At 44.6% G+C, this 52,528-nt stretch carries 37 protein-coding genes and 1 riboswitch (1 of these 38 only partly in view); of the genes, 8 read left to right on the forward strand and 29 right to left on the reverse strand.

Going from position 1 to position 52,528, the window contains the following annotated elements; all coding sequences use genetic code 11:
- Nucleotides 1–339: the 3' end of an NRAMP family divalent metal transporter gene (locus AB4329_RS06055; protein ID WP_372110149.1), read on the forward strand. 939 nt of this gene lie to the left of the window's left edge; 339 of the gene's 1,278 nt are visible here — the last part of the coding sequence; its start codon lies off the left edge, out of view; the stop codon is at nt 337–339.
- A 92-nt stretch (nt 340–431) separates the two neighbouring features.
- Here the strand turns inward: AB4329_RS06055 and rapA are convergent, their stop codons facing one another.
- Nucleotides 432–3,341 carry an RNA polymerase-associated protein RapA gene (gene rapA, locus AB4329_RS06060; protein WP_372137826.1) on the reverse strand — a complete coding sequence of 970 codons (2,910 nt, stop codon included), beginning with the start codon at nt 3,339–3,341 and terminating at the stop codon, nt 432–434.
- Nucleotides 3,342–3,807: 466 nt separating this feature from the next.
- Here rapA and AB4329_RS06065 point away from each other — a divergent pair, with 466 nt between their 5' ends.
- Nucleotides 3,808–5,187, forward strand: coding sequence for a PhoH family protein (locus AB4329_RS06065; protein WP_017062953.1), 1,380 nt, complete (start codon nt 3,808–3,810; stop codon nt 5,185–5,187).
- Nucleotides 5,188–5,295: 108 nt separating this feature from the next.
- On the opposite strand, the gene tldD is transcribed toward AB4329_RS06065, so the two are convergent.
- The 26 genes from tldD to AB4329_RS06195 form a co-directional block, all read right to left on the reverse strand.
- Complete coding sequence (gene tldD, locus AB4329_RS06070; RefSeq protein WP_017061366.1) at nt 5,296–6,741, reverse strand: metalloprotease TldD; 1,446 nt, start codon at nt 6,739–6,741, stop codon at nt 5,296–5,298.
- Between the two features lie 19 nt (nt 6,742–6,760).
- The gene (locus tag AB4329_RS06075; protein ID WP_017061365.1) at nt 6,761–7,573 is read right to left on the reverse strand and encodes a carbon-nitrogen hydrolase family protein; all 813 of its coding nucleotides are present in this window, start codon (nt 7,571–7,573) and stop codon (nt 6,761–6,763) included.
- A 94-nt stretch (nt 7,574–7,667) separates the two neighbouring features.
- Entirely contained in the window at nt 7,668–11,543 is a 3,876-nt protein-coding gene (locus tag AB4329_RS06080; RefSeq protein WP_372137828.1) for a YhdP family protein, read from the reverse strand.
- A 10-nt stretch (nt 11,544–11,553) separates the two neighbouring features.
- The gene (gene rng / locus AB4329_RS06085) at nt 11,554–13,023 is read right to left on the reverse strand and encodes a ribonuclease G (protein ID WP_017061363.1); all 1,470 of its coding nucleotides are present in this window, start codon (nt 13,021–13,023) and stop codon (nt 11,554–11,556) included.
- Nucleotides 13,024–13,043: 20 nt separating this feature from the next.
- On the reverse strand, nt 13,044–13,667 hold the full coding sequence (locus tag AB4329_RS06090; protein ID WP_136973950.1) for a nucleoside triphosphate pyrophosphatase: 624 nt from the start codon (nt 13,665–13,667) through the stop codon (nt 13,044–13,046).
- A 7-nt stretch (nt 13,668–13,674) separates the two neighbouring features.
- Nucleotides 13,675–14,163, reverse strand: a complete 489-nt coding sequence (mreD, locus tag AB4329_RS06095) for a rod shape-determining protein MreD (RefSeq protein WP_004735926.1) — start codon at nt 14,161–14,163, stop codon at nt 13,675–13,677.
- Nucleotides 14,153–15,040 carry a rod shape-determining protein MreC gene (mreC, locus tag AB4329_RS06100; protein ID WP_048657962.1) on the reverse strand — a complete coding sequence of 296 codons (888 nt, stop codon included), beginning with the start codon at nt 15,038–15,040 and terminating at the stop codon, nt 14,153–14,155. The genes mreD and mreC overlap by 11 nt, the downstream gene beginning before the upstream one ends.
- Before the next feature lie 94 nt (nt 15,041–15,134).
- Nucleotides 15,135–16,178: a rod shape-determining protein gene (locus AB4329_RS06105; protein WP_017062957.1), complete on the reverse strand. Its 1,044-nt coding sequence runs from the start codon at nt 16,176–16,178 to the stop codon at nt 15,135–15,137.
- A 150-nt stretch (nt 16,179–16,328) separates the two neighbouring features.
- Nucleotides 16,329–20,729 (reverse strand): DUF6701 domain-containing protein, encoded by a 4,401-nt coding sequence (locus AB4329_RS06110; protein ID WP_372137829.1) that lies wholly within the window; start codon nt 20,727–20,729, stop codon nt 16,329–16,331.
- Nucleotides 20,726–21,163, reverse strand: a complete 438-nt coding sequence (locus AB4329_RS06115; protein WP_372137831.1) for an MSHA biogenesis protein MshP — start codon at nt 21,161–21,163, stop codon at nt 20,726–20,728. Before AB4329_RS06115 ends, AB4329_RS06110 begins: the two co-directional genes overlap by 4 nt.
- Entirely contained in the window at nt 21,153–21,899 is a 747-nt protein-coding gene (locus AB4329_RS06120) for a prepilin-type N-terminal cleavage/methylation domain-containing protein (RefSeq protein ID WP_102398236.1), read from the reverse strand. Before AB4329_RS06120 ends, AB4329_RS06115 begins: the two co-directional genes overlap by 11 nt.
- Nucleotides 21,899–22,468: a prepilin-type N-terminal cleavage/methylation domain-containing protein gene (locus AB4329_RS06125; RefSeq protein WP_372102341.1), complete on the reverse strand. Its 570-nt coding sequence runs from the start codon at nt 22,466–22,468 to the stop codon at nt 21,899–21,901. Before AB4329_RS06125 ends, AB4329_RS06120 begins: the two co-directional genes overlap by 1 nt.
- The gene (locus AB4329_RS06130) at nt 22,465–22,983 is read right to left on the reverse strand and encodes a prepilin-type N-terminal cleavage/methylation domain-containing protein (protein ID WP_372137833.1); all 519 of its coding nucleotides are present in this window, start codon (nt 22,981–22,983) and stop codon (nt 22,465–22,467) included. The genes AB4329_RS06125 and AB4329_RS06130 overlap by 4 nt, the downstream gene beginning before the upstream one ends.
- Before the next feature lie 153 nt (nt 22,984–23,136).
- Nucleotides 23,137–23,640, reverse strand: a complete 504-nt coding sequence (locus AB4329_RS06135; RefSeq protein ID WP_136973955.1) for a type II secretion system protein — start codon at nt 23,638–23,640, stop codon at nt 23,137–23,139.
- 35 nt (nt 23,641–23,675) lie between these two features.
- A complete protein-coding gene (locus AB4329_RS06140) occupies nt 23,676–24,251 on the reverse strand; it encodes a prepilin-type N-terminal cleavage/methylation domain-containing protein (protein WP_372137834.1) in 576 nt (191 codons plus the stop codon).
- A gap of 79 nt (nt 24,252–24,330) precedes the next feature.
- On the reverse strand, nt 24,331–24,786 hold the full coding sequence (locus AB4329_RS06145) for an MSHA biogenesis protein MshF (protein WP_372137836.1): 456 nt from the start codon (nt 24,784–24,786) through the stop codon (nt 24,331–24,333).
- A gap of 3 nt (nt 24,787–24,789) precedes the next feature.
- Nucleotides 24,790–26,013 (reverse strand): type II secretion system F family protein, encoded by a 1,224-nt coding sequence (locus AB4329_RS06150; RefSeq protein ID WP_017061351.1) that lies wholly within the window; start codon nt 26,011–26,013, stop codon nt 24,790–24,792.
- A gap of 12 nt (nt 26,014–26,025) precedes the next feature.
- Entirely contained in the window at nt 26,026–27,750 is a 1,725-nt protein-coding gene (locus tag AB4329_RS06155; protein ID WP_017061350.1) for a GspE/PulE family protein, read from the reverse strand.
- Nucleotides 27,740–28,915, reverse strand: coding sequence for a tetratricopeptide repeat protein (locus tag AB4329_RS06160; RefSeq protein WP_371724379.1), 1,176 nt, complete (start codon nt 28,913–28,915; stop codon nt 27,740–27,742). The genes AB4329_RS06155 and AB4329_RS06160 overlap by 11 nt, the downstream gene beginning before the upstream one ends.
- A 2-nt stretch (nt 28,916–28,917) precedes the next feature.
- Nucleotides 28,918–29,757: an ExeA family protein gene (locus AB4329_RS06165; protein WP_017061348.1), complete on the reverse strand. Its 840-nt coding sequence runs from the start codon at nt 29,755–29,757 to the stop codon at nt 28,918–28,920.
- Nucleotides 29,758–29,810: 53 nt separating this feature from the next.
- Nucleotides 29,811–31,448: a pilus (MSHA type) biogenesis protein MshL gene (gene mshL, locus AB4329_RS06170; RefSeq protein WP_372137837.1), complete on the reverse strand. Its 1,638-nt coding sequence runs from the start codon at nt 31,446–31,448 to the stop codon at nt 29,811–29,813.
- Nucleotides 31,449–31,463: 15 nt separating this feature from the next.
- Nucleotides 31,464–31,796 carry a hypothetical protein gene (locus tag AB4329_RS06175; protein WP_050651987.1) on the reverse strand — a complete coding sequence of 111 codons (333 nt, stop codon included), beginning with the start codon at nt 31,794–31,796 and terminating at the stop codon, nt 31,464–31,466.
- A complete protein-coding gene (gene pilO, locus AB4329_RS06180; protein ID WP_017061345.1) occupies nt 31,789–32,436 on the reverse strand; it encodes a type 4a pilus biogenesis protein PilO in 648 nt (215 codons plus the stop codon). Before pilO ends, AB4329_RS06175 begins: the two co-directional genes overlap by 8 nt.
- Nucleotides 32,436–33,878: an MSHA biogenesis protein MshI gene (locus AB4329_RS06185; protein ID WP_017065934.1), complete on the reverse strand. Its 1,443-nt coding sequence runs from the start codon at nt 33,876–33,878 to the stop codon at nt 32,436–32,438. Before AB4329_RS06185 ends, pilO begins: the two co-directional genes overlap by 1 nt.
- A gap of 2 nt (nt 33,879–33,880) precedes the next feature.
- Nucleotides 33,881–35,896 (reverse strand): RNase E specificity factor CsrD, encoded by a 2,016-nt coding sequence (csrD, locus tag AB4329_RS06190; RefSeq protein WP_372137838.1) that lies wholly within the window; start codon nt 35,894–35,896, stop codon nt 33,881–33,883.
- Nucleotides 35,897–36,057: 161 nt separating this feature from the next.
- Nucleotides 36,058–36,615: a single-stranded DNA-binding protein gene (locus AB4329_RS06195; protein ID WP_017061342.1), complete on the reverse strand. Its 558-nt coding sequence runs from the start codon at nt 36,613–36,615 to the stop codon at nt 36,058–36,060.
- A gap of 278 nt (nt 36,616–36,893) precedes the next feature.
- Here AB4329_RS06195 and AB4329_RS06200 point away from each other — a divergent pair, with 278 nt between their 5' ends.
- The 4 genes from AB4329_RS06200 (at nt 36,894) to AB4329_RS06215 (ending at nt 43,412) form a co-directional block, all read left to right on the forward strand.
- The gene (locus AB4329_RS06200; protein WP_029235772.1) at nt 36,894–37,541 is read left to right on the forward strand and encodes a LuxR C-terminal-related transcriptional regulator; all 648 of its coding nucleotides are present in this window, start codon (nt 36,894–36,896) and stop codon (nt 37,539–37,541) included.
- 157 nt (nt 37,542–37,698) lie between these two features.
- A complete protein-coding gene (gene galU, locus AB4329_RS06205; RefSeq protein ID WP_017061340.1) occupies nt 37,699–38,571 on the forward strand; it encodes a UTP--glucose-1-phosphate uridylyltransferase GalU in 873 nt (290 codons plus the stop codon).
- Nucleotides 38,572–38,720: 149 nt separating this feature from the next.
- Nucleotides 38,721–41,552, forward strand: a complete 2,832-nt coding sequence (gene uvrA, locus AB4329_RS06210) for an excinuclease ABC subunit UvrA (protein ID WP_372137839.1) — start codon at nt 38,721–38,723, stop codon at nt 41,550–41,552.
- 96 nt (nt 41,553–41,648) lie between these two features.
- Complete coding sequence (locus AB4329_RS06215; RefSeq protein WP_372072813.1) at nt 41,649–43,412, forward strand: PglL family O-oligosaccharyltransferase; 1,764 nt, start codon at nt 41,649–41,651, stop codon at nt 43,410–43,412.
- Nucleotides 43,413–43,524: 112 nt separating this feature from the next.
- Here AB4329_RS06215 and AB4329_RS06220 read toward each other — a convergent pair whose 3' ends face one another.
- Complete coding sequence (locus AB4329_RS06220) at nt 43,525–44,664, reverse strand: alanine--glyoxylate aminotransferase family protein (RefSeq protein ID WP_017061337.1); 1,140 nt, start codon at nt 44,662–44,664, stop codon at nt 43,525–43,527.
- Between the two features lie 176 nt (nt 44,665–44,840).
- Nucleotides 44,841–45,018: riboswitch (Lysine riboswitch) on the forward strand.
- Between the two features lie 108 nt (nt 45,019–45,126).
- On the opposite strand from AB4329_RS06220, the gene lysC reads away from it, so the two are divergent.
- Nucleotides 45,127–46,494, forward strand: coding sequence for a lysine-sensitive aspartokinase 3 (gene lysC / locus AB4329_RS06225; protein WP_372137841.1), 1,368 nt, complete (start codon nt 45,127–45,129; stop codon nt 46,492–46,494).
- A gap of 114 nt (nt 46,495–46,608) precedes the next feature.
- Here the strand turns inward: lysC and metH are convergent, their stop codons facing one another.
- Nucleotides 46,609–50,286, reverse strand: coding sequence for a methionine synthase (gene metH / locus AB4329_RS06230; RefSeq protein WP_017068719.1), 3,678 nt, complete (start codon nt 50,284–50,286; stop codon nt 46,609–46,611).
- Between the two features lie 169 nt (nt 50,287–50,455).
- Between metH and AB4329_RS06235 the strand changes: the two genes are divergently transcribed.
- Nucleotides 50,456–51,736: a sodium:proton antiporter gene (locus AB4329_RS06235; RefSeq protein WP_017061334.1), complete on the forward strand. Its 1,281-nt coding sequence runs from the start codon at nt 50,456–50,458 to the stop codon at nt 51,734–51,736.
- Nucleotides 51,737–52,528: the final 792 nt, after the last annotated feature.

Genomic DNA, 52,528 nt, shown 5'->3' on the forward strand with positions numbered 1-52,528 from the left:
GATGGCTACTCACGCGTGCTTGCTGAATCACAACGTCTATTATTCAAAAAAGATTCAAGCCCAAGAATGCTGCAAGGCTGGATAATCATTGTCTCTATCGCGGCACTCGCGATTGTGATGTTCTTTAGCGCAGCACTGATGCCTATGCTCGATTTCGCAATGGTACTCGCGTTTGCAACAACGCCATTCTTCGCTCTGCTTAATTTCATCTTGGTCAACAAAGCTAAGCTTCCAGAAGCGCTAGCCATTGGCAGCAAACTAAAATGGTTGTCTGTAGCAGGTCTTGTTTACCTATTTGGTTTCCTAGCGGTATTTGTTTGGTGGAAGTGGTTAATGTAACCAGCTACTTGAATTGTTAATTAAGCTACAGATACAAATAAGGCCTTCATAATGAAGGCCTTATTTCGTTGAAGCATTTCGCTAATTCAAAACTAGTTGTGAGAAACCACAATCAAGCGTAATGAATCTAGCTGAACCTGAGCTTTGCTGATGTAACCGGTCAGTTCATTGATTTGAGCTTCGATTACCTCTAGCTCTTCATCACGAATATTAGGATTCACGGCTTTAAGCGCTTGTAGACGCTCTAATTCACCGTTCAGGTTAGTCTGCATATCTCGTTGAGCTTGTTCACGCACTTCTTCCACTTTAGGAAGTACGTGCGTCTCACCCGCTTCGATTAGCTTGTGAATTTCACCTTGTACCGAGTTAACTAGCTTGCTCGCTAGGTGACGGTTTACAGGGCTTAATTGACGGTTAAAGCTGTCGAACTCAACCTGAGCTGATAAGTCATTACCACGGCCATCCATCATCAAACGAATTGGCGTCTTAGGCAAGAACTGGCTGATACCGCAGCGTTTCGGCGCTTGCGCATCCACAAGGTAAACCAGCTCAAGCAGGATAGTACCCACTGGCAGCGCTTTGTTTTTCAGTAGTGATACCGCTGATGCACCAACACCTTCACTCAGTAGCAGATCGATACCGCCCTGAATCATTGGGTGTTCCCAGCTAATGAAGTTCATGTCTTCACGAGAAAGCGCAGTATCACGATCAAACGTGATGGTTGCGCCTTCGTATGGTAAGCCTGGGTAGCTTGGCACCATCATGTGCTCAGACGGCGTTACAACCAGAGCATTCTCACCCTTGTCGTCTTGGTTCAAGCCAATCGTATCGAACAGGCTTAGTGCAAACGTTACTAGGTTAGTGTCGCCGTCAGTCGAGGCAATCTTCTCTGCAATTTCATGCGCTTTGTCGCCGCCGTTTGAGTGCATTTCTAATAGGCGATCACGGCCTTTTTCTAGATCTGATTTCAGGCTTTGATTTAGCTTGGCAGACTCTTCAATCACTTCATCAAGTTGCTCAGTGTTACCAGAAGCCAGCATCTCGATAAGAACATCTGAGTACTTATCGTAAACCGTGCGACCCGTTGGACAAGTTTCCGCAAATGCATTCAGACCTTCATCGAACCAACGCGCAAGGATCGCCTGTGATGTGCCTTTTAGGTAAGGAACATGAATGTCGATATCACGCAGCTGACCGATACGGTCCAAACGGCCAATACGTTGCTCAAGCAAGTCTGGGTTGAATGGAAGATCGAACATCACAAGTTGGTTAGCGAACTGGAAGTTACGACCTTCAGAGCCGATTTCACTACAGATAAGAACCTGAGCGCCGCCCTCTTCTTGAGCAAAGTAAGCCGCAGCTTTATCACGCTCTAGAATCGACATGCCTTCGTGAAATACGGTTGCACGCACACCTTCACGCTCACGCAGTGCTTGCTCTAATTGAAGAGCCGTACTTGCACGAGAGGCGATCACTAGGATTTTCTCGCTGCGCTTGTCTTGGATCTTTTCAATCAACCAGTTAACACGTGAGTCGAACTGCCACCAGCTTGAATCTTCACCTTCAAACTCTTGGAAGATCTCTTCTGGATACAGCATCTTCATTGCACGAGCTTCGGGAGCCATTTTGCCACCGATCATGCCAGATACACGCATTGAGGTTGTGTACTGCGTTGGAATCTCCATCGGCAGTAGGTTTACATTACGCTTAGGGAAGCCTTTGATTGCAGCACGTGTGTTTCTGAAAAGAACACGGCCGGTACCATGGCGATCCATAAGGTTATCAATCAGTTCTTGGCGAGCTAACGCTTGCTCTTCTTCGCTGCTATCACCTTCAATCACACGGAACAGAGGCTCAACATCTTGCTCAGAAAGCAGTTCCGTAATCTGGTTCTTCGCGCTGTTTTCAAGCTTCACTCCAGAGAACAGAGCCGTTACTGCATCAGCAACCGGTGCGTATTGGTCTTCTTCTTCAACGAATGCTTCGTAATCGTAGAAGCGATCAGGATCAAGCAGACGCAGACGTGCAAAGTGGCTCTCACGACCAAGCTGTTCAGGCGTTGCTGTTAGTAGTAGCACACCAGACGTATTTTCCGCTAAGCCTTCAACCACTTGGTATTCACGGCTTGGTTTGTCTTGGCTCCACTCAAGGTGGTGCGCTTCATCGACAACCAACAAGTCCCACTCGCCTTCAAGTGCTTGCTCGTAGCGCTTACGGCTCTTACGTAGGAAGTCCAAAGAACACAGAACGTACTGCTGGGTATCAAACGGGTTGTCTGATTCAGCAAACGCTTCAATACAACGCTCTTCATCGAAGATAGAAAAATGCAGGTTGAAACGGCGCATCATCTCTACTAACCATTGGTGTTGTAGAGTTTCAGGAACCACAATCAGAATGCGTTCAGCACGGCCAGACAGCACCTGTTGGTGGATGATCATGCCCGCTTCGATGGTTTTACCTAGGCCCACTTCATCAGCCAGTAAAACGCGCGGAGCGTGACGACGACCCACTTCATGAGCGATGTATAGCTGATGAGGGATCAAGCCAGCACGCATACCACACAAGCCACGCATCGGGCTCTTGTGTTGTTGGTACTGGTTGCTTAGCGCACGGTAACGCAACACAAAGTTATCCATACGGTCGATTTGACCTGCGTATAGCTTATCTTGTGGCTTGTTAAAGCGGATCTGGTTGCTTAAGAAGATTTCACGCAGAGTGACTTCTGTTTCTTGGGTATCTTCGCGAGTACCTAAGTAGGTTAGCAGCCCTTTGTCTTCGATAACTTCTTCGACAGACAGAGACCAACCTTCTTGGCATTCGATGACATCGCCTACATTAAACGTTACTCGGGTTACGGGAGCATCAGTACGTGCATAAACACGGTTTTCTTCTGACGCTGCAAACATTAGTGTCACTGTGCGAGCATCCATTGCTACAACGGTACCTAAACCTAAATCGCTCTCCGTATCGCTTATCCAGCGTTGCCCCAAAGCAAATGTCATGAATCGACTACCTCAATCTTATAGTTGGAATTTGGTCTTCTTAACTGCAGTTTTAAACAAGAACATTATCGCTCCTGAACTAAAAATATAGCCAAAAATGTCTAGTTTGCAGCCACTTTTTAAGTGCGCTCTCAATAATAAATATCTCGAGAAAATGGTGCAGAAAAAGGTCGCTAATCTTACTCGATGCTGTGATTTAGGTCACGCCTAAAGGAGATGATTTCATGCTTTTTTTCTGTTTTCGCCAGTGCAATCAAACTGTCAAAAATTCATGGTTAATCTATAGGTAGCAGATTGCTGCTCTCAAACGAATACACCATATTCACTCGTAACGATATGGTGCTGTTCCTCTAGATGAAGTTTAGGTGAGTAGTTGACTATCACCAGAATCAGATACTAATCTTTATATGAGCTTTATCTACGTTCAATGAATGCAAGGCAAGCCGCACGTCGGCAAGGAGATGCTATGGGCGAGACCAACCGGAAGCTATTTGTTTTAGACACCAATATCCTACTTCACGAACCCTTCGCTATATTTTCTTTCCAAGAGCACGATGTCGTTATCCCCATGACAGTGCTAGAAGAACTCGACAGAATCAAAGACAGTAAAAGAGACGTTGCTCGAGATGCGAGAATTGCGATTCGAACGCTCGAAGACCTGTTCAGGGAAGCCACACCAGACCAAATATCGGAAGGCATCCCTTTTTCTAAAGACATAAATGCATCTGGCAGTATTTCAATACTCGCTGACTACGAACTTCAAGAAAGCATCAAAGCCTTTGCCGATGACAAGGCGGGCGATAACCGAATCCTCAACGCTGTCCTCTATCTTCAAAATAAACGCGCACCACGCGAAGTGGTTCTCATCACCAAAGACATCAATATGCGTTTACGAGCAAAAGGCGCCGGTGTACGTTTTGTTGAAGACTATCAAACTGACCAACTGATTGATGATATCCAATACCTCACCAAAGGCTTCCAACAACTGGAAGGCTCATTTTGGGATGGTATCGATAATGTCGAGAGCAGAAGTTTAGGCGGCAAGACGCTGCACACCTTAGCAAGAGCGCCGTTCGAGCCAACCTTCCTCAACCAATATGTGATTGACGAAGAAAGTGACTTTGCCGCTCGAGTCGAGGAGATTGAGCCGGAAAGCATTACCCTGAGAGACCTCAGCCGCGAAAGATTGATGAATCGCAGAGCATGGGACATCACACCAAAGAACGTCTATCAAGGCATGGCGATTGATGCGCTGCTCGACCCTGATATTGATCTTGTGATTCTCACTGGCGCCGCAGGTAGTGGTAAGACACTGCTTGCTATGGCTGCTGCACTTGAACAAACCATTGAACGTAAGCAATTCGATAAGATCATCGTAACCCGCAACACCCCTGATATTGGTGAGTCGATAGGTTTCCTTCCGGGTACAGAGGAAGAGAAAATGTTGCCTTGGTTAGCCGCAGTGACCGATACACTGGAAGCGCTGCACAAGAACGACCACTGCACAGAAGGCTCGATGAAGTACATCTGTGACAAAGCCAATATCCAGTTCAAATCAATCAACTTCATGCGTGGCCGCTCGATTCAAAATGCCTTTGTGCTTTTGGATGAGTGTCAGAACCTCACCGCTTCACAGATAAAAACCATCATCACCCGTTGTGGTGAAGGTACTAAGATCGTCTGCTCAGGTAACTTAGCGCAGATAGATTCTTCTTACCTAACCCCTGTGACTTCAGGCTTAACCTACATGGTTGAGCGTTTTAAAAACTTCGAAGGCAGTGCCAACATCCACCTCAATGGTGTGGTGCGTAGCCGACTAGCTGAGTTTGCGGAAGAGAACATGTAGTGACTCTATACGCTCACTGAATCAGTAATCTAAAAACAAAAAGCGCCTCACATTGGAGGCGCTTTTCAATTTAATATTTTGAAGTAAGTCGGCAGAGGTTAGTCTGAATTACTCAGTACCACCAACGGTTAGCGAGTCTAGTTTCAATGTTGGTTGACCAACACCCACTGGCACACTTTGACCAGCCTTACCACACACACCCACACCACGGTCGATGCTTAGGTCGTTACCCACCATAGACACCTGCTGCATCGCTTCGATACCAGAACCGATTAGCGTCGCGCCTTTCACTGGGTGAGTGATCTTACCGTTTTCAATCATGTACGCTTCAGACGCTGAGAATACGAACTTACCTGATGTGATATCGACCTGACCGCCACCGAAGTTCGGTGCGTAGATACCTTTCTCAACCGTCGCGATGATCTCTTCCGGTGTGTGTTCGCCCGGTAGCATGTATGTATTCGTCATACGTGGCATTGGAAGATGCGCGTATGACTCACGACGACCATTACCTGTCGGTGCTACACCCATTAGACGAGCGTTCAGCTTATCTTGCATGTAACCTTTTAGGATGCCGTTTTCGATTAACGTATTGTACTGACCGTTAACACCTTCATCATCGACGTTCAATGAACCGCGTAGATCCGTTAATGTACCGTCATCGACAATCGTACATAGGCTTGAAGTTACTTGCTCACCAACTTTGCCGGAGAATACTGACGACTCTTTACGGTTGAAGTCGCCTTCTAAACCGTGGCCTACCGCTTCATGCAGCAGAACGCCCGGCCAACCAGAACCAAGAACCACAGGCATGGCACCAGCAGGCGCTGCAACCGCTTCAAGGTTAACTAATGCTTGGCGAATCGCTTCATCCGCAAATTGGTAAGCAACTTGAGTGCCTTTGTCATCACTTAAGAAGAAGTCGTAACCAAAACGGCCACCACCACCAGCGCTACCACGCTCACGACGATCACCCTTCTGTGCAAGTACGCTAATAGACAAGCGAACCAGCGGACGAATATCACCAGCGTAAGTGCCATCAGTCGCAGCAACCAGCATCTGCTCATGCACACCACTTAAACTCACCGATACTTCAGTCACCATCGGCTCTTTAGTGCGAATGTAAGCATCTAATGATTTTAGTAATTCTGTTTTCTGCTGTTTTTCCCAACTCGCAAGCGGGTTAACTGCATCATAGTAAGCTTGATTAGAGTTGCGTTTGAACGCTTGAACCTTGCCGTTTTGACCTTGTTTAGCAATACCACGAGCCGCAATTGCGCTCTGCTTAAGACCATCCAATTGGATTTGGTCAGAGTAAGCAAAACCAGTCTTTTCACCAGATACTGCACGAACGCCAACACCGCAATCGATATTGAAAGAGCCGTCTTTAATAATGCTGTCTTCTAGCACTAAAGATTCGTGCCAGCTTGACTGAAAGTAGATATCAGCATAATCAATTTGGCGGGTAGCAATACTCGCCAATGTATCTGCGATATTTTGCTCCGTAAGCCCTGTCGGGTTCAGTAGCGCTTCTTCAATTTGATTAATGCTCATAGATGGCTCTTGTTTGTAATTAAAATTGATTGGTAAATCGAGAGTGTTGCGCGATGGGCATATTTTGCCTAATGGACTCGCAACTGGATGTGTCTATCTCAACCACCATACTTTTAGGATCTTGGTCTAACTGTGCGACCACTCGTCCCCATGGATCAACCACCATTGAGTGTCCCCATGTTTCTCTTTGGCAAGGGTGTTTTCCGCCTTGACCTACCGCGACAATCCACGACTGTGTTTCAACCGCGCGGCATCTTAATAGTACTTCCCAGTGCGCTTGACCCGTTACCGCTGTAAAAGCCGCAGGCACCACAATGATTTGTGCCCCTTGCTTACGTAACTCTGAATACAAGTGTGGAAAGCGCACATCATAACAAATACTCAAACCTAAGCGACCAAAAGGCGTTTCCGCTGTCACAACTTGGTTGCCCGGAGTGAAAATATCCGACTCTCGATAGCACTTATGGGCGTCAGCGACATCCACATCAAACATGTGTAGCTTGTCGTAATGAGCAACGAGGCAACCAAAATCATCAATCACCAAGGTGGTGGTCGTCACTCCGTTAGTTGTGCTTATCGGCATACTGCCAATGACGATCCAAATTCTGTGAAGCTTTGCTAGCTCAGAGATTTTCTTTTGCAGTGGGCCATCATTAAAAGGCTCAGCACACTGGTGATAGTCGGCTTTACTGCCAAAAACTAACGCGTTTTCAGGGCAAACAACCCACTTAGCCCCCAACTCTTTGCACTTTGCAACTTCTTGAGCAAGGTACTCAAAGTTCAATTCAGGGCTGGGGCCAGATGTCATTTGAATCAACCCAACACAATCCATGTGTATCGCTCCTCCATTCATTATGATTCAGAAATCAGCATTTCACCGTATATTCGCTGACTCGGGCATAAGGTCTTTTCGGCTAATTTAAGGCCTATTCGGCTAATTTTCTCAGCTTCTCTGGCAGATGAAACTCGCCAGAGCTACGAGAAAGTTCGCTCACCGTTGGTGAATCCAATGGTCCTTTCACCGAATAATTTACTTGGGTAAAGACTTCCACAACTGGCGAGATAACCGTGGTCACCGCCAATACGTACAGCGCCGTTTGAGGGGTTACCGCAAAGGCCGTTAATACGGGAATACCCGAGGTAATATCTGGGGTAAAGTTCACCTCAGCATCAACCTGACGCGTGTTGAGGTTAGCGATACCTTTGATTTTCATCTCACCTGCGACCGCATCCATGTTCAGATCATTGGTCAGGAAGATACCATTTTGAATCTCGCCCGTTCCGGTGATGCTGTTGAAGGCCATACCTTTATCAAACACATCTGAGAAATCGAGCTGCATCTTACGGATGATCGAATCTAGGCTAAACAGGCCAAGTAATCGAGCTGCGCCGCTCACATCCGAGATAATGCCTTTACCAAACTTGGTTTTAACGTTGCCATCAAGGGTATCCATTTTGATTCCCCAAGGCGAACCATCCCAATTTAGTTGACCTTCCAACGCGAATGGCGCTTTTTGAATCCCGGAAGTAATACCAAAGCGCTCCATGAGCTCGCTGTTGTTTTCACCTTCAACATCAACGGTTAACGATGAATGACTCTTGTCACCTTGCAGTTCCCACCAGCCACTCACATCCGCTTTGTTACCGCCGCTTCGCACCTGGATTTTGTTCCACTCGATACGATCTTCGTTCCTCGTCATTTCAACATCGACCTTACCCACCTTGTAGCCTTGCAGCCAAAAGTCGTTCAGCGTCAGGGTCAGGTTTGGCATCGCATCGTGGATCTCTCTATCCAATTTGGATATCAATGGCGCAGCTTGTTCTTTACGTTGCAGCAGTTGCTGATCTTGGTTGTTCTTATCATTCCACTCAGGAACAAACAGATGCAGACGATCCAGTGAAACTGTCAAATCATAAGGAGGCAGGTAGTTAATATCCCCTTCTAGCTCTTGGCTAGACACTTCCATTTGCCACGCCTGTTTGTTCTTACTAGCACTAAAATCGACGTCATTCCAAGAGATACCACCCAAGATCAGCTCTTTACTCTCAAAGGTAATACGGCTTGGCGCAGGTATGGTTGGCGTGTTCATTTGACTAAGTACAGCCGTTGAAGGCTTTACCGGTTCCATTACAACCGATAACCAATCATCGGCATTGAATTTGTCTGTACGAATCAGGGCGTGATGGCCCACCACCGGGCTAATTTTGTAGCCACCGCGACCAAGCACTAAGTTGGTCGCCGTTAACTCAGGCACGTCGCCTGTGATATCAATCTCAGCTTGGTACTTGGTGTTTGGCAATTGCAGGCGCGCGGTAATCGTCTCTTGGTTACCCGATGCCTGTAGCCTTGCAGAGCCACTTTCTAGTGATTTTTTCGCCAATGGATATGGGTAATCACTCGCCAAATATTTTAGGTCTGACTGTAAGTCTAGTTGGTAGGTAAAGCCGATATCATTCAGCTGGATATCAATCTGGCTTTGCCATTGCGCATGACCTGATAAGCGGCTTAACCATTGCTCACCGATGTAAGGTTCTAGAGGCTTGACGTCCCAATCACCTAACACATCAATATCAACTGCATAGCCAGGACCATCATTAAGGCCCTTAAAATCAAGCGAGATACCTTGGTTAAGCAGATCCGCAGCGAGGCCATTTGCCGTCACTACGTCATTATCAAATTCAATTCGACCCGTGGTGTTCTCGAGCACCATTGGCGGCGCTTCAATCTCAACATGGTTGCCACTTAAGTCGGCGTAACCCCATGCTCTTGCTTCTTTTTCAGAATCAAACGGAATATTCAGCTGGAACTCAGAAGAGACATCACCACTCACTTGAAGTGCGGTTAAGGCTGCGCCTACCGAGCCCACCAGTGGCGAAGACGTCATGTAATCGCGTACTGCGTTGCCAGACGCCGTCGCTTTAGCTTCAATTTCAATATGGCCGCCTTCCCCTAAATAAGGAATGCGTCCTGTGATTCGATCTGCCGTCACATCCATCAGTTGAGCTGAGCGAGAATCCAGATGCATCGCATCATTTTCAAACAACAGATCAAGCTGAAGATCAGTAATCAGTGGCCACGCGGTATCAAAGCTGAATTTCGCATCTTCTAAGCCAACCCAAACCTGGAAAATACCATCGTGGTTAGTGTATGGGTATTGAGACAAATCACCATGCCACAACAGTTTTACGGTATCCGCTTTACCGGCTTGAATCGCAGTTGAAAGGTAGTCTGTTAGATCTTGCCCAAGAGCCAGTGTAGGTAAGTAGCGCCATGTTTCACCGACATTGTAAGCGTCCGCTTCGCCGTAGAAGGATAAAAACGGGCTCGCATCTTTTGGGAAGTCTAAGCGGAATGCGCCTAGTACTTGTAAATCGGGGGTGGCAGCTGTGATTTTGTCTGACCACAGCCTCCAGCCGTTTTCATCTTGCTGCCAAACAATATCAACCTGACCTTGTTTGATATTCAAAGGAGCTTGGAATACGTCACCGTAAGGGAACACATCGTCAATAACATGCAGGCTAGCTTTCGCTTCCGAGGCCGAACCAAACACACTACCAGACACTTGGCTAAAGCCTGGGACTAGTTCCCACTGCTCGATAGCAAGATCAGAAAAACTGGCTGAATAACGTAAACTGTCAATTCCCGAACCCATGGAAACACGGATATCAGAAACAGAGCCGCCCGGCGCCAATACGTTAATCATTTTGGTTGATTGTTCAGAGTCAGGCAGCAGCTTAATCAACGGAGTAATAGTCGCAATATCCAGCTCAGAAATGTTGAGTTGCCATGGACCTTGATTCCACTTGAACGCTACGTCGAGTTCCGGCCAAGGTGTGTCATCCGTTCTAAGGTTTAGTGAGTGACCATTTACTTGCCAACCATCATCAGTCGGCGACAACTTAAAGACACCGGACTCAAGCATGAGGTCATGCTCGCCATCTTCGTTCCACGCCAGTTCTGAGGGTAAAACCTCAACATAAGCGCTCACTGGCTTGCTATTTCGCAGCGTAAGCCAGCTATTCAAGCTCACAGTACCCGTTTCAATGCCGGATTCCGCCTGCATATAATGCGTAAGCCATGGCTTAACAGAAATGCTGTCGGCACTGACATAAAACTCACCAGTCACATCAGTCAGTGACCCACCATCAATAAAGTTAGCACTCACTGACAGAGAGTTTAGATTGGCATCTTTGATACTCACCACACCTTCAGCAAGGTGATGTTTGTCTGAATTTTGCCATTTTAAGGTTTCTATATCGAGCTGACGTTCTTCACCCGAAACAGAGTGATAAAGAATAGAAGAATCTTTTGCAGTTACATCGACGAGTGTTTTTAGCAGTAAATTATCGAGCTCTTGTATCACTCGCTTGGAAGACTCGGGATCTGTAGGTTCGTCTTTGCCATTTTGTCCGGCAAACAGATCAATTGAGCGGATATCAAGATACATTTGATTCATGACTAGATCGGCCACAACCGGGCGCATCTGCACGAGCGATTGAATCAAGTCAAACTCGACTTCAACACGCTCAACAGAGAAGGTCACATCTTCTGCATTGGGGAGGCTAGCTTTAACGCCTTGCAGAGCAATAGAGGGGTGAGTGTTACGCCAAAAACCGCCCACGTCTTGAATCGAAAAATCAAAACCGGAGTGTTGGTTTACCCAAAGCTCAATTTCAGATTGATACTTGTTTAAATTGGGCAAGGCTACACGCAGTGTAGTAACGGCAATGGCTAGCGTTACTAAGAGAGTAACCACTAACCATAAACATGCACGTAGAATCAGAGTAACGCTTGAGCTCACAAAATTTCCATTACATCATAACAACATCAAACTGCTCTTGTATGTACAGAGGCTCAGCCTGGATTTTAACTTGCTTACCAATAAAGACTTCAAGCTCCGCAAGCGCATGAGATTCATCGCCCTCTAACGCCTCAGCTACGGCAGCTGCCGCATAGACCACAAATTTATCGGCGTCGTACGCACGATTCACTCGCGTGATCTCTCGAAGAATTTCATAACAAACGGTTTCAACTGTCTTCACACTGCCGCGGCCTTCACAAGCAGGACAGCTCGAACATAGGATATGCTCAATACTTTCACGAGTACGTTTACGAGTCATCTCAACCAACCCAAGCTGCGTGAAGCCATTAATATTGGTTTTCACACGGTCTTTGTCGAGCGCAGCCTCTAAAGAAGTTAGTACTCGCTTACGATGTTCCTCAGACAACATATCAATAAAGTCGATAATGATGATGCCACCTAAGTTACGTAGACGCAGCTGACGAGCAATCGCTTGAGTCGCTTCTACATTGGTGTTGAAAATCGTCTCTTCTAGATTACGACGACCAACAAACGCACCAGTGTTGATATCAACCGTGGTCATCGCTTCAGTTTGGTCGATAATCAGATATCCACCAGACTTTAATTCGACTTTACGATCCAATGAACGCTGAATTTCGTTCTCGGTATCGTACATATCAAAGATAGGCTTATCACCTTCATACAGCTCAAGCTTGTCTGTCAGCTCTGGCACGTATTCAGAGGTAAACTCTTTTAGGTTTTCATACTCTAGACGAGAATCGACCTGAATCTTACTCAGCTCAGTACCGACAAAATCACGCAAGATACGTTGGCTTAGGCAAAGTTCACCATACAAGCGAGTGCGCGCTTTGTGTTTACCACGACGCTCAAGAACCTTTAGCCAAAGTCGCTTCAAGAAAGCGGCATCTTGTGCAAGTTCATTCGAGTCAGCGCCTTCAGCCGCAGTACGGATGATGAAGCCACCGTGTTCGTCACAGTAACGAGACACGACTTTTTTAAGACGGTTACGTTCAGACTCGCTGTCGATACGTTGAGATACACCAACATGACTTGCGCCCGGCATAAATACCAGATAACGAGACGGTAGAGTGATATCAGTGGTTAAGCGAGCACCTTTAGTACCAAGAGGGTCTTTGACCACTTGCACCACAATGTCTTGCCCTTGACGGACAAGCTCTGAAATATCACGAACCTGAAATTGTTTCTTTTCGTTTTCAGCGACACATTCAGTGTGTGGGACAATATCAGAGGCGTGTAAAAAAGCTGCTTTCTCAAGGCCTATATCCACAAAAGCCGCCTGCATTCCCGGAAGAACACGGCTTACACGTCCTTTATAGATATTTCCTACGATACCGCGTCGAGCATCTCGTTCGACATGGATCTCTTGAAGAGCCCCCCCTTCAATCATGGCCACACGAGTTTCACTCGGGGTCACGTTCAGCAACAATTCAGCACTCATGGTGCACCTCAGGTTAGTAATTATAAGAATTCTTGCAGTAGCTGGTCCGTTTCAAATAAAGGTAAGCCGACAACGGCGTAATAACTACCTTCGATTCGGGTGACAAAGCGTCCGCCCAAACCTTGGATCCCATAGCTACCGGCTTTATCGCATGGCTCCCCTGTTTGCCAGTATTGTTCTATTTCTTTTTCACTGAGGGGTTTAAACCATACGTCGGTAATAATGATTTCTGTTCTTTGTTTTTCTTCTGAAACCACAGAAACCGCCGTCATCACTTGGTGACGTTCATTCGCTAACTGAGTAAGCATGCGCTTAGAGTCAGCAAAATCGGTGGGTTTCTCAAGCACTTGCCCTTGGCTTACGACGACTGTGTCAGAACCAAGAACGACTATATCAGAGCCATGATCTACAGTATCAGAACTAGGAACGACATGCTGCCTTTCAGAAGGGGTATCTTTCAATAAAGACAACGCAGCTAAAGCTTTATCTAAAGATAGTCGCTTAACATATTCTTCGGCGGTTTCTTGAGCGTGTTTACACTCTTCAACATCGGTTACGAGGACAGAAAACTCATAACCGAGTTGAGATAGCAATTCTTTGCGGCGTGGAGAGCCGGATGCCAAAACTAAATGTTTCTTTTCCATCGTCACGCTACCTCACATGCCAATGGCGACGCACGCGTCTCATTAATAAAAACATCCAAGGCCAAAGTATACAGTTTATCAATGCGCTCCATAGCGATAATGGGTTGAAAACGACATCTTGGATCAAATATTCACCAAAGAAGATCAATACCTCAAACAACACCGTTAATGCAGCAATGATCATCGCTTGCTGCCATAGCGCCATGTTACGAATAACGAGGAAGTTCATGGCAATAATGTACATCACTATTGCCATCATCATACCTCGAATACCCAGAGTAGAACCGATCAAAAGGTCCCACAATAAGCCTAGAATCAAAGCACTACCTACGTTAACACGATGTGGCAGAGCCAAAACCCAGTAACACGTAACCAGCAGCAACCAAGATGGTCTAAATAGATCTAAGCTACCAGGCCAAGGGATCGTTTGCAGAATAAGGGCTACTAAAAATGAGCAGCCAATTACGACCTTGCTTCTTAAAACGCTATTGGCCATCTTCATCCTCTAACAATGCTTGTTCTATGCTGGATTGATCCGCTTGCATCTGTTTATTTTCATCAGGCCATACAAGCAGCAAGTATCTGAGCTTGTCGAACTCAACCACAGGCTCTGCTTTGATCACAGCGAATTCTCGTTTCGGGTCGTAATCAACGGCAGTAACATAGGCGACTGGGTAACCTTCTGGATACACCCCACCAAGACCCGATGTCACCAACAGATCTTCTTCCTGTATATCAGTACTGGTTGGAATGTGCTCTAGCTGGATCTCGTCAATCATGCCATTCCCCGAAGCAATCACACGGATGTCATTACGAATAACCTGCACGGGAATCGCATTGTTTGCATCAGTGAGTAGAAGGACACGGCTATTATGAGCAGCAACAAAGGTCACTTGACCCACAATGCCTTTCTCGTTGATCACCGGTTGACCTTCGTACACCCCATCAATCTGACCTTTATCGATCACGACTTGATGACGATATGGTGAAGTATCTACCGCCATAACTTCTGTGACGACTTTCTTCTCATCACGGATAAACGGAGATCCTAACAACTTACGAAGGCGCTTGTTTTCTTCTTGATATTGCTCAAGCAGAATCAGCTCGCTCTTCAGTCGCAAGACCTCTCGTTTAATATTATGGTTGGATTCAATTAACCCTTTGCGAGTGCTAAAACGGTCGTAAACACCATCGAACATAGTGCGAGGCAAGTTGGCTGCATATTGAATAGGTGCAACCATGCTGTTTAATAGATAGCGAACATTTGAGAAAGCATCTAAACGACTATCAGCCAGCATAAGGCTGGCTGATAAAATTACAGCAAAAAACAGGCGCAATTGTAGAGAGGGACCTCTACCAAAAATTGGCTTCATTCTATATTTGGTCCTAGAGCTACATTTGATCCTATAGACAAGGTCCTAGGCTCTTTACATAAAACTAGATAAGAAAAGAGCCTAACACTAGATATTATTCTTCGCTGAACAGATCGCCGCCGTGCATGTCGATCATCTCTAGAGCTTTACCGCCACCTAGAGCAACACACGTTAATGGCTCTTCTGCAACAACAACAGGGATACCTGTTTCTTCTGTTAACAGGCGATCAAGGTCTTTAAGCAGTGCACCACCACCTGTTAGTACCATACCGTTTTCTGAGATATCAGAAGCCAGCTCTGGTGGACACTGTTCAAGTGCAACCATGACTGCAGATACGATGCCAGATAGAGGTTCTTGAAGTGCTTCAAGGATTTCGTTTGAGTTTAGGCTAAAGCTACGAGGCACACCTTCAGCAAGGTTACGACCACGTACTTCGATCTCTTCGACTTCATCGCCAGGGTAAGCTGAACCGATTTCGTGTTTGATCTTCTCTGCTGTCGCTTCACCGATCAAGCTGCCGTAGTTACGACGAACGTAGTTGATGATCGCTTCATCAAAACGGTCACCACCAATGCGAACAGAAGACGAGTAAACCACACCGTTCAGTGAGATAACCGCAACTTCAGTAGTACCACCACCGATATCAACAACCATCGAACCTGTTGGCTCAGAGACACGTAGGCCAGCACCAATCGCAGCAGCCATAGGCTCATCGATTAGGTAAACCTCACGAGCACCAGCACCTAACGCTGATTCACGGATAGCACGACGCTCAACCTGTGTTGAACCACAAGGTACACAAACCAAAACACGAGGACTTGGTTTAAGCACACTGTTGTCATGCACTTGTTTGATGAAGTGCTGAAGCATTTTTTCCGTTACGTAAAAGTCGGCAATTACACCGTCTTTCATTGGACGGATCGCTGAGATGTTACCAGGCGTACGACCAAGCATTTGCTTAGCAGCGTGGCCAACAGCAGCGACACTCTTTGCAGAACCCGCACGATCTTGGCGAATAGCTACAACTGAAGGCTCATCAAGAACAATGCCTTGGCCTTTTACATAAATAAGGGTATTGGCTGTACCTAAATCAATCGATAGGTCGTTTGAAAACATGCCACGAAGTTTTTTAAACATATTCTTCGCTCATCCTGCAAGAATTAGAAGACAAAAATTGTACTAAATGTACCAATGCCTTGCTGTTACGGCAAGGCATTGAAGTACAAACATGGACTGAAACCCGCAATTTCTTACAGATTCCTAACTTAAGGGGCAAAAATTATATTATTACTGACCTGTTAAGCCACTTTCACCTCGGTAGATCACACGATCGTTACCACGGTAGATACCAAATGTGACGACGGTGGAGGGATCTTCATCGCCTAGTTGACGCCAGTTGTAGCGCAACCATGGTTGATCTTGATCACTGCCACTACATGAGATGTTATTTCCGCCATCACTATCAGGCTCAGAGTCATCCATTCTTAACCACAGACGAACTTGCTCACGTGGCGCGTCTGTTCCTGCAGGCGTATTTTGATTTGCTGTGACCTCTTCTTCTCCATCATCCACATTTCCACTACCGTTAAATGAAACTAAAGTGGTTGCCGCCCCTTCACTGTGCCAAATAACTTGTTTACAAGTATTAGCCCCATTGAAGGTACTGCGGTCATCATCCTCGTTAACAATAAACTCGCTGCCATCCCAGAACTCAGCGCGCAATGGAATAGTTAGAGTAGTATCAGAATTGCCACCAATATCATCTAGCACCATTCGACCATAACGAGCTGGAGGCTGGACCGGAAACTCGACAGAATCAGTCAAAATATCAGAGTCAGTAAATGAAACAGGATCAACTCCTGCAACAGTCAAGCCAAAGTGGGTAATAGTGGAGTTAGCATCTGAAGTATTAAACGGTGCATCTCTGCGGCTAACGTCATCCAAATCCGTAACTCGCTGAAGAACAGCGGCACTATCGTTCAACAACCAATGCTTACGATCAGTAGACCAAGTGCCTGCCTCAGTATCCAGCAAGAACCCATTATCGACAGCTGTATCATCTAGAACACCAAAACTGGCTTGTAGGCTCGGGGCAAAGAATTGATAGTTGTTAAGCGCGTTACCAACACTGCTTTCACCTGATGCCATTGGGTATACCTGATGAACGGTTGAGTCATAAGGTTGGTCTAAGTATGCAATATCACTTTGATTTGTAACATTCCACTCAGGGTCACCTTGCATGAAGTATTTGGGGTAAAAACGGCCGATAGTTTTAGACCCAGTGACACCTGAATCACCATTTGGAGGGGCAATGGTGCTATAAAAGTTACCCGTTTCAATTGCAACCAATTCAAAACTTCCTACCTCTGAGTAGGTTAACCCATCAAGTTGGTACCCACCATTTGACTGATCACTAATTGAAATACTCGGAGATATCGTGTCGGGCATCAAATAGCCAAGTACACCCTCACTTGGTGTGTCTAAATAATGGGAAACACTGATCGAAGCTTGAGACACAAAATAATTCGAAGGAACACCTACATTATTTGAACATACGGAATTTACATTAGCTCCGGTAATCATGGGTTTCACGTCCACATCAAAGCTCTCCCCCGCTGCAACAAAGCCACTACTACTGGATTCTGTACTCGTTCCACTTGAATCGCTATCAGTACATACAGCAAACTCATAAGGTTTAGATTTGACAACAAAGCTACCAACCAACCCCGAACTTGCGGAATCAGGCTGTTCATAAATAGGACACCCTTCAATTTCAGAACAATCAAAGCTAGGATCATTGATAACTACATTAACTTGCCCAACATTGCTCCAATTTACTTCAGTTGTAGCACCACCATTATCAAAATTTAGATCTGTAACTGAGAAGTCATCAAGTGATCCATCTTCAGGGGTAGGCATTTCAAGAAAGTAATCTTTAGAAGCATCAAATGATAAGTTTTTAGTATAGCCATTTACTGGGCTAACAACGCCTTGATCACAAGCTTGAGCCGTCACCTCTACCACTAACTCTTGAGAGTCTTGAGCTGCATTCATATGTATTTGGCTTGGGCTTGTATCAAACTTATAGGGCACATAAAAAACTTGTGTCGATGTTGCGGGCTCTGAATCGTAGACTCCCCCAACACTGAAACTACCAACCGTATCAGAGTCTAAATACAAGGTTCGAATGCCACCATCAAACGTATAATCCGGAGTTTCACACGCATTGTTAGCTTCACCCGTACACCATCGCGTTCCCGTTGGGGTTACCGTCGCTTCAAACTGCTCATTAGAGTCGACCAATTCGCCATTCTCTTCTAGGCGAAACTCAACCGGAATTCGCTCACAGGTTAGGCTATATAATTGTTGAGGTTCTACAACCAATAATCCTTGCTGTACTGGGGGTTCACAAGAATAATCAGGTTTGATTATCGTTACACCATTATCAAGCACGGCGACTCTCGCTGTCACGGCACCATGAATAGCTGTCTGATTTAAATCTACAGTATCTGCGAGAATAAATCCTTTGAAAGTAGAGTTCCCAACGTCAAATATGACCTCACCTTTAGGAGCGTATATAATGGGATAAGCGAAGTCAGATTGTATATCAACTGCCAAGTTAAACTTCATACGTGTTATCACATTTATTTGAGAGTTGCCCTCAAAGGCATATACCAAATCTCCTGCATCATGCTCATAATTATCAAAGGTCGCCGTGGAATTATCAGGAAAAACCAGTTCTACACCCGCCCCTCCACTAACTTTAACATCTGAGATATAACTGTCTTCATCTAAGACGACTCGAACTAGATTATAATCATTCCCCTGCTTGTTGATAACGAGCTTAGACAAGTTACTCTCAATGAAAACATCTATTGTTTCACCGTTAATTTGGTAAGAACATATCTCTGAGTCCGCTCCGCAGCTCTGCAAAATATCCGAAGCCTTGCCCGTAATGGTTAAACTTTCTGATGGATTTTTTTCTGCAATAGAGGTTACGTAACTGCCTTTAATCTTTCTTAATTCAAGTTGGCTATCATTATTACCAACATCACATTGATGTTCATCACACACTGGAAAATTATAAATATGATAAAACTCACTCGCATCATCAAAACCCAATAATAAAAAGTCATCTTTTGTTGTCCATTTATCATTAAAGAGCTCATAGCCTTCAGAGACCTTTTTTAAAGATTGATTAATATAGTTATTAGACCAGCCGCTAATTTTTGTTTGCTGGCTGGTAACCGTCAATGAGCTATTCACACCAGTCCAACTCTGAATGGGCTCGGGAAACAAGTTACACACGTTGGCAACAGGAACCACCTCAGGTAACTCAAACGCAAAGTAACCCACTTCTTCCGGAATATGCGTGCGGTCTCTAAAGTCCTCATCTACAACAAAGCTAACTTGGTTCGTGTTAATGTTACATCGACGTAGCCAGCCTCCGTGTCCACCAGCCCTCTCTTGTTTATTAGCTATGATCCCGTCAATATTCGTTAGAGAGGTGGTAGCATACTTATCCTCACAGCCATCCAACATTGGGTCATTACCGCTTTGACTTGGCGTATCATACCCTCTTGCAAATTGAACCTTAAAACCATCAACATCAAGGTTAGTATTGGTGGCTAACGTCGCTAAAAACGCGATCTTCTCATCGTCATAATCATCGTTACTGCGGTGAGAAGCACTTAGCTCCAAAAACAAATCAATGTATGACGTTTCATCGGTTCGCCTAACCTTGCCAGAGGTCATCCATTTATCATTGTTATTTCGAGTTTGAATTTGATGCAATACCACCGGATTAGAAGAAAAGCCAGCTCCGCCAAAATCGCTATAAAGGACTCTATCATTACTATTTGAGCCTGATTTAGCACTGGCTGCATCGGTGTTCAAATAACCCGCTATGACTTCATGGCCATTAAAATCGGCCACACCGGGCTCAATCGCAAGGTAACTGACTTCTGTTATCGGTTGGCTATCTAAATCTGAACCACCGCCATTCTTTGGCGCCTTAATCTGCTTGATGGTCGCTTCGGTTTTGCTTACCTCGGTAACCATTAACGTTGCAGGAGCATCCGCGTCAGGGGCACTTGAATCAATGGTTGGCATCACAAACACCAGTGGCGTGTTGGTATAAGACTGAGTCAGTGGGATCTTACATTCTCCACCAGAGCACTGAACGATACCAAATTCATACTGAGCATCGTTTGAATAAACCGGCGGTGGCTCGATATCCGAGCTGTCACATTCTAGTTCAGTACTGTCCCCACTATTAATATCGACGCTTTGCGGGTGAATACCTTTAAAGTCTGCGGGGTAATTGCCTAAAAAAGTAAAACCCTGCCCATCGTCAACGTAGTAGTCTGCGGTTCCGGCATCATTTCCCGCTCCCGGCTGATAAATCAGTTGAACACTATAGTCTCCCCCACCAACCATGTAACGAGGATCGCGAATAAAGGGCGTATCTCCCACCGTAGGCTCATTAATATCATTGGTCCAGATGGTGTATTCCGGGCGGTTATTTCCGGGCTCTTGCTCTGCAAACACAGATTCAACAAGCTGGGCGGAATTGATATTAAATGATATTTTAAATTCACCGCTCGGATCTACGTTACAAGTCGACGCTGTCGCGATCAAAGGGAATAGGCAGAAACAGGCAACTAAAATATATCTACATGCTTTCATCGTATTGACTCCCTCACCCAAACTTCTTGAATACGCTGTACTTGGTTGATACCTGAGCCACAAATGGCTGTTGATTCAATCTTAAAAAAACCAACATCATCTAAAATTCCGATCGGAGTACAAGTTAACTCTTCAACTGTACAGATAGTCGACATCCCACTGCTCACTTGATTTGAATTTAAGTTACCACACGCTGCACTAACACTTGTTGAAACCGCGGGAGATACAGTCAAAGGGTACACTTGAGTAAGTGCCCACTCATTCGCAGAGTGTGCTAGCAACCAAGCCTGTGTCCCAAGTTGCTTACGGGTCAATGTATCGTGATTTGACCATTGGACTTGCACTAGAGAAGTCACGAGGAAGCCCATCACCACGATAACAAATACCGCGACGACCAAAACACTCCCTTGTTGAGATGATTTACTATGGCGCATTGAGTACCTGCACATCTTGTTGATAAACACTGATTTCGTTGTTTTGCTCAAGCACAAGTTCGATATGAATCACACCACCGCGCTGTAAGCTTGGCTCTTCGTAACGGAAGTTACTTTTTGTATAGTTAACGCTATCTGTGACCCTTACGCCATTACGCTCAATGACACCTTGTCCTTCGATAGTATTGTTCACTATACAGAAGCTGACATGATTGTTTTTTTCATAAATATAGTGTCGTTTTGCAATAGACTCACTCACAAGACTCAAAGCTGTAACACTGAAAGAGTTGGTATTCTGAACTGCACCCGAGACGTCAATTCGTTTATTGGACTCCACTGCCAAATCATTAAAACTACTTGGATTTATAATAAGATAATCTCCTACAGAGAGACTTGGGGCATCTTGACCAACAATGAAGTCCAATTGATTGCCTGGTTCATCGAAGTGATAAAAACCGGAATATTTGATCGAATAGAATGAAAGACACTTTCTATCAAAAGCAAGTGTAGGTAAAAAAGTCTGAACTTCAGTGAAGCTATTGGGAACTGCGTGGCTTATCTCTCGCGACATTTTCTCAACAACAAACTGCCCTTTTACTTGCACCTTTTGTCTATCGATAGTGTCGACATAACCTTTCATGCCATATTCAACAAAGCCTGCAATCGCTAGGCCAATGACGGCAACCACAACAATGGTTACGATCATTTCTATCAAAGTAAAACCACGTTGTTTCATTAGTAGTTCCCCTTGTAAGCAACCAAGCTATAACGGTTGTTACCACCAAATATCTGTAACTCAACGCGCTTCATCGTTCCAATTACATTGTCGTTAAGCCCGTCCATGTCTTCGTCATAAAACACCAAGACCTCAACACGGAAATTGGCATAACTGTCTTCGATATTTTCATCTAGGATATTAGCAAGTGGGTACTTAATAGGTGATACACATGCTGATTCAGTGGTATCGGTGTACCAGCATCCAATATAATCATCGACATCATTAAAAGCAGCGGGCGCAGTCTCTGCCCCATCCACTCCCAGTTCATTAGGGGCAGAACAAGCCGTCGCACCAGCATCCCCACAACGCACCAGACCACCATCAAAATCACTGTGTTCATCAAAGCCGCGAGCTAAAATTTGATTCATCAAACTCTGGCCTAAGGCCACGGAACGGTTTTGATATTGTGGGTCTGCTGAACTTGCCACTTGTGGTGCTAAAAAACTACTAATCGTCACCATCGCAATACCCAGTACGATAATCACAACAATACTTTCAATCAGAGTAAAACCACGTGAGCGAATCATAGACACGCCCCTTCACTCACATAACCTTGAGAATTGATACACACACTGGCTTGGTTTTGCGCTGAGGTAATCAAGATGCTCACACCACTACTGGCGGTATCAAGCGGGTTACCGAGAAGATCAAACGTAATTTGTGACACTGAAGGTGTAGTACTAAACGAGACTTGATCAGCTACAACTAAATCGCTCCGAGAGTTAGGGTCACTAGCACTGCAACCTCTTGAACTACCAATACAACTAGCATTGATAGTTATGCGGCTGCGCAGACAAAGTTTTTGAAGATCAAGGTTACTCGTATCGTTACAGTAATTGTATAAGTTGGGGATATTGGTTTGAATGCGATTCACTTGAACCTGACGAATCACCGAGATAATTTGCTCTTGCGCAGTAAAAGTGGAATAGCTAGAAGTACCAACGAAGCGACTCGCGGCAAACGTTGAAATAATACCGAGGATAATGATAACGATGATCAGCTCTACAAGGGTAAAGCCTTTGGATGTGGGGCTGTTATCCATAATGAGCCTCTAACGGTCTAGCGAATACTGATTATACAAGATTACGAAACTGATGGTCTTATGTATATGAATCGTTTTAATATTTATGAGCGATAGAAAGAAAAAAGACCAGCAGGTGCTGGCCATTTCATATTGATTCAACTTATCACTCAGTTAGTTTGCAGGGACACCACAAGCAGTCCCAGCAGCACCAGCTATAACAGCAACTTCAGCAGGTTCATCAGCGGCTGTGGCAGCAGTATAACGAACACAGTTTGTAGTAAAGCCAGTTAAACCGATATCAATCGTGGTATTTTCATGGTCAGCTTCATCACCTGTTGAACTTTGAAGAACAACAAACTCTTCTGACAAATCAATAGACTCTAAGATTCCATCTTCTGCTGCAGTAGGGTAACCGAAAGAATATACGATATCGTCTCTAGTAGTCGCAGGCAAATCACCAGCATCTACTTCAAGCGTTTCTATGCCTGCAATAGCGGCTTTACCATAAGAAATACCCATTGCACCAGCTACAGCACCTCGTAAACCATCGAGAGTAGATGCACGCGCATCATCTTGCAGATTCAAGAAACGTGGTGCCGCAGTTACAGCAAGAATACCCAGAATAACAATTACAACCACTAGTTCGATTAGGGTGAAACCGCCTTGTCTTTTCATAGTTAAGCTCTCTCTATGTTTAATTTTACGCAGACTTACTGCAAAGTTACGGTCACACGACCAGTTTTAATTTCGTAAACAAATTGGTGCTCGGTATTACCTTCTAACTGAATGTAAGTACACGTTGCATCACCTGAATTCGCTTGCGCTGAATATTTGTAATTTGAGTCGCTAGCAACATCTGAAACCGCACCGACTTTAGGGGGATTTTGCAGTAAGTTTTCCATCAACTCAGAACAGGTTTCATCTGAAATATCTTGTGGTGCAGTGCTCGAATCGTTGTTCAGAGTCCATGGGTAGCCATCTCTAAAATCGGTATCGACATTGTTACTGTTCTTTGATCTTGTTAACCAAAAATCAACACCATCATAATTTACAGTATTGTATGTTTCAACACCTATCTTCTCTGACGGCCTAGCTTCTGCTTCCCACTGTGCTCTTGCCGACAAAACGGCGGTTGCAAAACCACCAGCGACACCTTCAATACTTGATTTCTTGGCTGCATCCGTCACATCTAAGAAACGAGGTAAAGCAGCAACCGCCAATAAACCAACGACAACAATCACTATAACCAACTCGACTAGGGAGAAACCCTTTTGATTTTTAAGCATTTTCTACCTACTCATCTAATTGCTAACGCGCATTATACATTCGCGCTCGTATAAAACCATAAAAAAACTGTCAATATTTTCACAAAGCCAAAATATTGGCTTTTACACTAAACCTTTCTCTTTCAAGTAATATATCTACCTGATATTTATCAGTATAATGATAACTACAATGAAAGTGTCTGTTGTCACTTTTATCTTCAACTCTTGGAGAGCTTAGCCCTAAAATGCTCCCTTGAGGATATAATTGATCCAGCCAATAATTACAGTCTCGCTCCGTACCTTGGATAGGCATTACCCACCCAGTTCTGCTGTAGATCTTTGGGAGTTCCGAGCCTTCTTCTTGCCCAGCACCCGATAACAAATACTGCTGTTTGAACAAATTGGCTTGTTCAAGAATCCGCTTGCTCGCGACGATAAATGCTGTGTTAGTCGCTTCCTCTTCTACCGTTTTGAATGCAGAAAGCACACCGACAATAAGAAAAAGAATAACCACAGTCCAAATAACAAAACGTGAGCGTTGTAGGTTATTTAGCATTCCCTAACCTTTGATTGCATCCAACATTCCCCACATCGGCAAGAAAATACCCAGAGCTAAAATCAACACCATGCCTGCAACGATGGTTAACAAAATGGGTTCAATTCTGGCGGTTAAGGTTTTCAGATCGTAATCGACTTCGCGGTCATAAAAATCAGCCACTTCAAGTAATAGCTCATCAATACGACCCGTCTCTTCACCGACGGAGATCATTTGTATCACGAGCGGTGTGAAAATTTCGCTGTTAATCGCGGTCGACGAAACCGTACTACCGGCTTCAATGGCCGATTTCATGGCTTGAACTCGCAACTCTAGAAAACGGTTATCTAAAGCTTCCGCCGAAAGCGCTAGCGACTGGTTCAGTGGTACACCCGCTTTAAGCATCAAAGCAAAAGTACGCGAGAAGCGTGACAACAGTGCTCGATTCACTACCCCGCCAATGACCGGCATTTTTAAGCGTAATCGATCCCACTTTTCCAAGCCTTTGTCTGTCTTCACCCAAGCTTTAAAAGCGAAGATAAGACCAAAGATCACTCCAAGCATTAAGCCCCAGTAATTCACAAAGAACTCAGACATACCAATCAAGATACGAGTAGGCAGCGGCAAGTCGACACCAAAGCGCGCAAACATGCTTGAGAACTGTGGAATAACCTTGATGTTAAGAATGAACATTGCAATCAAGATAAAACTGATCACGAATGTTGGGTAACGCATCGCAGTCTTAATTCGTTTGCGAGTCTCAACTTCTTGTTCGTAATATCCAGCTAATTGCAGTAAAGCCTGATCTAGACGGCCTGTGTTTTCACCAACGCCAATCATCGAGACAAACAACGGACTGAATACCTTTGGGTGCATCTGCATTGACGCCGCTAAGCCGCGACCATTGGTTAGCTCAGCAACCACCTCTTCCAAGGCGGCTTTCAGCTGCTTATTTTCGCAGTTTTGAGTGAGGCCTTTCATCGATCTTAATAGTGGTACACCCGCTTTGGTTAGGCTGTATAACTGTCGACAAAACAGAACCAACACCTCTAACGGTACACTCGGAAAGAACAGACTCGATACATCCATATCTAAGACTGAACCACCACTTTTGCCCAGTTTGATAGAGGTTGGAATGATCCCTTTACTCATCAAGCTTTCAGCAGCAAGATCTTCGTTATTCGCGTCTAATTGCCCACTTACTTGACTACCATCAGAGCTGCGACCTACATAACGATACGTTGGCATATCATTCTACCCCTACAGATAAATTGGGTCAGTGGCACCGGACGCATCACCTTCGCCAAGATGCATTATCTCATCAAGACTCACGACACCTTGCAGAGCCAATTCCATCGCAGAAGCCAATAACGGTTTATAGTTTTCAGACTGTCTCGCCTTTTGAGCAAAACCTACCGCATCATTAGCTCTCAGTGCATCCATCATGTTTTGCTCTAGCTCCAACATTTCAAATACACCAATTCGCCCGCGGTAACCCGTTAAGTTACAGTTCTGGCAACCACGGCCTTTCATAAACGGCACACCTACTTGGTTAGGGAAACGGACGCTCAGCCATTGCTTGCGAGGTTCATCTAACTCATCCTCAACCTTACAATCTGTACACACTTTACGAACTAATCGCTGTGCGACTACTGCTCGAACAGCGCTCGCGACCAAGTAACCCGGAGCACCCATATCCATCATACGCAACGCGCTGTCTACCGCATCATTGGTATGTAACGTACTTAATACTAAGTGGCCGGTCAGTGCAGCTCTCAAGCCTATCTCAACGGTTTCGTGGTCACGCATCTCACCGATAAGAATAATATCGGGATCCTGACGTAGAAAGGTTCTCAAGATAGTAGAGAAATCGAGATTGATCTTAGGGTTTACCTGAACTTGATTAACACGAGGTAGGCGGTATTCCACCGGGTCTTCCGCAGTAATGATCTTTTTACCCGGTTCGTTTAATTCACTTAACGCGCCGTATAAGGTTGTTGTTTTACCTGAGCCGGTTGGTCCGGTAACCAAAATCATGCCATGTGGACGGCGCAATTGTTGACGCAGACGAACCAACAGATCACTCGGTATGCCCGACTCTTCTAGTTTACGTAGGCCTGCTGACTGGTTAAGAAGACGCATAACCACTGATTCACCGTGCTGTACTGGCATGGTCGACATACGAATATCAACCGACTGACCTTTAGCTCGGATATTAAAGCGACCATCTTGAGGAAGACGTTTCTCTGAGATATCGAGGTTTGCCATCAGCTTCAAGCGCAGTACAAGTGCTGAAGCAATATTCACTTCATTCAGCAATGTTTCATGCAGCACACCATCAATACGCTGACGAAGACGCAATACGTTTGAATCTGGCTCGATATGGATATCCGAAGCACCAACCTGAATAGCATCTTCAAATAGTGAGTTGATCAGCTTAACGACGGTAACTTCATCACTGTCTTCTTCAGCGATATCGAAATCAAAAGCATCATTAACTTGGTGTTCAGCGTGAAGTTGCTCAGCAAACGAGGCAATCTCTTTGGTTCTTCGATAATAGCGATCGAAGCCATCAACCAATTGCCTTTCTTGAGCAACAACGAATTCAAGCGCGTAATCGCCGAGCTGACCAAGCAAAGACTCTTGGGCAAACAGATCCGCAGGGTCACTCATTGCAACACGCAAAGTGTCACCTTGGCGTCCAATAACCAATGCACGAAGGCGACGAGCATGTACTTCGGGTAAAAGCTGTACTGCTTCAACATCGACAACGGCTCGGCTTAAATCAATAAGAGGAATCGCTAACTGCTGCGACAAAAAGCTCAGCATTTGCTGTTCTGACAAGAAGCCAAGCTCAATTAGCGCATCACCCAGCTTACGCCCAGTACTTTTCTGAGCGGCCAGTGCTTGTTCAACTTGAGCCTCAGTGATAATGCCTTCTTCGACAAGCAAATCACCAAGCCTTTTTCTTAATCTAATTTGCATCGCCGCTCTCCTCTAAAGCATTGAGTATTTTTAACCGGTCACGCACAAAGCTTTGTGATTGAGATGAGATACCGACTCTAGTCAACGCACCTTGATATGATTGTTTTGCTGCAGCGAAGTCTAACTGGCGTTCTTGCTGAATCGCTAAGCCCAACCACCAGCGAGCGTTATCTGAATCGACTTCAACCAACTTTTGATAACTCTCGAGTGCGATTTCTTCTTGCTGTGATTTTTGGCTCAACGCCGCACGCATTGCTAGATACTCTTGAGTTGGATGCGGAGGCATGTGTACTAAAGGGCTCAGCGCCGCTTCTGATTGATTCGCTTTAACCAGCAGTTTAGATAACCCTAATCGCAATTTTTCACTGTTGATGTTGAGCTTAATTCCAGACTGATAAAGCTCATAGGCTTTGCGAGTATCGCCTTTACCAAAATAGAGAATCGCAAGTTTCTGACGGACATCTTCATTTCGTGGCGTGTAGCGTAGAGCTTCAGTGTAGCCCTTCAACGCACCAGTAAGATCGTTCGCATCAAGCGCTTTCTGAGCTCGACCTTGTGCATTCACAGATAGCTGTTCCGGAGTTAACTCAACCTGTTCGATCAACATTCCGCTATTTTCTGAATCACCAGAGGCTACAGGCTCATTAGAGATAGACGCAGGGGCTTTTTTTGCCACACTAGCAACGTAAATCGGTTGGGGAATTTCAGTCTTAGTCGTTTCAGGCACGCTTAGAGCTTTAGCCGGTGTTTGTTGTTTTGTCGCTTTTGGGGCAGACATAACAACTGATTCGGAAACACTAGGCTTAGATTGAGCGCTTTTTGCCATCGCAGTGTTTTCTGTTGAAAGGATCGCAGAGTCTAGTGTCACCAATTTCTTAGTTGGCGATGAGATAGGTTGAGCAACTTCCTGAATGCCATTTGAATCATCAACGACAGAGACTTGAACCTGTAAATCTCGAGTTGAGATTGACTGCTCAACAATAGACTGATCAATCACAGGGCCTTGCGATATCGCCCAACCGCCCATCGCTAAGCTCAAAGTAAAACCTGCAACAACCCAAACTAGGGGGGAACGCGTTTTTACTTTAGGTACGACTGCCGCTTCAATCGAAGTCGCTGACTTTTTCTTTGCCAATTCAGACAAGGCGTTGTTAATGACGCTCATAATTAATTCCAACCCCACAGTATTGGCGTTTTAAATTTAGGCTTACACACATCGTACGTTTCATGCATAGCTGAAAAAAGATGTTGGTTGTCGATACTTTTCTTATCTTCACTGAACGAAAGCAATAGAGCCTTATGGCAAAGTTGGTTTATCAATCTAGGGATACCTAACGACGAACGACAGATCGCCTTTTTTTGATTCAAGCTGAATAACTCAGGGCTGCCACCAGATTTAGCGATTCGATTATCAATATAAGCCACCGTTTCATCGAGATTCAGCGGTCTCAGTGTCGAACTAAATGTGATTCTTTGGCGAAACTGCCTTAGGTGGTAAGCCTCTAATCGAGCATCCAATTCTGGCTGACCTAATAAGACAATCTGCAGCAGTTTTTTATCTTCCGTTTCAAGGTTACCAAACAACCTTAATGTTTCGAGCGCTTCATCCGATAGAGCCTGAGCTTCATCAAGAATAGCCACCACTCTTAAACCAGAATTGTGCAATTCAATGAGCTTATGCTGAATGTTATCAACCAAGGTTGCTTCATTATCGACAGCTAAACCAAGCTCTGTTGCAACCGCCTGGCGCAAGTCTGCCCCTGATAACACAGGGTTTGGTAAGTAGATCAGAGCTGTACAGTCATGTAGGTGATTGACCAACATTCGGCAAACCATGGTTTTTCCAGTGCCTACCTCTCCGGTCACCTTAATCACGCCCTCGCCCATTTCCAACGCCGAGATTACCGTCTGAATCGCTTCGAAATGAGGCGCTAAACCATAGAAGAAATCGGTATTCGGCGTTAAGGTAAATGGCAGTTGTTCAAAACCAAAGTGAGCTTGATACATACGACGACCTAGCTTAGTGAGACACTGCCACTCTATATTGAGAAAGTAAGCAATTACTCTTCATCAGGGAACCACTGCTGAAGAAGATCACGTGAACGCTCCAACTCATTTTGCCAAGTATTCACACCCACGATCGTTGGCTTAAGTAAGATCACGAGCTCAGTTTTTTGCGTTAACTGATTGGTATTACGGAACAAATGACCTAAGGCTGGAATATCACCGAGGAATGGAACTTTAGAGGTCACATCACTGGTGTTGGATTTCATCAAACCACCAATAACAACCACATCGCCATCTCGAGCTCGAATCACTGAGTCAGACTCACGAATAGAGCTTTTCGCCAAAGGAAGCTGCACCACACCCGTTGTAGAACCAAGGTTGAGCTCTTTCACTTCTTCCTCGACCTCAATAACGGCTGGGTGAACATGTAAGAATACGCTACCTTTATCATCTATCTGAGGGGTCACATCTAAGGAGATACCCGAAAAGAACGGAGTTAACTCAACCTCAGGTGCGACGTTCGCGTTGTCACCACTGCCTACCGCGCTAGATAAATCCGTCACGTAGTATTCGTCAGTACCCACTTTGATAACCGCTTTCTGGTTGTTTGCAGCTGTGACTCGTGGGCTTGATAGAACGTTCAGGTCACCTTGAGTATCCATAAAGCTCAATACCGCTTCAAAACTGCCATCTGAGATCGTTACGTTGGTTTGCCCGCCTAACAAAGAGCTGATCGCATCTAATGAAGGCAAAGTTCCACCAGGTCGATCAATTACCACACCGCCGCTGCCAATCGACTTAGATAAATTAGACCAGCTAATACCTTGTTGGTAACCATCACTCAAGGTTACTTCCATGATTTTGGCTTCTAGGATAACTTGACGCTGCAGGCGTTTTTGAGAAATACCTAAGAACTCTCGAACCTCACGAATTTCGTCAGGGTAAGCACGCACTGTAATCACACTCGCTTGCGGGGTCACGACAACGCTTTGCCCATCGCCCGAGCCAATTAAGTGAGCAACCGCCGCTTCAAGCTGTGGCCAAAAATCACTTTCAGAGGTCGTTTCAATCTCTGTACCACCATTCGATGTCGAGTTTGATGAATTAGAAGAGTTAGATGAATTTGACGAGTTTGAGTTCGAGTTTGAAGAGCTCGATGAATTCGAATCTGAGTTAGAGATCGTGCCGGTGGTGATCGTCGTTAGTGAGCGACCAGAACGCTTAACTTGTAAGTAATCGACAGGGATCGTTACGGTGCGAAGACCGGCAGGATAAACTTGAATCACTTTGCCACGCTTTTCAATATCGTAGCCATACATATCTTGAGCAACAGCCAGTACCTCATCTAACGTCACGTCCGTTAGATTAAGCGTAAGGTTTCCAGACACACTTGGGTGAATAGCCGCACTATATTCCGTACCTTTCACTAAGCTGGCAAAAAAAGTTCTCGCTTCAACGCCTTTTGCCTGAATACGAAAACGCTTAACCGTTTCCATCCCCGGAGACATCGAGTCAGAATTAAGCTGAGGCATAAGGTCATCTTGAACCGACGAAGGCAGCTCATGAAGCGCTCTGCTATTGGCTTCATTAATTGATTCGTTTAAAGACTCTTTAATCTCAACAGGATCTCTATGCCCCATCGAACAGCCGACTAAAGATGACACTAGGATTGCTACTACAAGTTTACGCATGTCTTCACTCTAACCTTAATTATTCTTAACATCTAAAGAGAACATCTCTAATTTCCACTGCTTAGAGCTTCTCTGCAGAGTGACGTATTCTGGATCTATGTTCTTAACTCGGTACCCTCTGATCGTTTCCCCTTGTCCGAGAATCTGACCATTCATAATCGCATAGCAAGGCGTATCTCCCTTACACACGATGCTTTCTAAAGAAGGCAAGCGATAACGAGTTGGTGCTTTCTTAGCAGGCGCCGCTTTCTGTTGAGGTGAAAGCCAGCCTAATGGCGCCGTGGGATCTTGCTCAGCCCACACAAAAGAGCTACTAAATAGCAAGGACAACAAAAGAGTTCTAACCACCGATAAACTCCTGTCTAGTACCTAATGTGTAAACCTCGAACACCAGTCGAGCTTTAGGATATTCTTCTACTGAGTATTCAAATGTGCGCCAGTAGTAACTCACAGGTAGAGACTCAAGTGCTTGAAGGTAAGCTGAGATATCAAAGTAACTGCCGGTTAGCTCCATTCTTACAGGGTGAAGAAAGTAGCCTGAATATTCGCTGGTCTCTTTATTGTTCGAAATCGCTTCTGGTTTTAATGACTCTAGCGATTCAAGCTTTAGTCCATTACCGGCGTTAAGAACGCTCTCCAGTAACTGCGACATTTGAGAAGGTGTGATTAATCCATCAACAATCTGAGAAAGCTGAAGAGAGAGATCTTGGCTCTCCACCAGCAGCTTTTTGTACTCTCGATTAATTTCTTTGTCTGGGTCTTTGTTTAACTGAGCTTGCAGAACAAGTAACTCACCTTGCTGCCTTTGATTCGATTGAGTCAGGCTGCTCGCCTTGGCATTTTTAGCTTGTAGATCGAGATACGCAGGCTCAACCAATAAGGTGAACAACAACATCGATAGGCCAACAAAACCACACACAAAAAGTAGCCATTTTTCTCTTTGACTTAATGCAAGAAACTTATCGCTCAGCTGGTTCCACTGCTGCATTATTTACTCTCCCGACGAGTACTTAGCTCAAACGTCACCACATCCTGATCATTACGGCCAATTTTTAGTTTTTCAAAAGTGCGTCCGACTAAATTAAGCTCACTTTTAAACTGACCAATCCAGTTCGGAACGACATTTGCATTACGAGCCAAGCCACTAAGATCTAAAGTATCGTGGGTCATGTAGATGTGCGAAAGAGAAATGTCATTTCGGCCTAATTTAGCTAAGGAATTCATGACGCCAGAATACCCGACTTGTTGGGATTCGTCGTATTGTCCAACAGCCTTCAAAGCCTCTTTTTTAGCCTCAGTCTCACGTTTGAGACGCGCAACCGCCGCGACTTTCTCTGGAGACGGTTTATGCTGAGTTAACTTACTATTCAATTGGTTAACTTGCTTGTTAAGTTGATTCGAGTCTTGTTGCAGGGCTGTTAGCTCTTTATCTAGATTAGAAACTTGATACTGCATTGCGAAGTAGCCACCAAGCATCAAAACACAAACTACTCCCCAGCTCGCAACAACATTGGTCAGCGTAAAATATTCTTTTTTAGGCTTAAGGTGTTCAGGGTAAAGATTGACCTTAAACGTCTCTTTTTCAGCTGCAAGTTTAAGCAACAAACTCTCTGAATTATCACGCTCACCTTCAACCAACAGTGAAACTGTCGAGCTCAATGTACTGTTTAAGGCACTTTGTAACTCTGCTTCATCTTCTTCGTCACAACAGATTTTAAGCTGGTGAAGCTGGGTGCCTTTAATTTGAGAAGAAAGGTAATCAATCGAGCGTTGAAGCTCTAAAGCGAGGCCATCTAACTGCAGAGCACTTGACGCAACACCCGTTAAAGGTGGCACAACACTGCGGATGGTTCTTTGAAAACAAACGGTATTTTCGACAAACGCACCCAATTTAAAGTGTGAATTGACGCTACGTTGTAAAAGAATGAAATTAGACAGTTCGCCTGCACTGTAACCCCAGATTTCATCTTCAGGAGCAACACCTATTAATTCAACCTGAGCCGAATTAGTGATATTCAAAAGCTTGTCCAACAGCTTTTTAGGCAGGACATATACTTGCAGCTTGTTCGACGTTGGTAACGCGACCGCACTCGCAGTAATTTCCGTGACTCTTTCTGAAACAAGATCTTTGAGTAAAAAAGGCAGTGCTACCGACCATTCACTCTCTGGAATGTCCGGTTTATCAATTTGGTAGGTTTGGTAGTAGTTAGCACAGACAATCAGTTGGACGCTATTACTGGTAAACGCCTCACTGCTAAGCGATTTTTTTAGCGCACTCTCCCAGTCCCCATTAACCACGGGAATGCTGGCTACTTGAGGATCTTGTTCTGTCGATGAAATATAAATGGCGTCATTGCCCAGCAAGACAACTTGCGAGCTACCTTTATTATTCGTTGGCTTTATTTTGTCTAAAATCGCTTTAAAATTCATTCTTAACTACTACTCTTACGCCATCGATTTCTTCGTCCAACTTTGACAACAGATTCCGCTTTCGCGGCTTTTTCTGCTTGATTAGGCAAAGGGATAATTTGTTGTTCTTCGTCGAAATATCTCCCTTGATAGCCGTTAATGCCTAACTCTATCAAGGTATTCTTTTCTTGTTTTGTCTCGACTCCAACGGCAATAACTTGAGTTGGAGAATCACCACACGCCCCAATTAAGCTTCGAACAAACAGTTGGTTCTCATGCCTTTGGTCGATTTTCTTTATTAGGCTTCGATGAAGCTTAATATAATTAACCTTCAAATCCTTTATATAGTGAGTGCTAACAATGGTTCGCCCAGCTTGGCCAACCACAACTTTACACCCTAAACCTCGCAACATCTTTGCCACCGGTCTCATATAATCAAGATGAGCAATCAAGTGCCCTTCTGGAAACTCAAACGCAAGCTGAGAGCGGTGTTGAGCAGAGAGCTGTAACAACTCACTCCTAAACCACTTAAAGTGCTGTTTATTAGCAAACGGGGTAACATTCAGATTCACTGAATAGTTGATAGGTTGAGTTGATTCTTTCAACGATTTCAACACAACCTTTAGAACCGATTGGTCCATTTGAGCTTGATAACCCACTTGCTCTACCGCAGGCATAAATCGAGACGATTTCAATAAACCTTTGTCAGGATCCTGAATTCTAGTAAATATTTCTCTATGTAATTCATTAACTTGACCAGATTCCGGCATAATATAACACCGCTGAGCAAAGATTACTAAATTTTCAGGAAGCAGCGCTTTATCAAGTAATGTTCTCCAACGAACACTGCCTCTATCAAGCTCATTCTTATTCTCTTTCGGGTAACGGCTCCAGTTATTAATACGCTCTAACTGAGCACTCTTTAGTGCCGTTTCCGTTTCATCCATGATCTGGCTATGACGCTCACCTTCGGTATACATGGTCACACCAATATGACACCAGTTATCCGACTCTAAAGGCTCTGGCGGAGTTAGCTTATCTAACTGCCTTAAACACTGAGCAGCCAAGGTCGCAATATCTTTTGCGCCCTGATGAGGGATAAATACAGCAAAGTCCGCTTCGTAATAGCGAGAAAAAATGACATCGGGATAGCGTTGAACGATATTCGACAGTACTTCACCGACTTCAATAATAAAGCCGTCTGTGGTTTGCTTATCGTTAGCATCACTAACTTGCTCCCATTCGTCGATACGTATCAGTAACACACCGCCTCGAGCACCACTTTCATGCAGTGCCGATTCCAGCTTATTATCGAATAAAACTCGGTTTGCCGTTCCCGTGAGTTTATCTAGGAAAGTATGGGTACGAATAAAGGTATCAAAGCGACTTCGTTCTTGACGAGCATCTTGTAGCTCTTCAATCAATACATCTAAGGCTTCGCTTGCGGTATAAGGCCACTCTCGCTCATCTCCCTTTGCATGAGCTTCAACCTGACCGGCCAAGATCATTCTTCCTCGCTCTTCCAAGATTTCAGAACCCATGAGTTGTTCTTTCAACCAACGAACACCGCGAGCAAGACAGAACAGAACCAATGCGACAGCCAAAGTAATTGACCACATCGCTTCCACTGAGTAGTTGTAGCCAATATAAGGAGGAAGTGCTTTAAATTCGATTCGGTAGCCTTCATTACGCTCTAAAATGAAGCTTTTCTCATAAAGACGATTGGGATCAATTTGTGGGGAGGTATCTTTGAAACGATAAACGATGCCGGTCTTGTTCGAGAGTTTCATCTCAACAATATTGCTCGCCTGCAACATCTTAGGCATCCAACGCTGCATTGAATACGCGGCGTCAGGGTCTTCCATCTCTTTATCTACAACGTCGACAATGCCAACCAAATAATGGTCTAAATATTCCTGTCCAATACGCTTAAAGGAAAGTGTGCCACCAATAAAAAGAATGAACATCGCGCTGATCACTATCACGGTGACAAATGCGACCAATCGAGTGCTCAATTTTAGTGTCGGGGTATATCTCATGAATAACGAAATCCTTTTCAACTCACATTATACCGTATTGCTACTTATACTATAAATTGACGTTGTAAATAAAGCGTTAAGAATTGTAGGTAACAAAAAGCCGCGATGAACGCGGCTTTTTCCAATTTAATACTGTCTTTATAATATATTAAAAACAGGATCTAAAATGGGATGTCATCATCAAAATCCATTGGCGGCTCATTATATTGAGGTTGAGCCTGCTGAGGAGCTTGTTGAGGTGCTTTTGGCTGCTGTTGAGCGGGAGCACTGTATTGTTGTTGCTGTTGTTGTGGCTGCTGTGGCTGACCCCAACCACCTTGCTGTTGGTTGTTACCCATGCCACCTTGAGCAGGAGCACCACCTTGAGCACGGCCGCCAAGCATTTGCATTACACCATTGAAGCCTTGAACAACCACTTCAGTTGTGTAGCGATCTTGACCGCTTTGATCTTGCCATTTACGTGTTTGAAGTTGACCTTCAATGTAAACTTGAGAACCTTTACGTAGGTACTCACCAGCAACTTCCGCAAGCTTGCCAAACAGAGCAACACGGTGCCATTCTGTTTTTTCACGCTGCTCGCCAGTTGCTTTATCACGCCATGACTCTGACGTTGCAATGGTAATGTTCGCTACTGCGCCGCCATTTGGCATGTAACGAATTTCAGGGTCATTACCTAGGTTACCCACTAATATAACTTTGTTAACTCCACGGCTAGCCATGATTTGCTCCGTCTAAATTCATAGTCTCAGAAAATTTTAGCGCACAAGAATAGCATGCTTTTCTACAGTGATAAATCGCATTCCTATTCTCTCCTCACTACAAAGAATAAAAACGTAACAAATCATGATATTCAGAGCGATGTTGCTTTTTTCTCCACTTACAAACCACTCATTTACTTTGATTATTGATATTCAACGCAAGTCACTATCAAGGCGCTAGAGAAGCTAAAGCCTGCATGACAACGTGGAATCTAATCCCACTCAAACAGGACGTTTCAATGAGAAAATCAAGATACGCTCGCACTTTACACTTTCTGTGCATCGACCCAAACGATACCTATCTACATGTAAAAGAGATAGAAAAGCATTTATCTATTGTTCTCTACAAAATGAAACCCGACGAATTAATGCTAGTTGATAGAAAGCAGAGTAACCGGATCTTGCTCGTCGATTACAGAGAGGTACCACAACTACTGATTATTTGTCCTAACCTGACTGTTATGTGGAAAAATCACGAAATCATTTTATTCAATGTCCCCCAGCAACTTCCAACCTCAGAGCTTCTTACCTATGGGGTACTAAAAGGACTCTTTTACAACACTGAACAAAAGGACAAGATTGCTCGTGGTCTTCAAGAAGTCATTGATGGCGATAACTGGCTGCCAAGGAAGGTAACCAATCAACTGTTGTTTTATTATCGCAATATGGTCAATACCAACACCACACCAACCAATGTTGATTTAACCATTCGTGAGATCCAGGTGATTCGCTGTCTTCAATCCGGGTCTTCAAACACACAAATCGCCGATGACTTGTTTATTAGTGAGTTCACGGTTAAATCTCACCTCTATCAAATATTCCGTAAGCTTGCGGTAAAAAATAGAGTTCAAGCGATAGCATGGGCAAACCAGAACCTGCTTGCATAATCGACCCACCTCTTAGTCTGACGATAATTTTGAGGGAAGCTCTAGTAAATCATGGCTATTGTTGCTGAATTTTCGACATAACTTATGCTAGAGTTGCCCTCAGAAATATCAACCACTCAGGTTGAATCAATAATTATTATAGATAAAGGGTCTTATCATGATCAAAAAGTGCCTTTTCCCGGCAGCTGGCTACGGTACACGTTTTTTACCTGCAACCAAGTCAATGCCTAAAGAAATGATGCCTGTAGTAAACAAACCTCTGATTGAATACGGTGTAGAGGAAGCTATCGAAGCTGGTATGGATGGAATGTGCATCGTTACTGGACGTGGTAAGCACTCGATCATGGATCACTTTGATAAAAACTACGAGCTTGAGCACCAGATTAGCGGCACCAATAAAGAAGACCTATTGGTTAATATCCGTGAAACGATTGAAGCGGCAAACTTCACCTACATTCGTCAACGTGAGATGAAAGGCCTTGGCCATGCTATTTTAACGGGTCGCGAACTGGTAGGCGATGAACCGTTCGCAGTAGTACTTGCTGATGACCTTTGTGTGAACGAGCAACAAGGCGTGCTAGCTCAGATGGTTGCGCTATACAAACAGTTCCGCTGTTCTATTGTTGCTGTACAAGAAGTTCCAGAAGAAGAGACTCACAAGTACGGTGTTATCTCTGGCGAAATGATCAAAGATGACCTTTTCCGAGTTGATGACATGGTAGAGAAGCCAGAGCAAGGTACAGCACCAAGCAACCTAGCGATCATTGGTCGTTATATTCTGACTCCAGATATCTTTGAATTAATCGAGCAGACAGAACCAGGTAAAGGCGGCGAAATCCAGATCACTGATGCATTGCTAAAACAGGCAAAAGCAGGCTGTGTATTGGCTTACAAATTTAAAGGCCAACGTTTTGACTGTGGTAGTGTTGAAGGCTATATCGAAGCAACAAACTACTGCTTCGAAAACCTATACAAGAAAGACCAGCAGCAAATCGAGCTAGGTAAACACTCGACCAAGAAAGAAGCATAACGACTGGTTAATCACTAACGTTACTGATTTTAGAAAGGGCGACTCTTTGAGTCGCCCTTTTTGTTTACTGTTTTTTTATCCAGTAAAACTTTGCACAAATCTCACTCTATGTAATACTTTAGCCACTTAAAATTACATGGTCTATTGAGATGGATAAAATAGAAATTAGAGGCGCTCGTACGCATAACCTCAAAGACGTCAACCTAACCATTCCACGTGACAAACTGACTGTCATCACCGGATTATCGGGGTCAGGAAAGTCGTCACTTGCGTTTGACACACTCTACGCAGAAGGTCAGCGTCGTTATGTTGAATCTCTGTCTGCTTACGCTCGTCAATTTCTATCTCTTATGGAAAAGCCTGATGTCGACCATATTGAAGGTCTATCTCCAGCTATCTCAATAGAACAAAAATCGACTTCACATAACCCTCGCTCAACCGTCGGTACCATTACCGAAGTCTATGATTACCTCAGATTATTGTATGCGCGAGTAGGCGAACCTCGCTGTCCAGACCACAACATCCCTCTAGCAGCACAAACCATCAGTCAAATGGTCGATAAGGTCTTAGAACTGCCTGAAGGCTCAAAGATGATGTTGATGGCACCGATTGTCAAAGAGCGCAAAGGTGAGCATGTTAAAACACTGGAAAACTTAGCTGCGCAAGGCTTTATCCGAGCCCGAATTGATGGTGAAACCTGTGATCTATCCGATCCACCAGCACTTGAACTTCATAAGAAGCACACCATTGAAGTTGTGGTAGACAGATTCAAGGTTCGTCCTGATCTTCAACAGCGTTTAGCCGAGTCATTCGAGACCACATTAGAGCTCTCTGGCGGTATCGCTGTCGTCGGCTGGATGGACGAAACGGATCAAGAAGAGATCGTATTCTCTGCTAACTTCGCTTGTCCTAAATGTGGTTACAGCATGCAAGAGCTTGAGCCTCGCCTGTTCTCATTTAATAACCCGGCAGGAGCATGTGGTACGTGTGATGGTCTTGGTGTTCAACAGTATTTTGATCCAAGCCGAGTGATTTTAGATGAGAACCTAAGCATTGCTGAAGGTGCGATAAAAGGTTGGGATCAAAAGAACTACTACTATTTCCAAATGCTAACGTCGCTATCAGACCATTATGGTTTTGATCTGTATGCGCCATTTAATTCTCTACCGAAAAAGACTCAAGAGATCATTCTAAAAGGATCAGGTCGTACTGAAGTGGAATTCAAGTACATCAATGACCGAGGTGATATTCGGGTTAAGCGTCATCCATTTGAGGGCATTTTAAATACCTTAGAGCGCCGTTACCGTGATACTGAATCGAGCGCAGTGCGTGAAGATCTTGCTAAATACATCGCAACCAAATCGTGCTCTAGCTGTGATGGCACTCGCCTGAGATTAGAAGCTCGTAATGTTTTCATTGGTGATACAACACTTCCGGAAATCGTTGAACTTAGCATTGCTGACGCACTACAATTTTTCCAAGAATTGAAGCTAGACGGTCAACGTGGGCAGATCGCAGATAAAGTGATGAAAGAGATCAATGATCGTCTGCATTTCTTAGTCAACGTTGGTTTGAACTACCTTAACCTATCACGCAGTGCTGAAACGCTGTCTGGTGGTGAGGCGCAACGTATTCGTTTGGCGAGCCAAATCGGTGCCGGTTTAGTTGGCGTTATGTATGTACTTGATGAGCCATCAATTGGTCTCCACCAGCGCGATAATGAACGTCTATTGCAAACCTTAATTCACCTGAGAGACTTAGGTAATACGGTACTTGTTGTGGAACATGACGAAGATGCAATTCGTTGTGCTGACCATGTTATCGATATCGGTCCAGGAGCAGGGGTGCACGGTGGTCACGTGGTGGCAGAAGGTACCATGCAAGACATCATCGAAAACCCGAACTCCTTGACAGGCCAATACCTGAGCGGTGCTAAAGAAATTGCAGTGCCTGAAAAGAGAACGCCTATCGACAAGAAAAAGGTCGTCGAGATCGTTGGCGCAACGGGGAACAACCTAAAGAATGTGACCGCGACAATTCCTGTTGGCTTGTTCAGTTGTATTACGGGCGTATCAGGTTCGGGTAAATCAACGCTTATCAACGATACCTTCTTTAAAGTCGCCCACACTCAATTAAACGGTGCCACGACTGCAGTTCCAGCAAAGCACAAAAAGATTAAAGGGTTAGAACATTTTGATAAGGTAATCGACATAGATCAAAGCCCTATCGGTCGTACACCAAGATCAAACCCTGCGACCTACACAGGGATTTTCACCCCTATTCGTGAACTATTCGCGGGCACTCAGGAATCACGTTCTCGTGGTTACAAGCCAGGTCGATTCAGCTTTAACGTTCGTGGTGGTCGTTGTGAGGCTTGTCAGGGAGACGGCGTAATCAAGGTAGAGATGCACTTCTTACCCGATGTGTATGTGCCTTGTGATGTGTGTAAAGGTAAGCGCTATAACCGTGAGACTCTAGAGGTCCGCTACAAAGGTAAAACCATTGACGAAGTTCTAGAGATGACTGTGGAAGATGCTCGTGAATACTTCAACCCGGTACCTGTTATCGCTCGTAAACTGCAAACTTTAATGGACGTTGGCCTCTCTTACATTCGCTTAGGACAAGCAGCTACAACCTTATCTGGTGGTGAAGCTCAGCGTGTTAAATTAGCGCGTGAACTGTCTAAACGAGACACGGGAAAAACCTTATACATTCTCGATGAGCCAACAACAGGCCTTCATTTCCACGATATCCAGCAGCTACTGACGGTATTACATAGACTGCGTGATCACGGTAATACAGTTGTCGTGATTGAGCACAACCTAGATGTCGTTAAAACAGCAGACTGGATCCTAGATCTTGGCCCAGAAGGTGGGCAAGGTGGTGGTGAGATTGTTGCAGAGGGTACACCTGAAGATGTGGCGTTAGTCGAAGGTTCACACACTGCTCGCTTCCTTAAGCCTATGTTAAATTTGAAGTAGGTGTAAAATAGCGCCCTGCGGGCAGACAGAAAAATGTTAAAGTAACAGAGCTTGTTTCAGAAGGAACAAGCTCTGTTTTTATAAGGTTAGGGATTTATGGCAACAATACACACTAGCGGTACTCAGCTAGAAAATCAGATCACTCAGCTACCACTCAACAAAGCATTTCTGGCTTCTTTAGCTGTTGTATTCTTGTTAGCTATGCATTTTTTTATGCCGAATCCTGGTGGTTCGGGCCTTGCTCTATCCTTTAACCCTACCACTTGGCTAGCGCTAAGCTTCACGCTAGCGATTGGCTTTTACCAACTCGCGACCAATCGAGTACTCAAGTATTCCAAATTAACAATTGGCTTGTTGATTAGCTGCATCATACTCACGCTACCCATTTTATACAGCAATGCTGCACCTCAAGGAGCGTCAGGACGCTTGCTTGGATTGTGGGCGGGCTTTGCCTTATTTGTGGTGCTGCAGCAATTTAAGTTCAGCAATAAACACAAGCAACGTATGTTGTGGTTCATTGTACTTGCTGTTGTTATACAAGCACTATTTGGCTATGTGCAATATTTCTTATTAGAACCTGGCAACCTATTTGGCTACAACACTTCTGCAAACCGACCATATGGGATATTTCAACAACCGAATGTAATGGCAAGCTTTCTTGCTACTGGTTTTGTGCTGTCCGCTTACCTTTTAGCAAGGCAGCCGGCTAAATATAACCATAAGATCAGCGAATCATTCCTACTGTATTTAACTCCAACCTTAACCGTGCCCTTGCTGATCATCATTGCATCACGTACCGGATGGTTGGCCGCTGTCATTGGGTTTATCTGCATTCTGCCCTATCTATACAAGTTCTCGACCAAGAAACGCTTCTACGGATGGTGCGCATCAGTGCTCGTCGGTGTCGTCGTCGCTTTTTCGGTGATCAGCCTAAGTGCGACTGATAGCCTCGCTAGCAAGAAAGCGAACCTAGAAAGCCCGCGCGCTTATACGTTCCCGCAAGCTTTAGATATGATGATCGAAAAGCCATTTACAGGTTATGGTTACGGGAAATTTGAGTCTGAATACACGCTATATACAGCTCGCCAACATCAACTCAACTCGAACTATCATCCAGGTCTTCCTTCAATGGATCACCCGCACAATGAGTTCCTGTTTTGGGGAGTTGAAGGGGGGATTGTACCAATCATCGGAATCTTGATTGCTGCAATATTGGTGATGTCACGCATAACAAGTTCAGCAAAGGGAACACGTCTAGCCCTGCTCGCGTTATTTATCCCAATCCTTTTGCACTCTCAACTTGAGTATCCTTTTTACCACTCGGCGATTCACTGGATAACATTCATTATATTGATTTACTGGGTAGATCAGCGCTCTTCCCGACATTATCAACAGTCGTTCAGTATCATCAGCAAGACCCTATTTAGAGTGTTGAGCTTAGTGCTCCCTATTTTGGTCAGTTTTTATATGTTGAGCGCCCTGCACACCAACTATGTACTGACTAAGTTTGAACTGTCTAAGCCGAAAAATCCGGACATTCTTAAGCAGGTAACGAACCCAGTGGTGTGGAAAGATCGCTACGATTGGGATATATACAGCACTTACCTTAATATCGGCCTCTACAAAGCCGACCCGAGCCTTATACAGCCTTACATCGATTGGTCACTGGAGATCATTAAGAGCAAACCAAGACCGGCTTTCTACAGCAATCTGATTCTGGCGTATCAAGGCCTAGGAGAAGAAAGTAAAGCAGAGCAAATTCGTAGCGAAGCGAACTTTTTATTTCCAAACAGAGACTTTTCAAAGGTTCAGTATAAGAAAGTGTCACAAGCAGAAGATAACGTTTCGTCTGCAGAATAATGTTAAGAATTCGCAACGCAAGCTTCACTTAGTAGGCAGTAGGAGCTTGGGGTAGATACAAAAAAGCGCACGATCTCTCGTGCGCTTTTCTTTTTAATTTCAGTTCATGCAGCTACTTCAAAACATCTTTTAGCGCTTTTAGGCACAACGCGACATTCTCTTTACGAGCACCGTAACCCATTAGGCCGATACGCCATGCCTTACCAGCCAAAGAGCCAAGCCCAGCACCGATTTCAAGATTATATTCTTCTAAAAGCTGCGTTCTGATCTTAGCCTCATCAATTCCTTCTGGGAAATAAAGTGCATTAAGCTGCGGCAGGCGGCTCTCTTCATCAACCACAAACTTTAACCCTAGAGCTTCTACGCCTTCTTTAAGCTCTTGGTGCATCGCATGATGACGAGACCACGCATTATCTAAGCCTTCATTTTTCAACAAAACCAGCGACTCATGCAGAGCATAAAGGCTGTTCACGGGTGCGGTATGGTGGTAGCTACGCTTACCTTCTCCACTCCAGTAACCTAATACTAAACTTTGATCCAAAAACCAGCTTTGCACTGGTGCTTTACGGGCTTTCATTTTATCAACCGCACGCTGAGAGAAAGTCACTGGAGATAGCCCTGGCACACAAGACAGACACTTTTGGCTGCCAGAATAAACCGCATCAAGCTGCCACTCATCAACCAGCAATGGCACACCACCTAATGATGTCACTGCATCAACAATCGTTAACGCATCAAACTGACGAGCGACAGCAGAGATAGCTTGAGCATCAGATAACGCTCCGGTTGATGTCTCTGCATGCACAAATGCAACAGCAACGGCATCGGGGTTTTCTGCCAATGCTTGTTCTACCTTTTCAACTGAAACGGGCTTGCCCCATTCGTCATCAACAAGGATGGCTTCGCCACCACAACGCACCACGTTTTCTCGCATACGCTCACCGAAGACACCGTTACGACAAACAATCACCTTTTCACCAGGCTCAATCAAGTTAACAAAACAGGTCTCCATACCCGCACTGCCCGGAGCAGAAACGGCAATCGTAAATTCGTTTTCAGTCTGAAAAGCGTATTTAAGAAGCTGTTTAAGCTCGTCCATCATCGCAATAAACAGCGGATCTAAGTGACCTATGGTTGGACGGCTCAAAGCCTGTAACACTTGAGGTGAGATATCTGAAGGACCAGGTCCCATTAACGTTCGGTGTGGTGGATAAAAGCTATCGATAGCAGTAGTGAGTGGTAAATTAGACATGTACATCCCTTACGTTAATGTTGTGAACAATCCACCCTAAAGCAAATTGATTACCTCAGCAATTAGCCATAAGTATTGAGGTCAAACCACTGTCACATAATTGTTAAAATTATTTTTCAATTATCTCAAGTTACGGATTGACATTGTTACCACAAAAACGTTCAATGAAACGGCTATCTAGCAGAAGAGGAGCACTGCCCAGGCAGATGTTTTGTGGAACCGCATTTCCAATACAAAACATTTATGGGGAGCAGTGCCGAGATAATAAAAGGATGCAGGACCTTTATTATCGGTTGAGCGGGCTGAATCCCGTCAACTGTCGCCATTTCTATATGGTGAAGAGCTTCTGAGGTTACTATTCTAATAATTCCTCTCTTTTTGCTCTAAAACTCTCTTCGAAAAACATCGGACGTTGGATTACCCAACCGTAATTTTATTTTAGGAAGTCGTGGGAGATATATCGTGAGTGCATCTAATGTAGCTGGTTCTTTTAATGTCGCTAAGTTTGGTGGAACAAGTGTTGCCAACTTTGAAGCAATGAGCCGTTGTGCTGCCATTATTGAAAACAACTCAAACACGAAACTGGTCGTGAGTAGTGCATGCTCTGGTGTCACTAACTTGCTGGTTGAACTAGCAAATGGTGTTCAAGACAAAGCTCGTCGTCAGGAACTAATGGCGCAATTAGCGGACATTCACAACGCAATTCTTGACCAACTCGCAGATCCAATCAGCATCGAAAAAGAAGTCCACAGCATTCTTGATGACATTGCGAGCGCGGCAGAGGCCGCATCATTCCAAACAAGCACTAAACTGACCGATCACCTTGTCGCATGTGGCGAGTTGATGTCGACACACCTTCTTGCTCAAATCCTTCGCGAACGTGGTACATCCGCGGTTCGCTTCGATATCAGAGAAGTGATGCGCACTAATGATGATTTTGGTAAAGCCGAACCTCAACTAGAAGATATTGCCGCTCTAGCGCAACAGAAACTTATTCCACTTTGCCAACAACAAGTTGTCGTTACACAAGGTTTTATCGGTGCTGATAGCGAAGGCAACACCACGACTTTAGGCCGCGGTGGCAGTGATTACTCAGCAGCATTGATTGCCGAATCTGTAAAGGCGATTGGTCTAGAAATCTGGACGGATGTTCCGGGTATTTACACCACTGACCCTCGTATTGCACCTAAAGCTTCTCCTATCCCAGAGATCAGCTTTAGTGAAGCATCGGAAATGGCAAACTTTGGTGCGAAGATCTTGCACCCATCAACTCTAGTACCTGCACTACGCCACCAAATACCGGTATTTGTCGGCTCTTCTAAAGCGCCAGAGCTCGGTGGAACTTGGATTCGTCAAGAAGTTGAGAGCTCTCCTCTATTTAGAGCGCTTGCCCTACGCTGCAACCAAACCATGGTTACGCTACGTAGCGCTAATATGTTCCATGCCTATGGCTTTTTGGCAAAGGTATTCGAGATCCTTGCTAAACATAAGATCTCGGTCGATCTTATCACCACTTCAGAGATCAGTGTTTCACTAACACTCGATCAAACCGATACCTCTGGTGGTGCTCCTGAGTTACCTGAAGCCGCTCGCCTTGAGCTTGAAGAATTGTGTTCCGTGGATATTGAGCACGACCTATGCCTTGTTGCACTGATTGGTAACAACATGAGTGAAAGCAAAGGCTATGCGAAGCAGGTATTCGGCACTCTTGAGGATTTCAACCTACGCATGATTTGTTACGGAGCAAGCCCACACAACCTGTGTTTCTTGCTAGATGAATCTGTTTCTAAGTTGGCGATTCAAAAACTGCACCAAGAATTGTTTGAGTAAAAATGCGTTTATCACCAACAGATAAATAACTAAATCTCAGATACAAAAAGGGTTGCGATTAAGCAACCCTTTTTCTTTTTTACTATACGAATCAAAGCTCGTCGTAGATTCAAACTAGTTAATGTTTGGACCTAACCACTTCTCGGCTTCTAACATGTCCCAACCTTTGCGGTCAGCATAGCTATCCACTTGATCCTGTTGAATCTGTGCAATAGCAAAGTATCTAGCATCAGGGTGTGAGAAATACATACCAGACACTGAGGCACCAGGCCACATCGCGTAGCTTGTCGTTAATGACATATCGATTGCCTTTTCAACGTCCATCAGCTCCCACAACGTACCTTTCTCTGTATGCTCTGGGCAAGCAGGGTAACCTGGAGCTGGACGAATACCTTGGTATTTCTCTCGAATCAAATCGTCGTTAGACAAATTCTCATCTGGCGAGTAACCCCAGATATCCTTTCTCACTTCTTTATGCAGGTACTCCGCGAACGCTTCAGCCAATCGGTCAGCAACCGCCTGAATCATAATCGCGTTGTAGTCATCGCCTTTCGCTTTATATTCATCAGCCAGCTCTCGCTCACCAATACCACCCGTCACCGCAAAGCCACCAATCCAGTCCGCTTTACCGCTTTCTTTTGGCGCAATGTAATCTGACAGGCAATAGTTAAAACCTTTTGGTTTCTCTGTTTGTTGACGAAGATTGTGTAGAACTTTTAGAACTTCGGTACGAGATTCATCGGTATACACCTCAATATCATCACCAACACTGTTCGCTGGGAACATGGCACACATGCCACGCGCTTCAAGTAATTTCTCTTTCTCTACGCGATCCAGTAAATCATTAGCATCTTTGAATAAACGTTTTGCCTCTTCACCCACTTCCTCATGATCAAGGATTGCAGGGTATTTACCAACCAATGACCATGTCATAAAGAATGGAGTCCAATCGATGTACTGACGCAAAGTTGCCACATCAAAATCATTGAAAATGTGCACTCCCGGCTTAGCGGGTGCCGGTGGCGTATACGCATCCCAATCGATAGCAACTTTATTGGCACGAGCTCTTTCAAGCGTGACAGGCTTGGTACGAGGCTTCTTACGATTGTGCTGATCTCGAACGCGATCGTAATCGATATCCAGCTTCTCAACGAAAGCGGGTTTCAATTCATCAGAAAGTAGTGAAGTACAAACACCCACTGCACGCGAGGCATTATTTACGTATACAACAGGTTCTGAATAATTCTGCTCAATCTTAACTGCTGTGTGAGCTTTAGATGTGGTTGCGCCGCCAATCAGAAGAGGCAGCTTGAAACCCTGTCTCTCCATTTCTTTAGCAACATGTACCATTTCATCAAGAGACGGTGTAATCAGCCCAGACAGGCCAATAATGTCGACATTCTCTTCTTTCGCTACCTTGAGAATCTTCTCGCAAGAAACCATCACACCTAAGTCGATAATTTCGTAGTTATTACACTGTAAAACCACACCAACGATATTTTTACCGATATCGTGAACGTCACCTTTAACGGTCGCTAACAAAATCTTACCGTTAGTTGCGCCCACTTCTTTGGATGCATTAATGAATGGTTCTAAATGGGCAACCGCCTGTTTCATCACACGCGCAGACTTTACAACCTGTGGTAAGAACATCTTACCTTCACCAAACAGGTCACCAACAACGTTCATTCCGTCCATTAGAGGACCTTCAATCACTTCAATAGGACGAGAGGCATTAACACGAGCTTCTTCGGTATCTTCAACAATAAAGTCGGTGATACCTTTTACCAAAGAGTGCTCCAAACGCTTCTCTACAGGCCAAGTTCGCCACTCTAATGCAGATTTATCTTCAACCTTACCAACAGCACGCTCTAGGTATTCGGTCGCCATATCCAGCAATCTTTCAGTCGAATCATCACGACGGTTTAGTACCACATCTTCAACAGCATCACGCAGATCTTCTGGAACATTATCGTAAATTTCCAACTGACCAGCGTTTACAATGCCCATATCCATACCGTTTTTAAAACAGTGATATAGGAATACCGCGTGAATAGCCTCACGGACGTAGTTATTACCACGGAATGAGAATGAAACATTCGACACACCGCCAGAGATCATCGCATGCGGGAGATCGCGTTTGATGTCTCCTACTGCTTCAATGAAATCAACCGCATAGTTATTATGCTCATCGATACCAGTAGCCACTGCGAAAATATTCGGGTCAAAAATAATATCTTCTGGTGGGAAACCGACTTCATCAACAAGAATGTTGTAGGCATTGGTACAGATTTCGACTTTACGCTCTCGAGTATCAGCCTGCCCGACTTCATCAAACGCCATCACGATCACAGCAGCACCATAACGACGAACTAATTTGGCTTGCTCAACAAACTTCTCTTTGCCTTCTTTTAGAGAGATTGAGTTAACGATGCCTTTGCCTTGAATACACTTTAGGCCAGCTTCGATAACTTCCCACTTAGAAGAATCGACCATAACAGGTACTTTCGATATTTCAGGTTCTGAAGCACATAGATTCAGGAATTTAACCATACACGCCTCGGCGTCTAGCATCCCTTCATCCATGTTGATATCGATAATCTGAGCGCCATTTTCGACTTGCTCGCGAGCAACACTCAATGCTTCGTCGTAAAGCTCTTCTTTGATCAAACGCTTGAAACGCGCAGAACCAGTGACATTGGTCCGCTCACCTACATTCACGAACAAAGATTCTTTAGCTATCGTCAGTGGCTCTAGTCCCGAAAGACGACAAGAAACTGGTAAGTCTGGCAATTGACGCGGCGTTACACCTTCAACGGCCTCAGCCATTTGACGGATATGCTCTGGAGTAGTACCACAACACCCACCAATTAGGTTCAAGAAGCCACTTTCAGCCCACTCTTTAACATGTTCAGCCATATCCTCAGGAGAAAGGTCATACTCACCAAATGCATTAGGCAAACCCGCATTAGGGTGAGCAGAAACATTGCACTCTGAGATACGAGACATCTCACCGACATACTCACGCAGTTCATCAGGGCCCAATGCACAGTTCAATCCAAATGAGATTGGTTTTACATGACGAAGGGCGTTGTAGAATGCTTCTGTCGTCTGTCCTGAAAGGGTACGACCTGATGCGTCAGTGATGGTACCGGAAATCATCACTGGAAGAGCAATACCCACCTCTTCAAAAACAGATTCAACGGCAAAGGCACACGCTTTCGCGTTTAACGTATCAAAGATAGTTTCAATAAGAATTAAATCTGAACCGCCCTTAATGAGCGCGCGAGTCGATTCAGAATAGGCTTCAACCAGTTCGTCAAAGCTAACATTACGGTAACCTGGATCGTTTACATCAGGCGAGATAGAACAAGTTCGGTTGGTAGGGCCTAATACACCCGCGACGAAGCGAGGTTTATCTGGGGTCTTTGCAGTCCATTCATCAGCTGCTTCACGAGCAAGCTTGGCAGCAGCAAAGTTAATCTCTTCACTAAGGCTTTCCATATCGTAGTCGGCCATAGCGATGGTTGTAGCGTTAAAGGTATTGGTTTCGAGGATGTCAGCCCCAGCTTCCAAATACTCCATATGGATATCTTTGATAAGCTTAGGCTGTGTAAGAACTAAAAGGTCATTGTTGCCCTTTAAGTCACTGTGCCAATCAGCAAAGCGTTCACCACGATAGTCTTGCTCTTCCAATTTATAATCCTGAATCATGGTGCCCATGCCACCATCAATCAGTAAAATTCGTTGCTTCAACAGAGCGTCAATCTTTTGCCTTACATTACTTCCCACGGTACAACCTCATTCCTTTAATTATCCCTCCATCCTATCACACATTAAAAAGGAGTCTAGACGTCTAAAAAAGGAAATTGATTACTGAGTCATGACAAAAAAATGTTTGCTATTTGAGCATGAGACAACGAAAATTCATATTCATACTTTGTTACATGTTGGAATCCCAATGTCGGTCTATTACACCTTATGCTTCTTGTCCGCTGCAGCCATGCTTATTGCTTTCGTGAATACAAAAATTGGTAAAATGCAGACAACCATCGCCATCACAGCTGGCTCAATGATGTTATCTCTATTGATTATCATTGCGGGACAAAATAATTGGTTCCAATTGGCAGACATTGCCTCAGAGACCGTTGCCAGTATCAATTTTGAAGATTTCCTTCTAAAAGGGATATTAGGATTCTTACTATTTGCAGGCGGTTTGGGAATCAAATTACCAAACCTAAAAGACCAGAAATGGGAAATAACAGTACTCGCGTTAGGTGCTACGCTGTTTTCAACATTCTTTATCGGTTTTGTGCTGTACGGGTTTTGCCAGTTCATCGGTATTCAATTTGATCTGATTTACTGCCTACTCTTTGGCTCGCTAATCTCTCCAACCGATCCCATCGCCGTGCTAGCAATAGTAAAGAAACTCGACGCTCCCAGAAGAATCTCTACTCAAATCGAGGGAGAATCTCTATTCAACGATGGTTTTGGCTTAGTTATCTTCGTAACCCTATTTACTATCGCATTCGGCACAGAAGCGCCAACCGTCGGTAGTGTGACCATGCTATTCGTTCAAGAGGCGATTGGCGGCATTGTCTATGGTTTTGTTTTAGGTCTTGTATTCCACTACCTAATCAGCAATACCGATGACCACTCGATGGAGTTGCTATTAACCATCGGCATCCCAACTGCTGGTTATGCGTTTGCTGAAGTTCTACATGTATCAGGCCCATTAGCGATGGTGGTATCAGGTATCATGATTGGTAACTGGACTCGCTTTATCGGATTCTCGAAAGAGAGTGAAGATCACCTAGATCATTTCTGGGAGTTGATAGATGAATTCTTAAACGGCGTATTATTCCTACTAATTGGTATGTCGATGCTGTTATTCAAATTCCACCAAGAAGACTGGATCTTAATGGCGTTCGCAGTCCCTCTAGTATTGAGTGCACGTTACTTGAGTGTTTTCTTGTCTTACATCGGATTTAAACGCTTTAGAACTTACAACCCGTGGTCGATTAAGATTCTAACTTGGGGTGGTTTACGCGGTGGCTTAGCACTAGCCATGGCACTTTCAATCCCTTCAGGTATCTGGGTAATTGAAGACAAAGCAATAGATGTAAAAGAGATAATCCTTGTCATGACATACGCCGTTGTTGTGTTCTCTATTCTAGTTCAAGGCTCAACAATCACTCCTATGATAGAGAAAGCAAAACAAGCAGAGAAAGAGCTAGATTAACACCTAGATAGATCAACCAAAGCCGCCTACTTTAGGTGGCCTTTTTTATACCCAATGAAAGTCAAACTCACCAATTCCCATACTGGAGCTATCGCTGAAAGATATGCGTGGAACATAGAGCTCATATCGATATTTGATACCGCTAATATTTGAGTAATCGAAAGCCTTAATGTGGGTGGACAGAACTCTTTAAGGAGCTTAAGTCATACAGAGAATTAGTTCTTCTGCCCACTCGCTAGTCTACCCAATAACCCACTCTCAAGTTATATAAGCTTCAATCGAAAGGCTTCACCTTTCACCTGGAAACAAAAATAACGGGACTCAACGTCTCGCTAGAATAGCGTTAGTTATTAACAGGACTACGGAGCTAGATGAGTGGTGAACAGAAAGCTTTAGCTTTGAACTAAGTCATTAAATACAGCAAGGCTGCACTAAATCAGTGTTCGATAGAGATAGCTAAAGGAACACATGGTACTTCAAGTGATACTTGTAAAAATGACAGGAATAAAAAGCGCTAGCATTTCTGCCGAGACGTGCAGACTAGAGTCTTAAATATGGCAAGGCTGGAATGAGTAGGCACTCCGGAGATTCGAGCACGCAGGTGAGCTAGGAGCGCCTAGTTATCCCAACATTACTTCGTAGAAGCAGCAGATACAAAAAAGCCCCAGTATTTCTGCTGAGGCTTAGTATATGGAAAGGTTGGAGGTTTAGACTCCCAACACGCGCTGTTTTGGTAAGTAGGAGAATCCGCGGCTTTGCTAATGGCGTATATTATACCAATCCGGAAAATTA

The sequence above is a fragment of the Vibrio sp. 10N.261.54.A5 genome (assembly GCF_041471145.1).
Classification (GTDB): domain Bacteria; phylum Pseudomonadota; class Gammaproteobacteria; order Enterobacterales; family Vibrionaceae; genus Vibrio; species Vibrio crassostreae_C.

Bases quoted from the DNA above. Each gene is read 5' to 3' on its own strand.
- AB4329_RS06195 (WP_017061342.1), bottom strand. From the start codon at position 36,615: ATGGCTAGCCGTGGAGTTAACAAAGTTATATTAGTGGGTAACCTAGGT.
- tldD (WP_017061366.1), bottom strand. From the start codon at position 6,741: ATGAGCATTAATCAAATTGAAGAAGCGCTACTGAACCCGACAGGGCTT.
- rapA (WP_372137826.1), bottom strand. From the start codon at position 3,341: ATGACATTTGCTTTGGGGCAACGCTGGATAAGCGATACGGAGAGCGAT.
- uvrA (WP_372137839.1), top strand. From the start codon at position 38,721: ATGGATAAAATAGAAATTAGAGGCGCTCGTACGCATAACCTCAAAGAC.
- pilO (WP_017061345.1), bottom strand. From the start codon at position 32,436: ATGCAGCAGTGGAACCAGCTGAGCGATAAGTTTCTTGCATTAAGTCAA.
- AB4329_RS06135 (WP_136973955.1), bottom strand. From the start codon at position 23,640: ATGAAAAGACAAGGCGGTTTCACCCTAATCGAACTAGTGGTTGTAATT.
- AB4329_RS06145 (WP_372137836.1), bottom strand. From the start codon at position 24,786: ATGCTAAATAACCTACAACGCTCACGTTTTGTTATTTGGACTGTGGTT.
- mreD (WP_004735926.1), bottom strand. From the start codon at position 14,163: ATGGCCAATAGCGTTTTAAGAAGCAAGGTCGTAATTGGCTGCTCATTT.
- AB4329_RS06130 (WP_372137833.1), bottom strand. From the start codon at position 22,983: ATGGATAACAGCCCCACATCCAAAGGCTTTACCCTTGTAGAGCTGATC.
- mshL (WP_372137837.1), bottom strand. From the start codon at position 31,448: ATGCGTAAACTTGTAGTAGCAATCCTAGTGTCATCTTTAGTCGGCTGT.
- AB4329_RS06090 (WP_136973950.1), bottom strand. From the start codon at position 13,667: ATGGAAAAGAAACATTTAGTTTTGGCATCCGGCTCTCCACGCCGCAAA.
- AB4329_RS06160 (WP_371724379.1), bottom strand. From the start codon at position 28,915: ATGAGCGTCATTAACAACGCCTTGTCTGAATTGGCAAAGAAAAAGTCA.
- AB4329_RS06200 (WP_029235772.1), top strand. From the start codon at position 36,894: ATGAGAAAATCAAGATACGCTCGCACTTTACACTTTCTGTGCATCGAC.
- AB4329_RS06065 (WP_017062953.1), top strand. From the start codon at position 3,808: ATGGGCGAGACCAACCGGAAGCTATTTGTTTTAGACACCAATATCCTA.
- AB4329_RS06155 (WP_017061350.1), bottom strand. From the start codon at position 27,750: ATGCAAATTAGATTAAGAAAAAGGCTTGGTGATTTGCTTGTCGAAGAA.
- mreC (WP_048657962.1), bottom strand. From the start codon at position 15,040: ATGAAGCCAATTTTTGGTAGAGGTCCCTCTCTACAATTGCGCCTGTTT.
- rng (WP_017061363.1), bottom strand. From the start codon at position 13,023: ATGAGTGCTGAATTGTTGCTGAACGTGACCCCGAGTGAAACTCGTGTG.
- AB4329_RS06110 (WP_372137829.1), bottom strand. From the start codon at position 20,729: ATGAAAGCATGTAGATATATTTTAGTTGCCTGTTTCTGCCTATTCCCT.
- galU (WP_017061340.1), top strand. From the start codon at position 37,699: ATGATCAAAAAGTGCCTTTTCCCGGCAGCTGGCTACGGTACACGTTTT.
- AB4329_RS06165 (WP_017061348.1), bottom strand. From the start codon at position 29,757: ATGTATCAAGCTCACTTTGGTTTTGAACAACTGCCATTTACCTTAACG.
- AB4329_RS06120 (WP_102398236.1), bottom strand. From the start codon at position 21,899: ATGAAACAACGTGGTTTTACTTTGATAGAAATGATCGTAACCATTGTT.
- AB4329_RS06140 (WP_372137834.1), bottom strand. From the start codon at position 24,251: ATGCTTAAAAATCAAAAGGGTTTCTCCCTAGTCGAGTTGGTTATAGTG.
- AB4329_RS06105 (WP_017062957.1), bottom strand. From the start codon at position 16,178: ATGTTTAAAAAACTTCGTGGCATGTTTTCAAACGACCTATCGATTGAT.
- csrD (WP_372137838.1), bottom strand. From the start codon at position 35,896: ATGAGATATACCCCGACACTAAAATTGAGCACTCGATTGGTCGCATTT.
- AB4329_RS06185 (WP_017065934.1), bottom strand. From the start codon at position 33,878: ATGAATTTTAAAGCGATTTTAGACAAAATAAAGCCAACGAATAATAAA.
- AB4329_RS06235 (WP_017061334.1), top strand. From the start codon at position 50,456: ATGTCGGTCTATTACACCTTATGCTTCTTGTCCGCTGCAGCCATGCTT.
- AB4329_RS06215 (WP_372072813.1), top strand. From the start codon at position 41,649: ATGGCAACAATACACACTAGCGGTACTCAGCTAGAAAATCAGATCACT.
- AB4329_RS06220 (WP_017061337.1), bottom strand. From the start codon at position 44,664: ATGTCTAATTTACCACTCACTACTGCTATCGATAGCTTTTATCCACCA.
- AB4329_RS06115 (WP_372137831.1), bottom strand. From the start codon at position 21,163: ATGCGCCATAGTAAATCATCTCAACAAGGGAGTGTTTTGGTCGTCGCG.
- AB4329_RS06150 (WP_017061351.1), bottom strand. From the start codon at position 26,013: ATGCCAACGTATCGTTATGTAGGTCGCAGCTCTGATGGTAGTCAAGTA.
- AB4329_RS06075 (WP_017061365.1), bottom strand. From the start codon at position 7,573: ATGGATTGTGTTGGGTTGATTCAAATGACATCTGGCCCCAGCCCTGAA.
- AB4329_RS06125 (WP_372102341.1), bottom strand. From the start codon at position 22,468: ATGATTCGCTCACGTGGTTTTACTCTGATTGAAAGTATTGTTGTGATT.